Source organism: Sphingobacterium sp. UBA5996, from assembly GCF_002429765.1.
Taxonomy (GTDB): Bacteria; Bacteroidota; Bacteroidia; order Sphingobacteriales; family Sphingobacteriaceae; genus Sphingobacterium.
In genome coordinates this window covers 1-57,671 of record NZ_DJAS01000021.1, presented here as the reverse complement: position 1 = coordinate 57,671, position 57,671 = coordinate 1, and the positions used below count along the sequence as shown (strand labels likewise).

51 protein-coding genes (1 of these 51 running past the window's edge) are annotated in these 57,671 nt (G+C 40.4%); 35 read left to right on the top strand and 16 right to left on the bottom strand.

The window, feature by feature from the left end:
• The 5 genes from B3E00_RS15225 to B3E00_RS15205 all read left to right on the top strand — a co-directional run.
• Positions 1 to 527: the end of a RagB/SusD family nutrient uptake outer membrane protein gene (locus B3E00_RS15225; RefSeq protein ID WP_293880707.1), read on the top strand. It extends 1,165 nt beyond the left edge of the window; the window shows 527 of its 1,692 coding nt (coding positions 1,166–1,692); its start codon lies beyond the left edge, outside the window; it ends in the stop codon at positions 525 to 527.
• A gap of 8 nt (positions 528 to 535) precedes the next feature.
• Positions 536 to 2,539 carry an FAD-dependent oxidoreductase gene (locus tag B3E00_RS15220; RefSeq protein ID WP_293939143.1) on the top strand — a complete coding sequence of 668 codons (2,004 nt, stop codon included), beginning with the start codon at positions 536 to 538 and terminating at the stop codon, positions 2,537 to 2,539.
• A 4-nt stretch (positions 2,540 to 2,543) separates the two neighbouring features.
• Positions 2,544 to 4,193, top strand: a complete 1,650-nt coding sequence (locus tag B3E00_RS15215) for an FAD-dependent oxidoreductase (protein ID WP_293939141.1) — start codon at positions 2,544 to 2,546, stop codon at positions 4,191 to 4,193.
• A gap of 138 nt (positions 4,194 to 4,331) precedes the next feature.
• On the top strand, positions 4,332 to 5,207 hold the full coding sequence (locus B3E00_RS15210) for an AraC family transcriptional regulator (RefSeq protein WP_293880701.1): 876 nt from the start codon (positions 4,332 to 4,334) through the stop codon (positions 5,205 to 5,207).
• A gap of 132 nt (positions 5,208 to 5,339) precedes the next feature.
• Positions 5,340 to 6,491 carry an iron-containing alcohol dehydrogenase gene (locus B3E00_RS15205; protein ID WP_293880699.1) on the top strand — a complete coding sequence of 384 codons (1,152 nt, stop codon included), beginning with the start codon at positions 5,340 to 5,342 and terminating at the stop codon, positions 6,489 to 6,491.
• Between the two features lie 330 nt (positions 6,492 to 6,821).
• On the opposite strand, the gene B3E00_RS15200 is transcribed toward B3E00_RS15205, so the two are convergent.
• The 3 genes from B3E00_RS15200 to B3E00_RS15190 all read right to left on the bottom strand — a co-directional run bounded on the left by B3E00_RS15200 (position 6,822) and on the right by B3E00_RS15190 (position 8,517).
• Positions 6,822 to 7,058, bottom strand: a complete 237-nt coding sequence (locus B3E00_RS15200; protein ID WP_209575353.1) for a hypothetical protein — start codon at positions 7,056 to 7,058, stop codon at positions 6,822 to 6,824.
• 141 nt (positions 7,059 to 7,199) lie between these two features.
• Positions 7,200 to 7,859: a hypothetical protein gene (locus B3E00_RS15195; RefSeq protein ID WP_293939139.1), complete on the bottom strand. Its 660-nt coding sequence runs from the start codon at positions 7,857 to 7,859 to the stop codon at positions 7,200 to 7,202.
• A gap of 67 nt (positions 7,860 to 7,926) precedes the next feature.
• Complete coding sequence (locus B3E00_RS15190) at positions 7,927 to 8,517, bottom strand: Crp/Fnr family transcriptional regulator (RefSeq protein WP_293939138.1); 591 nt, start codon at positions 8,515 to 8,517, stop codon at positions 7,927 to 7,929.
• 469 nt (positions 8,518 to 8,986) lie between these two features.
• Between B3E00_RS15190 and B3E00_RS15185 the strand changes: the two genes are divergently transcribed.
• A complete protein-coding gene (locus B3E00_RS15185) occupies positions 8,987 to 10,339 on the top strand; it encodes a DUF3472 domain-containing protein (protein WP_293939137.1) in 1,353 nt (450 codons plus the stop codon).
• A gap of 145 nt (positions 10,340 to 10,484) precedes the next feature.
• On the opposite strand, the gene B3E00_RS15180 is transcribed toward B3E00_RS15185, so the two are convergent.
• Complete coding sequence (locus tag B3E00_RS15180) at positions 10,485 to 14,993, bottom strand: AAA domain-containing protein (RefSeq protein ID WP_293939135.1); 4,509 nt, start codon at positions 14,991 to 14,993, stop codon at positions 10,485 to 10,487.
• Between the two features lie 345 nt (positions 14,994 to 15,338).
• On the bottom strand, positions 15,339 to 15,896 hold the full coding sequence (locus tag B3E00_RS15175; RefSeq protein ID WP_293939132.1) for a DUF4382 domain-containing protein: 558 nt from the start codon (positions 15,894 to 15,896) through the stop codon (positions 15,339 to 15,341).
• Between the two features lie 242 nt (positions 15,897 to 16,138).
• Between B3E00_RS15175 and B3E00_RS15170 the strand changes: the two genes are divergently transcribed.
• Positions 16,139 to 17,074 carry an alpha/beta fold hydrolase gene (locus tag B3E00_RS15170; protein WP_293939130.1) on the top strand — a complete coding sequence of 312 codons (936 nt, stop codon included), beginning with the start codon at positions 16,139 to 16,141 and terminating at the stop codon, positions 17,072 to 17,074.
• A 176-nt stretch (positions 17,075 to 17,250) separates the two neighbouring features.
• On the top strand, positions 17,251 to 17,643 hold the full coding sequence (locus tag B3E00_RS15165; protein WP_293939129.1) for a hypothetical protein: 393 nt from the start codon (positions 17,251 to 17,253) through the stop codon (positions 17,641 to 17,643).
• A 68-nt stretch (positions 17,644 to 17,711) separates the two neighbouring features.
• On the opposite strand, the gene B3E00_RS15160 is transcribed toward B3E00_RS15165, so the two are convergent.
• Positions 17,712 to 20,615, bottom strand: coding sequence for a hypothetical protein (locus tag B3E00_RS15160; RefSeq protein WP_293939127.1), 2,904 nt, complete (start codon positions 20,613 to 20,615; stop codon positions 17,712 to 17,714).
• A gap of 263 nt (positions 20,616 to 20,878) precedes the next feature.
• Between B3E00_RS15160 and B3E00_RS15155 the strand changes: the two genes are divergently transcribed.
• The 10 genes from B3E00_RS15155 to B3E00_RS15110 all read left to right on the top strand — a co-directional run bounded on the left by B3E00_RS15155 (position 20,879) and on the right by B3E00_RS15110 (position 35,026).
• Complete coding sequence (locus B3E00_RS15155) at positions 20,879 to 22,426, top strand: carbohydrate-binding domain-containing protein (protein ID WP_293939125.1); 1,548 nt, start codon at positions 20,879 to 20,881, stop codon at positions 22,424 to 22,426.
• A 290-nt stretch (positions 22,427 to 22,716) separates the two neighbouring features.
• On the top strand, positions 22,717 to 23,307 hold the full coding sequence (locus tag B3E00_RS15150) for an RNA polymerase sigma factor (RefSeq protein WP_293939123.1): 591 nt from the start codon (positions 22,717 to 22,719) through the stop codon (positions 23,305 to 23,307).
• A gap of 87 nt (positions 23,308 to 23,394) precedes the next feature.
• On the top strand, positions 23,395 to 24,552 hold the full coding sequence (locus B3E00_RS15145; RefSeq protein WP_293939121.1) for a FecR family protein: 1,158 nt from the start codon (positions 23,395 to 23,397) through the stop codon (positions 24,550 to 24,552).
• Between the two features lie 194 nt (positions 24,553 to 24,746).
• Positions 24,747 to 28,064, top strand: a complete 3,318-nt coding sequence (locus B3E00_RS15140; protein WP_293939119.1) for a SusC/RagA family TonB-linked outer membrane protein — start codon at positions 24,747 to 24,749, stop codon at positions 28,062 to 28,064.
• Between the two features lie 18 nt (positions 28,065 to 28,082).
• Entirely contained in the window at positions 28,083 to 29,555 is a 1,473-nt protein-coding gene (locus tag B3E00_RS15135) for a RagB/SusD family nutrient uptake outer membrane protein (protein WP_293939117.1), read from the top strand.
• Positions 29,556 to 29,569: 14 nt separating this feature from the next.
• A complete protein-coding gene (locus tag B3E00_RS15130; RefSeq protein ID WP_293939115.1) occupies positions 29,570 to 30,424 on the top strand; it encodes a DUF4843 domain-containing protein in 855 nt (284 codons plus the stop codon).
• Between the two features lie 52 nt (positions 30,425 to 30,476).
• A complete protein-coding gene (locus B3E00_RS15125) occupies positions 30,477 to 32,018 on the top strand; it encodes a PKD-like family lipoprotein (protein WP_293939113.1) in 1,542 nt (513 codons plus the stop codon).
• 23 nt (positions 32,019 to 32,041) lie between these two features.
• Positions 32,042 to 33,151 (top strand): TlpA disulfide reductase family protein, encoded by a 1,110-nt coding sequence (locus B3E00_RS15120; RefSeq protein ID WP_293939111.1) that lies wholly within the window; start codon positions 32,042 to 32,044, stop codon positions 33,149 to 33,151.
• A 396-nt stretch (positions 33,152 to 33,547) separates the two neighbouring features.
• A complete protein-coding gene (locus tag B3E00_RS15115) occupies positions 33,548 to 34,000 on the top strand; it encodes a hypothetical protein (RefSeq protein WP_293939109.1) in 453 nt (150 codons plus the stop codon).
• Positions 34,001 to 34,516: 516 nt separating this feature from the next.
• Positions 34,517 to 35,026, top strand: a complete 510-nt coding sequence (locus B3E00_RS15110; protein ID WP_293939107.1) for a hypothetical protein — start codon at positions 34,517 to 34,519, stop codon at positions 35,024 to 35,026.
• A 95-nt stretch (positions 35,027 to 35,121) separates the two neighbouring features.
• Here the strand turns inward: B3E00_RS15110 and B3E00_RS15105 are convergent, their stop codons facing one another.
• Positions 35,122 to 35,487: a VOC family protein gene (locus B3E00_RS15105; protein WP_209575319.1), complete on the bottom strand. Its 366-nt coding sequence runs from the start codon at positions 35,485 to 35,487 to the stop codon at positions 35,122 to 35,124.
• Between the two features lie 193 nt (positions 35,488 to 35,680).
• On the opposite strand from B3E00_RS15105, the gene B3E00_RS15100 reads away from it, so the two are divergent.
• The 7 genes from B3E00_RS15100 (at position 35,681) to B3E00_RS15070 (ending at position 43,819) form a co-directional block, all read left to right on the top strand.
• The gene (locus tag B3E00_RS15100; RefSeq protein WP_293939105.1) at positions 35,681 to 36,580 is read left to right on the top strand and encodes a helix-turn-helix domain-containing protein; all 900 of its coding nucleotides are present in this window, start codon (positions 35,681 to 35,683) and stop codon (positions 36,578 to 36,580) included.
• A 114-nt stretch (positions 36,581 to 36,694) separates the two neighbouring features.
• A complete protein-coding gene (locus tag B3E00_RS15095; protein WP_209575316.1) occupies positions 36,695 to 37,909 on the top strand; it encodes a TCR/Tet family MFS transporter in 1,215 nt (404 codons plus the stop codon).
• Positions 37,910 to 38,111: 202 nt separating this feature from the next.
• Complete coding sequence (gene dinB, locus B3E00_RS15090) at positions 38,112 to 39,353, top strand: DNA polymerase IV (RefSeq protein WP_293939102.1); 1,242 nt, start codon at positions 38,112 to 38,114, stop codon at positions 39,351 to 39,353.
• Positions 39,334 to 42,270 (top strand): DNA polymerase III subunit alpha, encoded by a 2,937-nt coding sequence (locus B3E00_RS15085; RefSeq protein WP_293939100.1) that lies wholly within the window; start codon positions 39,334 to 39,336, stop codon positions 42,268 to 42,270. Before dinB ends, B3E00_RS15085 begins: the two co-directional genes overlap by 20 nt.
• Positions 42,271 to 42,348: 78 nt before the next feature.
• A complete protein-coding gene (locus B3E00_RS15080) occupies positions 42,349 to 42,837 on the top strand; it encodes a helix-turn-helix transcriptional regulator (protein ID WP_293939098.1) in 489 nt (162 codons plus the stop codon).
• 149 nt (positions 42,838 to 42,986) lie between these two features.
• Positions 42,987 to 43,490: a nucleotidyl transferase AbiEii/AbiGii toxin family protein gene (locus B3E00_RS15075; RefSeq protein WP_293939341.1), complete on the top strand. Its 504-nt coding sequence runs from the start codon at positions 42,987 to 42,989 to the stop codon at positions 43,488 to 43,490.
• A gap of 2 nt (positions 43,491 to 43,492) precedes the next feature.
• Entirely contained in the window at positions 43,493 to 43,819 is a 327-nt protein-coding gene (locus tag B3E00_RS15070) for a hypothetical protein (protein ID WP_293939096.1), read from the top strand.
• 54 nt (positions 43,820 to 43,873) lie between these two features.
• On the opposite strand, the gene B3E00_RS15065 is transcribed toward B3E00_RS15070, so the two are convergent.
• Positions 43,874 to 44,650 carry a helix-turn-helix domain-containing protein gene (locus B3E00_RS15065; RefSeq protein WP_293939094.1) on the bottom strand — a complete coding sequence of 259 codons (777 nt, stop codon included), beginning with the start codon at positions 44,648 to 44,650 and terminating at the stop codon, positions 43,874 to 43,876.
• Positions 44,651 to 44,731: 81 nt separating this feature from the next.
• On the opposite strand from B3E00_RS15065, the gene B3E00_RS15060 reads away from it, so the two are divergent.
• The 3 genes from B3E00_RS15060 to B3E00_RS15050 all read left to right on the top strand — a co-directional run bounded on the left by B3E00_RS15060 (position 44,732) and on the right by B3E00_RS15050 (position 47,407).
• Positions 44,732 to 45,865, top strand: coding sequence for a 2-isopropylmalate synthase (locus B3E00_RS15060; RefSeq protein WP_293939093.1), 1,134 nt, complete (start codon positions 44,732 to 44,734; stop codon positions 45,863 to 45,865).
• 252 nt (positions 45,866 to 46,117) lie between these two features.
• Positions 46,118 to 46,858: an SDR family oxidoreductase gene (locus tag B3E00_RS15055; protein WP_209575300.1), complete on the top strand. Its 741-nt coding sequence runs from the start codon at positions 46,118 to 46,120 to the stop codon at positions 46,856 to 46,858.
• Positions 46,859 to 46,879: 21 nt separating this feature from the next.
• Complete coding sequence (locus B3E00_RS15050) at positions 46,880 to 47,407, top strand: hypothetical protein (protein WP_293939090.1); 528 nt, start codon at positions 46,880 to 46,882, stop codon at positions 47,405 to 47,407.
• 363 nt (positions 47,408 to 47,770) lie between these two features.
• Here B3E00_RS15050 and B3E00_RS15045 read toward each other — a convergent pair whose 3' ends face one another.
• The 6 genes from B3E00_RS15045 to B3E00_RS22245 form a co-directional block, all read right to left on the bottom strand.
• Positions 47,771 to 48,073 (bottom strand): hypothetical protein, encoded by a 303-nt coding sequence (locus tag B3E00_RS15045; protein WP_293939088.1) that lies wholly within the window; start codon positions 48,071 to 48,073, stop codon positions 47,771 to 47,773.
• A gap of 214 nt (positions 48,074 to 48,287) precedes the next feature.
• Positions 48,288 to 48,641, bottom strand: coding sequence for a hypothetical protein (locus tag B3E00_RS15040; protein ID WP_293939087.1), 354 nt, complete (start codon positions 48,639 to 48,641; stop codon positions 48,288 to 48,290).
• Between the two features lie 4 nt (positions 48,642 to 48,645).
• Positions 48,646 to 48,999 carry a hypothetical protein gene (locus B3E00_RS15035; RefSeq protein WP_293888486.1) on the bottom strand — a complete coding sequence of 118 codons (354 nt, stop codon included), beginning with the start codon at positions 48,997 to 48,999 and terminating at the stop codon, positions 48,646 to 48,648.
• Positions 49,000 to 49,121: 122 nt separating this feature from the next.
• Positions 49,122 to 49,607 (bottom strand): hypothetical protein, encoded by a 486-nt coding sequence (locus B3E00_RS15030; RefSeq protein WP_293939085.1) that lies wholly within the window; start codon positions 49,605 to 49,607, stop codon positions 49,122 to 49,124.
• 255 nt (positions 49,608 to 49,862) lie between these two features.
• The gene (locus B3E00_RS15025) at positions 49,863 to 50,588 is read right to left on the bottom strand and encodes a hypothetical protein (protein WP_293939083.1); all 726 of its coding nucleotides are present in this window, start codon (positions 50,586 to 50,588) and stop codon (positions 49,863 to 49,865) included.
• Between the two features lie 321 nt (positions 50,589 to 50,909).
• The gene (locus B3E00_RS22245; RefSeq protein WP_414712421.1) at positions 50,910 to 51,062 is read right to left on the bottom strand and encodes an IS3 family transposase; all 153 of its coding nucleotides are present in this window, start codon (positions 51,060 to 51,062) and stop codon (positions 50,910 to 50,912) included.
• Between the two features lie 321 nt (positions 51,063 to 51,383).
• On the opposite strand from B3E00_RS22245, the gene B3E00_RS15020 reads away from it, so the two are divergent.
• From B3E00_RS15020 to B3E00_RS15005, 4 genes are all read left to right on the top strand, one after another.
• Positions 51,384 to 52,382 (top strand): Rpn family recombination-promoting nuclease/putative transposase, encoded by a 999-nt coding sequence (locus B3E00_RS15020; protein WP_293939082.1) that lies wholly within the window; start codon positions 51,384 to 51,386, stop codon positions 52,380 to 52,382.
• Between the two features lie 84 nt (positions 52,383 to 52,466).
• Positions 52,467 to 52,940 carry a hypothetical protein gene (locus B3E00_RS15015; RefSeq protein WP_293939081.1) on the top strand — a complete coding sequence of 158 codons (474 nt, stop codon included), beginning with the start codon at positions 52,467 to 52,469 and terminating at the stop codon, positions 52,938 to 52,940.
• Positions 52,941 to 53,051: 111 nt separating this feature from the next.
• Positions 53,052 to 53,849, top strand: a complete 798-nt coding sequence (locus B3E00_RS15010) for an SOS response-associated peptidase (protein ID WP_293939079.1) — start codon at positions 53,052 to 53,054, stop codon at positions 53,847 to 53,849.
• A gap of 11 nt (positions 53,850 to 53,860) precedes the next feature.
• Complete coding sequence (locus tag B3E00_RS15005) at positions 53,861 to 54,259, top strand: hypothetical protein (RefSeq protein ID WP_293939078.1); 399 nt, start codon at positions 53,861 to 53,863, stop codon at positions 54,257 to 54,259.
• 104 nt (positions 54,260 to 54,363) lie between these two features.
• Here the strand turns inward: B3E00_RS15005 and B3E00_RS15000 are convergent, their stop codons facing one another.
• Entirely contained in the window at positions 54,364 to 55,386 is a 1,023-nt protein-coding gene (locus B3E00_RS15000; RefSeq protein WP_293939076.1) for a hypothetical protein, read from the bottom strand.
• 256 nt (positions 55,387 to 55,642) lie between these two features.
• On the opposite strand from B3E00_RS15000, the gene B3E00_RS14995 reads away from it, so the two are divergent.
• Positions 55,643 to 56,029 carry a hypothetical protein gene (locus tag B3E00_RS14995; RefSeq protein WP_293939074.1) on the top strand — a complete coding sequence of 129 codons (387 nt, stop codon included), beginning with the start codon at positions 55,643 to 55,645 and terminating at the stop codon, positions 56,027 to 56,029.
• A 147-nt stretch (positions 56,030 to 56,176) separates the two neighbouring features.
• Here the strand turns inward: B3E00_RS14995 and B3E00_RS14990 are convergent, their stop codons facing one another.
• The gene (locus B3E00_RS14990) at positions 56,177 to 56,572 is read right to left on the bottom strand and encodes a hypothetical protein (protein ID WP_293939073.1); all 396 of its coding nucleotides are present in this window, start codon (positions 56,570 to 56,572) and stop codon (positions 56,177 to 56,179) included.
• 249 nt (positions 56,573 to 56,821) lie between these two features.
• On the opposite strand from B3E00_RS14990, the gene B3E00_RS14985 reads away from it, so the two are divergent.
• Positions 56,822 to 57,028 carry a hypothetical protein gene (locus tag B3E00_RS14985; RefSeq protein WP_293939072.1) on the top strand — a complete coding sequence of 69 codons (207 nt, stop codon included), beginning with the start codon at positions 56,822 to 56,824 and terminating at the stop codon, positions 57,026 to 57,028.
• A 37-nt stretch (positions 57,029 to 57,065) separates the two neighbouring features.
• Positions 57,066 to 57,671: hypothetical protein (locus B3E00_RS14980; protein ID WP_293939070.1), on the top strand; the 606-nt coding region annotated here is incomplete at its 3' end.

Sequence of the window (57,671 nt, the reverse complement as noted above, 5' to 3'; positions counted from 1 at the left end):
AAAAATATGTCGATATGAAGGACAAGGACTTTACTATGGAGTCGGAGTTAAATATTATTCAGAGCCGATATGCCGAAGTGTTGTTGATTTACGCCGAGGCGATGATCGAAAACAATAAGATCGACCAAACTGTCTATGACGCAATCAACAACATCAGGCAGCGTCCTAGCGTCGATATGCCCGCAATCGCAGGTAATAAAACACAAGCAGAACTGCGCGAGATCATACGGAAAGAAAGACTTTACGAATTAGCCAATGAAGGCTTTCGTCTAGTCGATTTGAGACGTTGGAAACTGGCCGATAAATTTATGAATTCGACGCTCTATGGCCGCATTCCAAAAGGCTTGCTGGCCAATGCGCCAACGATCGATTCGGATAATTACGTGAGCTATAAAAATGTCGCTAATCAGAAAGACATGCGGGTTATCGAGCTCCGAAAGTTTGATCCCAGCAAGAATTACGTTTGGCCGATCCCGAATATTGAAATTGTAACCAATAAAAACCTGGAACAAAATCCAGGCTATTAAATCCTAAGATGATGAAAAAGATACGCGTAATAACCATTGGACTTTTGACCATGTTTTGGCATTTAGTCAACGGGCAAACCGACAGACAAGTAGATCTATGTATTTATGGCACCACCTCAGCCGGCGTAATAGCCGCCTACACCGCTTCACAGGCCGGAAAATCAGTGCTACTGATCGATCCTGGCACAAGGGTAGGCGGGCTCAGCTCCGGTGGATTAGGGCAGACGGATATTGGAAACAAATATGTCGTCACAGGGCTCGCTCTTGATTTTTATCGCAAAATGGGCAAGCACTATGGCAGTTTCGAACAATGGATTTTTGAACCCAAGGTAGCCGAATCTATTTTTAAGGACTATCTGGCACATGCTAACACACCAATGTTAATGGGACATCGTTTGGTAGCCGTTAAGACTGACAATCGATCAATTAAAACCATTTCGCTGCTTCCGAGTGAGCACAGGGATGGCAAAATGACAACTGTCAGTGCCAAAGTGTTTATGGACTGCAGCTACGAGGGTGACCTCATGGCCAAAGCTGGTGTGTCCTATCACGTTGGGCGAGAGTCAAATAGTACCTATGGAGAGACAATTAGTGGTGTTCAATTGCTTGATGGCCATCAGTTTCCCGATGGTGTAGATCCCTATAAGATAAAAGGTGATCCTCAGAGTGGTATTTTATGGGGGATCAATACGGAGCCTTTAAAAGAAAATGGAACGGGAGACACCAAGGTTCAAGCCTATAATTATCGGATCACATTGACCAATGTCCCTGAAAACAGAAACGCAATCACCAAACCCCAAAATTACGACGCAACCAAATATGAACTCTTAAAGAGGCAAAAGGAGATACAGCCTTGGAAGAGTATCGAGGACGTATTTATCTGGAGTCTGATGCCCAATGGAAAGACTGATATCAACAACAGGAATGGATTTTCAACAGATATGATTGGCATGAACTGGCGTTATCCCGAAGCCGATTATTTCGAACGCAAAGAGATTATCAAGGCCCATGAAGATTACACCAAAGGTTTATTATATTTTGTTGCCAACGATCCTTCGGTACCAGAGGCGATCCGAAGCGAATTCAAAAAATGGGGATACCCCAAAGACGAGTATCTCGAAAATAGCCATTGGTCTCCACAATTATATATTCGCGAAGCCCGAAGGATGATTGCTGATGTCGTCATGACACAACACCACTGTCAGGGGCGTGCGCGAGTATCCGATGGCGTAGGCTATGCTGCATACACCATGGACTCGCACAATTGTGACCGTGTGATCGTCAATGGCATGGTCAAAAATGAAGGTAACGTTGAGGTTGGCGGATTTTCTCCCTTCCCGATTTCCTATAGGGCTATTGTGCCCAAAAAAGAGGAAATCGACAATCTTGTGGTTCCCGTATGCCTGTCGGCAAGTCACATTGCTTTTGGTTCCATCCGCATGGAGCCAGTATTTATGGTATTGGGGCAATCTGGTGCTGTGGCCGCTTGCGAAGCAATTGACAACAAAATAGCCGTTCAAGATGTTGATATAAAACGCTTAACGAAAATATTGCGCGACAATCCGAAAGCAGATGGCCGGATGGCCGATTATATTATTCACGTCGAAAATAAAGATCAAGTGATGTTGAAAGGAGATTGGCACGTCTCTTCAAAAAAGGGATATGGTATGAGTTATCAGGAAGTGGATAGTGATCTCGCTGCTGTCGCACGTTTTACGCCTGGAAAAGATTTTGCCGCAGGGAAGTATAAACTCTACAGCTATTTTCCAAAAACTGCCGAAAGCACGGAAGCCGGGAAATTCATTATTCATACCGGAAAGACAAGGATCGAAAAAAAAATAAATTTCAAGGAGGTCCATATTCTCGGACAGACAACCAGTACTTGGGTAGCACTCGGCGAATATGAATTTGAAAACGGAGGTAACAAACCTTATGTTGAGATGATGCCAGCCGCGAAAGGCGTTCTGGCTGCAAATGCACTATTGTGGGTTCCGGTTACCGATCAAAATTAGACGTATGAAAAAGATTAAAGTGGCTTTAAAATTAGCGCTTGTTTTCGCTTTTCTACAGGCTCAAGCGCAGCATTTAACCAAAAAGGTAGATGTTTTGGTTTATGGGGGAACTCCTGCGGCGATTACTGCCGCATTGCAAGTGAAGCAGGCCGGTAAGTCTGTAGTCATCTTATCGCCCGATCAACATTTGGGAGGTCTGAGTTCGGGCGGACTTGGTTTTACCGATACCGGCAATAAAGCAGTTATTGGTGGCCTCGCCAAAAAATTCTATCAGGATGTATTCGATCATTATTCGAAAGAATCGAGCTGGAAATGGCAGTCCCGGGCCTCGTTTGGCAATCGGGGGCAGGGCACCGTCGCGATGGACAGTGCGCATGCAACGATGTGGATCTTTGAGCCTCATGTCGCCGAGCGTATTTTTGATGCCTGGGTGCGGGATCATCAGATTGATGTGGTCCGTGGAGCTTATTTAGATCGGCAGGAAAGTGCCATTCAAAAAGAATCCACATCCATCAAATCGATTAAGACCTTAGACGGAACAGTCTACGAAGCGAAGATATTTATTGATGCCACATATGAAGGCGATCTGATGGCGCTGGCCAAGGTAAGCTATACGATCGGGAGGGAGGCCAACCAGACTTATGGGGAGCAGTGGAATGGTGTACAGACCGGAGTTTTTCAGCACCGGCATCATTTTATTGCGAAAATTAGCCCCTATAAATGTGAAGGCGATTCGGGAAGCGGCCTGGTATTCGGTGTTTCTGCAGAAGATCCCGGGCAATATGGCGCAGCAGACCAAAAGCTGCAGGCCTATTGCTTCCGCATGTGCCTGACCAATGATGCCCGCAATCGAAAGCCCTTTGTTAAGCCTGTTGGCTACGATCCACATCACTATATTCTTCTGCAACGTCTATTCCGTGCCGGCTGGGACGAAGCCTTTCAAAAATTTGATCTGGTGCCCAACCATAAGACCGACGCCAATAACCACGGTCCATTCAGCACCGATTTTATAGGGATGAACTACAATTATCCCGAAGCGAGTTACGCCGAACGAAAATCCATTATCGAAGCTCATCAACGCTATCAGCAAGGTTTATATTACTTTATGGCAAATGATCCCGCTGTTCCCATCGCAATCCGAACAAGTATGGCAGAATGGGGGCTAGCAAAAGATGAATTTAGCGATAATGATAACTGGCCTTTTCAGCTGTATATCCGCGAAGCAAGGCGTATGATAGGGCAGTACGTGACCACCGAGCATAACATTCTAGGAAAGAGGAGGGTCGAAGATCCGGTCGGGATGGGGTCTTACACGTTGGATTCCCATAATGTACAGCGCTACGTGACCAAAGAAGGATATGTTCAAAACGAAGGTGATATCGGTGTTCACGTACCCCAGCCTTATGCAATTTCTTATGGGTCAATTATCCCTAAGAGCGATGATTGTACAAATTTGCTCGTGCCTGTCTGCGTATCCAGTTCACATATTGCGTTTGGTTCTATTCGTATGGAGCCCGTATTTATGGTGTTGGGGCAGAGTGCGGGTGTTGCTGCGGTTTTAGCACTTGAGGGTGATCATGTTGTACAGCATGTCGACTACAAATTACTAAAAAAGCAACTATTGAAAGCAGGACAAATATTGGAACAAAAATAATATATTGTCCTGGAAGTGCATATCCAATGGTGATTAAGAAACTTAATATAGCCCTTTTATTGAGCAAAGAAAGCTGATATCCTCAGACGAAACAATAAAATTTGACGAATTCAGAATAAATGCTTAAAATAGGTCCCTATGATAGTTTATCATCTAAAAGATATCCAATATAAGGCTGAGAGGGCTATTACCCCATTTCATATTTTTGATTTGGACAGGGGTGCCCTCGCCGCCTACAAAGAACCGCATACAAAAGACCATTTTTGCCTTTTGTTTGTAAAAAAAGGTCGGCTCAATCTTCAGGTGGAAGACCGCCGTTATACCGTTAGTGCGCCTCATGTATGCGTTATCTTTCCTGGTCAGCTCTCCTCTAAAGAGTTGCTCAGCGATGATTTTGAAGGCAAGTTGATCCTGTTTGATGAAGTACTATTTTGTTCGGATATCCTCAAAAACGAATTGAGTATCTACAATTATAATATTTCCGTTAAGCTCAATCATATTGAATTGCGCCAGACAGAAATTACAGAAATAGAGCTGCTGCTGGAGCAGGTCGAAAAATCTTATCAGGATCTAACATCGATCAAAAAGGAGCAAGCGCGGTTCTACATCAAGATCATCTTACTTAAGCTGGTAGAATTTGTACACACCAAATGGGAAAATAGCAAGCTCAGCAATGAAAACGCAAAGATTTATGGTAAATTTCTCGAACTGCTGGAAAGGCATTACAAAACAGAGCGAACCGTGGGCTGGTATGCTGAAAAATTGGAACTATCGCCAAAAAAGTTAAATGAAATTACCCGCAAGATTGCAGGACTCACCTCTATCGAAACTATTCATGCGCGGATCATGAATGAAATCAAACAATTACTGCTTCTATCCAACTACTCGCATAAGGAAATTGCGTTTGAACTTGGATTCAATTCACCTGCGGCACTGAACAAGTTTGTGCGGGCCAAACTGGATGAAACGCCAACCAATTTGCAACGGCAACTGTCACAAATGTATAAGACTTAAGCCTGTTATGCGGTTATTTATTATTAAACACTATGGTTGCATTGGATTAAATGTATATCATATCGTAAGTAAAGTATAACATTTGCTTTCTCTTGAAGAGTAACTTTGCAGCAGAAATTTAATATAAAATATATGAGCAAGTTGTTTGTTGCCAGTGAAGTATTCCACGGTGCTGGTACGTTGTCAGAATTGAAAACCCTAACTGGAAAGAAAGCTATCGTCGTAACTGGTGGTCAATCCATGAAAAAAAGCGGAACTTTGGATCGTGCCATAAGCTATTTAACTGAAGCAGGATTGGAAACTGCAGTTTTTGACGGTGTCGAAGAAGATCCGTCGTCAGCGACAAGTCTTCGAGGTGCTGCAGTGATGTCTGATTTTCAGCCGGATTGGATTATTGGTTTAGGAGGCTGCTCGGCAATTGATGCTGCAAAGATGATGTGGGTATTTTATGAATATCCGGATGCAAATTTCGAAGCGATGACTCAACCCTTTAACGTGCCAACATTGCGTCAAAAGGCTAAATTCATTGCTATTCCATCAACGAGCGGTACAGGTACAGAAACTACAGGTTTAGCTGTAATCACTGATCGGGAAAAAGGGGTGAAGTACCCAATCGTATCGTATGAATTGACACCGGATATCGCTATTGTTGACGGTGAAATTTGTGCTACGATGCCCGCACATATTACCTCCAATACAGGTCTAGATGCGCTTACACATTGTGTGGAAGCTTATGTATCGAATATTGAAAATAACTATGCTGATGCCCTTTCAAAAGGGGGACTTGAAATTGTTTTCGAGAATCTCGAAGAAGCAGTCAATAACCCGACAAACATTAAAGCACGACAGAATATGCACGATGCATCTTTTATGGGGGGGCTGGCCTTCAACAATGCCTGGTTAGGTATAGTACATTCCCTATCCCATCAGGTAGGTGCACTCTATGGCGTTCCCCATGGAGCTTCCAATGCGATCTTCCTGCCCAATGTGATCCGTTTTAATCAGACAGCTACAACGAGATACCCTGATTTGGCTAAACTTGTCGGTAGAGATTCGGCAGAAGGGCTAGCACAGGAAATTGAAAAACTAAGATCTTCGGTAAACAATATTAGCTCCCTGAAAGCATTTGGCATTACGAAGGAAGACTGGCAAAAAAATCTAGATTATATGGCTCAAAATGCTTTGCAAGATCCGTGTACGGGCTTTAACCCACGTAAGCCAACTCTACAGGACTTAAAAGATCTTTACAGCGCTTGCTACGAAGGCTTAATTTACGAAAATTAAACGAACAGATCGGCGAAAGCGGTTGTTGTGAAGGTGTACAACCGCTTTCTTCTATATATTTTTCACCCAAACTTCTCCATCTTTCCTTAAGTTACTGTTTTTGATTTTTATGCAGATTGCTCATTGATCCTCCTTCAAATTCTAAATTATATACGTTTTCAAGAAATCAATTGATTTCCAAATTTCTTTAAATGCAATGGGAGTGATTCCTCTGCCATTGGCACCCTCAACGAAAAGTGATAAAAAAAATATTAAAGTTCCTATTATAAAAAAAGGTTGATCACACTGACCAACCTTTAAAATAAAACATTACAATAAAACGTATTAATCCTAATCGTGCCCTTCGGTTTTAACAATCTTGTTGTAAATACCCAATAGTAAAAACGGTGCGGCCCATTGACCAACGAATAGTGCTGTATTATCATCTTTAGTTTTGCAACATTTTAAAGCCGCTGAAATTCCCATCGCTGCTAACGAAGCTGCTAAAAATACAATAGAGGGAATTTTAGATGTTTGTGTTTCGACCTCTTTCGTTACTTTGTCTTCATTTCCTGTTGTAAGTGCCATAGTTTTTATAGTTTAGTTTATTAGTGAACTACTTTCAAAATAAAATAGTTTGAAAATATCTATTATTTTTCTTTCTCACTTCATTCCCGGTCTGATCTTTATAAGAATCCACATTGCTTTGAAATTGCTTTATTAACCGAATTAAGGATTTTTCTTCTTTATTACAAATAGTTTATAAATCGAAATGCATCCCGGTATCATTGGTAAAATTGCTGTCCACATTCCAGGAAAATAGTAGTTACCGGTTGTTTTAAAATAGTAGTTTGGCATATTTTCAATAACTTCTCCCGATATTGAATCAGTAATAACATGAGGGTCATTAGGTAGCATATCAGGTTGTATTAGCGGAAAAATGAAGTGTGTGAATTCAGCGACGCCGGGACCGATAAAAATAAACCACGCAACAAACCCTGCAATAGGAATCCTATAATATAAGCCCAATGTAGTTAGTGTATAGATTGTTGGCCCAACGAGCGCAAATATAAGGAGGAATTTCTTTTCACTCCAGGGAATCCCAAATAGTCGGCTCATGGAAGGCGCAAACCCTGTCTGATATTCTTCAATGATATGTACCTGCAACGCAGCGACAGTAAGGACAAAAAGAGGCAATATCAATGAGGGATGGGTAGGATGGCTCAAGTAGGTTTTCTGCCAGCAGATAAAAGCAATAAACGCCGAGCCTCCCACGATAATTACTGGAGGTAAACCGATTGAAAAATAGCCTACTAAGGTTGCAAGAATCGTAATAATCAGTACGATAATAACGTTGAGCTGTCGACTGAAAAATAATGTTTGTATCATAACAGTATGAATTTCTCGCTAAATTACATATCTGTTTATAGGCAGTATTTATCAAATGATAAAATCGCTAATTCTTGCCACGGATTCTGCTCAAAGAAACTTGCGTGATACCTAGATATGATGCTAGATCTGCCAAACTGATTCGTTGAAGGAGATATCCCTGATTTTTTAGGAATTTGTTGTATGCGACGATTCCCGTTTCTTCAAGTGAGCGACCTATTCGGGTCATCATTTCGATAACGGCCATCGAAAGAAGTTTACGGTAGAAAGTTTCTATCTGATGATACTTAGCACATAATAATTGTAAGTCTTTATAAGATATGCAGCTTACTGCGGTATCTTCGAGCGCAACAATTTCGTAATTAGAAGGTTTTTGTTCTATAAAACTATCCAGGACTGAAAAGATATTTGCTTCCGAGAAAAAACGCATGATATACTCCCGGCTATCCGAAGTAAACAACGTTTTTACAAGACCATATTCCAGAAAGAATATTTTATCACAAATTCTTCCCTTTTTGACAATTATGTCTCCTTTTTTAAAGGATTTTGAGGTGATTTTTGATTTAAATTCAAGCAATGCTTCATTATTCACATTAAAGTGAACGTGTACGAATTGTACAAAATCAGGTGGATTATGATTGGAAAAGTTAGTCATCATACGGTATAGCTCAATGCCATTATTTTATTTAATTTACGATTGTTTTTCCGAAATGATATAAACAGCGATAAATTGTCCAGTAGCGAAGATGAAATCATATCGAAATTCAAATCCTTATTTCAAATTATTCTTCTTCTCATTCTAGAAAACAATCACGATATTACGCAAAGCTATAAAAAGGCATCCTTTACTTTCTTAAACTATATATTCTTGTTGTGTCGTCAGTGAGTTTTTTAGTATTGTTTGTAAGGGTAGGTGATTCTATTCTGTAATTTATTTTTTTTTATAAAAGCAATTTGTATGCGCTACTAACTGTAAAGACCGGAAGACATTTCATTCGATGAATGAAGTCTAATGCCTAAATTATCTCATTTGTTACAAAAGTATTTTGCACAAACGATTGCATTGTATATTTTTTGTTTTATTTAATTGTATTTATAAAATTAGAAAGAACAATTAAATTTAAATTATGAGATATCCCAAAGTTACGCTACTGCTCGGTGCAGTATTGGCAAGCTTTCTTTCTTGCCAAAAAAGCGAGTTACAAAACAATTTAGAAGCGAAATTATTGCTACGTGCTGCCTCTCCGGGTTTAAGCGGATACGAAGTTCCCTTAGGTGGGAATGCTTTTGTCACTTCGGCACCTTCCGGTGCAGCAGAAGTCATCAATAACAACGGATTGGCAAACTGGAACAATGTCAATAGCTTAATCAGTACCTATGCTAAAGTTCCACAAGCAGGCGCTTTGCGTGTTAAAATAAGAGCTAAAGTGTTACCTTCAGGCGATAGCAGTACGGTGAAATTAACAATTAATGGTATAAGCAAACAAGTCAAACTTAAAGGTGGAGCATTAAAAGATTACACGGTCGGTACCTATTCGCTAAATGCCGCGGGATATGTAAAAATGGATCTTCAAGGTGTAACCAAGTCAGGCGGTTATTTTGCAGATGTATCACACTTGATTTTAGATAGTTCGGCAACAAATGGCACGGTAATTTATAGCGACAACAATGTCGATAACACCTACTATTGGTCGCGGCGTGGTCCATCCGGCCATTTGAATTATACCATTCCAACAAATCAGCAAGTATCCTATTATTATAGCGAGGTGAAAGTGCCTGCCGGAGAAGATAAGATAGGTTCTTACTTTATGGCAAATGGCTTCGATCAAGGGTATTTCGGTATGCAGGTCAATTCAGCGACAGAACGCAGAATACTGTTTTCTGTTTGGAGTCCATATAGCACCGATGATCCATCCCAAATACCAGCAGAGGACCGCATCACATTAAATAGAAAAGGGACAAATACCACAACAGGTGAGTTTGGTGGCGAAGGTTCGGGTGGACAAAGCTACCTCAAGTATAATTGGACTGCTGCCACAACCTATAAATTTTTATTAAAGGGTGAACCTGATAACAATGGAAGCACTGATTTTACGGCATGGTTTAATGATCCGTCGACCAATAATTGGATACTTATTGCTAGCTGGAAACGTCCCAAAACAAGTACACATTTAACAGGTTTTCATAGCTTCATCGAAAATTTCAATGCCAACAACGGCTTCCTTGGGCGTTCAGCAGAATATAGTAATCAATGGGTTCGTACAGCTACAGGAATTTGGCTGAAAGTTGTGGAAAGTACCTTTAATGTTGATTCGACCTATATAAACAGCCAGCGTATAGACGCTATTGGCGGAATATCAGGAAATAGCTTCTTCCTCAAAAATGGCGGTTTTTTCAATACTGTCGTCAATCCCGGAACGAAGTTTACACTACCAAGTTATGGAACAGCACCTTCAATAAATTTAACAACACTACCTTAACAGACATATTTACAGTATTATTCATACTTTACATCTATTATAAAAGGGACAATACTTCATTAAGAAGTATTGTCCCTTTTAAAGTCAACATTACAATAACAATTCTTCTCCTTGTTTTTGGTATAGTTAGATCATCCATTCATCGCTAATTATCACTTATATTGATTTTCGTTGCGACATGCACATGGTTACCTAAATTTGCCTCTTCTTCATCCTGTTGGCGAATAAAACCAAGGAGCCGATTGAGCTCTCCATTGGCATCATCCCACCATTTAATGGACCATATCCTATGGAATATAAATCCATATCTTTCAAGTTGCTCCTGGCGGAAGTTGTCCCAGGCGTAAGCTTCCGGACTGTTATGGTATTTTGCGCCGTCACACTCTATTGCGATTCGTGGTTTGTTGCTTATTTTAGATTTTACAACGATATCAATCCTAAAACCGCCTACTGAATGCTGCTGTTCTAAGCGATCTGCGCCAATATGCTTTGCAAGTTGTTCAAATATTTCGTCTTCAAACGGAGACTCAGACCCTAAGCTAAATTCCGCGGGTTCATACAGTTTATCTGAGCAGTACTGACTCAATAATTCAAGAATGCCCTTCCGCAAGTTGTCATTCCCTTCACTTACCGCTTTCGCATAAGTAAAGTAAGCGTACATAATACCACGTCCTTTATTGCCATTCTGCTGGATAAGATTTGGGTACTGACCAACATACTCCTGCGGGAAAGAAGTACATACATATACTTTAGACCGCGCTCGAGTAATGATTACATTCAACATGCGATGTCCCTTGCCCTGTATAATCGGACCAAAGTTTTGACTAAAGGAGCCGTCGGCTTTTCGCCCAAATGTCGTTGAGAGAATGATAATATCCCGTTCGTCGCCCTGAATGTTTTCGAGATTTTTAACAAAGAATGATTCTCCTGCCTGCGCCATTAAACTGTCGAATACAGGGTCATGCTGGCGAACTGCACTCAGTTCCTCCAGGATTAAGTTGCGTTGATAGATATTGAACGTAGCAACACCTACGCTTGGGATACTATCTTTGGCATCCTTCATGATCTGTTGTAACAATTCGACCACTTTCAGTGCCTCCTGCTTATTTACTTGCCCTTCATACAATCCATCAATCTGTAAGTATTCGATAGGAGTGTAGTGCTCCTTTGCCGGAACAGGCATTAACCTATTTCCGTAAAACGCATGATTGGAGAAGTCGATAAGATAAGGGTGTTTAGAGCGGTAATGAACTTTTAGATAAGATTCAACGAACCCCTTGTCTACAGCATAAGCTAGTAAGGATTCGCTATCCGCGAGGTTAAGCTGAGCAGCTTGTAACGCAGTCCGATCTGAAAATTCATCTTCGGAGTCTTCTGTCTCATCATCAATCGGATCAAGTAGCGCTCCACTTCCCTCGAAGTAAGAGGAGGGAGCCATCTGGTGCTTATCACCGGACACAATCTTAGCCTTCCCTCGGATCAGGGCCGCGTACGTATCTTCGAGACGCAGCTGACTGGCCTCATCGAATATGACCACATCAAAAATTCCTTCCTGTAGCGGCAGTATCGAACTGCAGACGGAAGGATTGACCAATAATACCGGAAAAAAGTCTGTAAATAGTTCAAATTCTCTGTTCACAATAGTTCGGAGTGAGTTGCGACGCATTCCCTTAGCTCCCTTTTTGTTAAACAAACTATTTATGTTTTGTCCTTTGGATTTGAACTTTCCTACAGCATTAGCCTGTTTTTCCGTCCATAAGGCAATAATGCTATTCAGTTGCGCATTATTAAACTCTTGTTTTTGCTGTTGATATTGTTGTAGTTGGTAATCGCTTTTTGGCAATTCTTGTGGCTCATTTGTCGTGAGTATCCAATACAGATACCAGCATTCAAATGCATCAGCCCAATGGTCTTTAAGATGTATGCTGATTCTGGTAATGAGCTTTTGTTGCACTTCGTCCACTGAAAGGAAAAATGATTTCCACTCGTGATAGCTACGGAAATCACTTATATGTTCATTGAACATTGTAATGGTGTTCATAATCGTTTGACATAGGTCCTGTGCCGCCTGAAGACTTGTATACGGCAGAAATACCCCATTCGTTATATTTCCCATTAAGTGGTTACTCTCAATATCGTCAAACGAGTTTTGTAGATTCCGATAGGCATCAGCGCGCGCCGCGTAATAGTCACGAAAATGATTAAAATGCCTTAACTGAAAAGTAACTCTCTCTGTTAGATAGGGTACTGCTTCAATCAAGCCGTTGATATCAGTAACTGGAGTTGTTGGAACGATATTGTAATCCGCGATCAGCATTTGCTCAATACTATCCAATTTTTGAAGTAGGGGAGCTACTTGCGCTTTTAGTTCACTCAGTTCAGTATGAAAATGATGATCATTAATATTAGCCAAATAGCTATCTATCGTATAAGGATATTCTTCTCTCCAAGTCGCTGCTTTTTGTCGTAGTTCCTCAATATTGTTGAGATAAATGGATAAATCAGTCGTTTCCAAATGGTCGTTATATTGATGTTCAATATAATTTTTCTGAACATGGGATGATCTTACCTGCGCGATGCGATTCTTTAATTCAATTCTCGTTTGTTTTATCTGCTTATGTTTTCCCGAGAATATACTCAACAAACTTGTTTTAAATTTTGCGCCGCTACTATTATCTAATAAGTTATTGCCATATTGCGCAATGCTTGACTCAGCGTAGGCAAGATAAGTTGATATTGCATGGCTTAGCGATGAATAATAGCTGCTGTAATGTTGTTGTAAAGCATCATCATATTGCTTGAAAAATTGTTGTGCTTTAATCCGAACCGATTGTAATCCTAAGACAATTTCATTGATTCGCTGTTCCTGAGGAAAAGTGGGGGGTAATTTCTCTTCCTTAACTGAATCTCCAATACAAAATGCTAAATAGCACTTAAAATCCTGCTGCATTATCGCGGGGATGCCACTCAAAAATTCATCAGCCCACTGCTTTCCGCTCACTTGAAGTTCATTAATAACATGTTCAATTGTTGGTAGCTGTTTATGAACGTATGCTATAAAATCTTCAATCCTTACACGTGATAGCCCAACCTGTTGATCTAAAAATAGAACGTCTGTCAATGGTCTAAATATGGAATGGACCTGATGCGATTGTTTAAATAAATTATGGCTATGCTTTAAAACAACAAGTGTCTTTTCCAGTTCTTTGTGATCTTGAGCGAAATTGAAGTCCTGCTTTGGTATAATATTCTTGAGTGGTACTTCATTAAAGTTTTTTAATAAAGCCAAATACCGGCCTACGATCTGCGACCAACTCTTGTCACCGTATACCGTTTGCGCTAAGGCAGCATGTTGTGCGTTAATACGTTCAGCTGATTCGTTGAGTTTTGATTTTATCGTATCATATTGGCTTTGGGCTTGCCTTACTGAGATGTAAAACGGAACTCCGATCTGACGATCTCTGACGGAATCAACGATCGCTTCACGCGCATCGTTTACATCATCAATTACACCTACCAGAGCGCCGATCTGAGGATTCGTACGTTCGATATTTGCTTTAATAACATCAAGGGCTGTTTTCTTTTCGCATACGACAAGACATTTTAGTCCATTGGCAAGTGCATTTGTGATCAGTGCAGTTAATGATTGACTTTTTCCCGTCCCAGGGGGGCCTTGTATTATTTGATTCGGTTCATTTCCAAGAGCACTTATTATGGCCTGTTGGCTTGGGTCGGTGTCGACGGCGCTGAAAGGTGTTGTCGATAGATTTTCCACCTTAAGCTCATCAAATTCGAAGGCATCGAAGCGATCCAATAAGCGGGAAATGTCGGTGATAATACTTTCTTTTTGCGCTCTGAACAAACCAAAAATACCACCAAAATGAATGTAAGCTTTGTTATTGGCGATAGCATCTATCTGGGATGCTTCAGGTAATACGTTAATAGCTGTTTCAAAGTTCTTGTTTAGCACCTCTAGTATCTGCTCTTTACTATTCGCATTGAGTGCTTCCAATACTTCTGCACAAGCGTTCACTAGTTCGTTGCTATCAATCAGAGCGTCTTCTAAGGCTTCATTGGTCAGATTGTGTAGTGTAACGTCATCTTCACTTTTAATAAAAGAAAGGAGGACCTCATTGATACTAATCGGGTGAATATCTGAATCCACTATTTTTCCATTCGCTTGAACCACCTTATTTCGCAAAAACGACCATTCATTAACTTTGTTTTTAGATTTCACGGCCTCCAGTTGCCAAATGAATAACGGGGCTTTTATGATTTTCGAGGGGTCTTTTGAAGATCTTTTTATAAGGATAGGATAGCCGAATCCGAGGGTCTTCATCCCATGTTCTTTAAAGTAATCCTCATTTTCTATAATAATGGAGTTCAATCGTTTAGAAATTACGGACAGTTTCTTTTGAGTCTCCGCATCCTTTTCATTGAGGTCTATCGTATCAAATGAAATCTTAAATTCAAAGTGTGCTTTGGTCAACAAGGTATCCAAAAATAATTTAGCGAGGCCATCCTCAATGAGGTCGAGCTGCTGCAGGTCTAACCGGGTAGCCAACCTTCCTGGCAATGCATTTAAATGAATAGAGCGGGCGTTACCACCTTTTAATTTGCTTTGTAATGATTGCAGGAAAATCTTGGATGACATAATTATAATATTTGTATTTATCCTAATATACAAATATTCGGTATAATCAGCAATGCAATCAAATTACCTAACCAAAGCTGTTCAACAATTTTGGTAAACACCTTTCCCTATTTAAAATATTTTTTTTACCAATTCCACAGAAACAAGTTTCTTCGTGTTCTAGCTTTTTGCTTTTCGTACTCATGGACGGTTAGATCAATAAATCATTAAAAGATTGGTTGGAAGGTCAACTTTAAAGGTGAAAGTGGTTTTTTTAATGACCAGTATTTAACGCATAAACTCTGTTATACTTTGTTTATGCATTTTATTTTATACATAAGGTTTATGATATATAATACCTACCGCTTAATCCACTACAGCAGTGAGGCTAGGATTAATTAGAAATTTACCCTCTGCCGCCTTTTGGATGAAATCTGACAGATTGATATGAAGCACTAACGTATGGTTTTCGTTCGGAAGAAGCAGCCTTTCGTCCGCGATATTCACCGCTATAACTTGTCCTCGTGACGTCTCCAAAGCATAGGGAAAGCCATCTATGACTATTTCATTTCCTGTCGGTGCAACTTTTAGCATTACTTCCTGTAGGGTACCATGGGGGACAGGTCCACCCGCAATGATGCTATCCTTTTGAATTCCGAGGATGTTTACTCTTTTATTTGCCTCGATTTTTCCTCCACCTGAAGACGTGCGAGTCCATAGCTGTTGGATCTCGAGATGGAGTTCATCATACTGATCACCGTCACTTTTTACCGTCACTTTTAAGTGCGACTGCTCGGGTGCAGGGCTATCGTCCTCATGGCAGCTACGCAAAAGTATGAGCAGGACCAGAGCCATCAGATGCAAGAGGGCAGAAATTCTGCAGGCGGTTAACTTTGTGTTTTTTCTATTGGAAATAAAGATCATAATTGTTTTTTTAGTTGAACACAAGGGATGCAGTTAACGTTTGTTTTTTTGTGTAAAAACAGGCCTCTTCATAACCCCATACACTATACCCACCCCATTTGATACGCTAAAGGCAAATCGTTGAGGTAATAAAAAATGATCCAACAGATCGCTGGAAGGTATCCGCTATACGTTTCATTTGGCACGAGAAAAAAAAATTAGATCCAGTGTAACAGATGCTTAGCTCGATATACTTATTGTATATGAAAGAACTATTCAAAACAATGCTGTTGCTGTTTTTAGGCACAGCTCTTACACAAGCTGTATCTGCGCAGCCTAAAACGAGTCAAACGGTCATGGTTGAGGGAAAAAAAATGGCCTATAAAACGAGCAATCTTGCCAATCGGAAAGCAGGCGAACCTATTTTAGTGTTCGAAGCCGGATTAGGCGGCGGTACATTTGATCCCATTCTACCCCTTTTACCTAGTCATATCGCGAGTATTCAGTACGAACGAAGTGGTATTGGTAGTTCCGAACCGGACTCCCGTATTGTAACGGACAGCCAGGTTGTTTTACGCTTACATGACCTTTTGCAAACCTTGGCCATTCAGCCCCCTTATTTGTTAGTAGGGCATTCCATGGGCGGCCCTTACATCCGTCTGTTTGCAGCCCAATATCCCGATGAAATATGCGGACTAGTGTTCTCGGACCCAACGGATTTTATGTTAACCGAGCAGGAGGATGAACATGCCAAGCTGGTCTCGCGGAGTAAAACGAGCTATCAGCAGATCACAAAAATTATTATGGAGCAGATGTCCAAAAATACAAATTCCAGTGCAGGCGCACATATTGATGCTGCTCGAGCGCTAGCGTCCATCTCGAAAGGATATTTTCATGAATATAGAACATTACCACCATTGAAAAAAGAAATTGCTGCTACAGTGATCATATCCTACAACAAAAATATTGAACTGCCCGATGAAGAGCTGGATCGTAAACTAAATCTGGGTATCAATTTTAAGGCATGGTGGAAAGAATACGATGAATTGCGAATCCAGCATTATGCAGCATTGCTAAAAGACAATGACAATAGCATGCTTGTCCTGCTCCCAAAATATTCGCATGGTATTTACTATCAAAATCCGCAATTGGTCGCAAAACTCATACAGGACAATTTTGATAGCTATAAAAAGGAGTAACCACCACGAGTCCCTTTTTAGAAAGCGATAAGGTCTATTAGGTTATAAATCCTATATCTTAGTGCTATGCTGTACAATCCTTTTGAACAGGTCACCAAAAGTTCCTTTTGATTGGGAATGGTTGCCACCTTTGGGGAGTGATACGGCACAGACTTCGCTATTCTAAATCAGCGTCCATGGGAAGTTTAACAAAATATGTATCAAATGATCGCCCTGAGTTCGCGGTATTTATAGATGATGATAAGGTTTGTTACGTATACTTATTGATGGAGGATAAAATAATTGGAGATATATGGTTATATAATAGTGCACCTACTCCGAGCGAACCCGAATGGCATAAAAAGAAGAATATACCGTTTTTAAATCCTGCAGCGTTTTTCAAAGAAAATCTAGAGCCATTTGATGCAAGTTCGCCCGTTGAAGTAAACCGGGATTTTGACGAAGAAACCGTGGCCAATATATTTGTAGCTTCCAGATCGATCGCAAAGCTTCTTATCGGTTCTTCTCCGGGTTGGTCAAGTCTGGTCGCTAAAGATGGGCCTTTGGCGCAAAAGATGGAGGGTTTTTAAACTATAATTTTCAGTAAAAAAATCTACATGTTTTTATTTCTTCGATCCTTTTATCGTAAAGCTTTCTTTTATTCACCAGAATGAAGATTGACAAGAGGAATATCAATTTTTAATCCAATGCTAAATATCGCAGCGTCGAAAGCCTTATCATTAAATCTTTTTTTCAATCCCTCATCATAATACGCCTTTAACGGGAGTAATTTTCCTCCTATAAATGCGACGATAGGCGTGTTTTTAATATTGTATAGTATATTAGCTCCGGGACTAAAGACCTCGCTAAAATGTACTTCCTTATTGTAGGCCGAGTCTGGAGTAATTAGATAGTGATTGACGAGATTTCCTAGTTCCAACAATTGCACGTTGAAATTTAAATATTTGAATAAGTTACCTGCAGGTCGTATGGTAACCCCTATAGGGGCAGTTATACCACCCGTCCATTTACAGTTTAATGAAGAGTTTCCAATGGGGACAATTCTTCCTGCAAAGGCCCCCACATATGCATTCAAATCTACAGATGAAGACATTTTCCTTTTTAATTTATAAGAAGTCGGAGGCAGTGCATGCGACTCGATTACATTTGCCAGTTCGGCGGATGAGGAGGAGGCAATGACATCACCAAAAAATCCCGACAGTTTGACCAGTTGGCTGGCATATGACATTTCTGATAGCTTTGGTAAAGCTGAGAAAAGCGTATCCACTTTTGAAATTGAACCTGAAAATAAAGTTAGTGCAGCAGCTTGTTCACTTGGGTTATTGGTTTCTGAAACCATTTTGTAAAGTGCGATGCGATTGATGAGCTTTATTAAGCTTTTATCATCCAGCTTTTTTGCTGAAAGTATTTGGCCTTGCTGTGTTTTTTTGCTTGTTTCAAGAAATTTTTGTTGATCTGCCCAAGCTAGGTGTTGTAGATTTTTGCCCATATATTTAATGAACTCCAAATCGTCCTTGCTCAGCTCCTTATTGTTGAATTTTATATTTTTTATTGTCTTGTTTTCATTGTATTCAATTGTAATCTCTTTGTTTGACAAACTGGTGGAAAATATGTTCTTTAACGTATCTATATTTACGATATATTTAAGATTTCCAACTTTGTAATATGCATCTACCAATCCCATTGTGTTCTGTGCAGCTGCCACAAAATTTTTCTCTTGAATATTCTCTATAATTTCGAAAACGTCTTTGATGTTTTCCAAATATTGGTTAACGTCTTGCTTTTGGCCTGTTCCAAATGGATAATTTTCGAAATTGGCAATCACTTGTCCCAGTATACTCCATGTGTTGTATGACGATTTGGCCATCTGATCTGATTTATTTTTTTCAATTAAGACCTGTTGTTCCTGGTTAATTTTATCGAATTGTCCCAATGACATCAATAGCGGACTCAGCCAAGCAATCACTTTTTCCTTATTGATAATTAGATTTTCTTTGACGCCCGGTAGATTATCAAATACTTCACCATATTTCAATTTGAGTAATTCCATTAATATATCCCATTGTTTTTTATCTAATGTTTTTAGTTCCTCATAACCTAGAAGTCTGTAGTTCTTATCATTAATTGTAAACAATTCGTTAGTTGCTATGTAAAGTAGCCCAATAATATTTTGTGCATATTGATTTATGTTTTGCGTATTATTAGATGATATATTGGGATCAGGACTATAAGTAGGGTTAAGGTATAATTGGCGGATGATATCTCTGTAATTGTAACGGGCTTTTATCAAACCATCGATATTATACCCAAGTTCAACTGTCATGCCGAGATTTGCTGCGATTTCTGTTGTTAGAAATTGTTTTGTCCAGCTACTTTTGGATACATTTCGTGGCATTTCAACAAAATCTTTGGAGATCGCGTATCGCCAAGAAGAGCCGAAATTAGCGGTTCGGTAATCAGAGAGGCCTTTTAACAATTCAATTGTGGAAGGGAATACATCATATATCAATGGATTGTTTACTCTTTTGCGTAACTGGTCCATAAACCATATCGCCGCTTCCTGCTTCGCTCTTTTTGCTAGGAACATCGCCATGGCATCAATCATTTGAGATTGGGAGGGGATGCTTAATCCTGTATAATTGAGACTTTGTTGCGCATTTTGCGTTGTGGTAGTAAGATTGATCTGTAAAGATTCTTGCCGATTAGGTTGCTGTCCTTGGAGATAGTTTTTTGCATCTATTGAAAAAGTTCCATTCGCTAACAAGATGTCGGCCATTTCATATGTTTTTTTTTCAATTTTGACGAATAATTCCTTAGTTTCTTTCGCTAATGTTTGACTTGTATCTATCTTCTTGTTTTCATTTGCTATATTACTAATTAAAGAGCTATTGGTACTTAATAGATTATCCTTTAGCTGACTGATTGTTGTTATTTGTAATTCTGGATTCTCAAGTAAGGGTTTATATCTACCAATTATAATTGATATTGAATCTTGCCCCATAACAGTATCATCTTTCTCGTTCAAGAAGCTGATTATATTTTCTATTTTATTTTTTTTATCATTTAAGAGGCTGATGGTATTGTTGATGTCCGCTATTATATCATTTTTTCTATTATATCTTTCCAGTAAATCATTTAAAGAATCTAAACCAGGTGAATTTTTTTTTATATCTTTTTCGTTTAACAATTTTTTTATAAATAATGCTTTTGAATTTATAGCGCCTTCTTTAAAACTGGCAATTAATTTATATGGAGAATTCTTTCCAACGATATCGAGCTTATCTTTACCGACTAAATTTACGAGACTCTTATAGATCAATTCAGTTTCAGTGGGGTTTAGATTGGGATTATTTAAATATTTACTTAAATAAAATAGGTTGTAAGGAGCTAATATGTTATTTTTTAGATCATTAGTGTCTACCTTGATGGTGGGGTCTAAAACTGGTTTAGGAAGTGGTTTTTTTGATTGCTGTCCATTGGCTATCATCATATAGTTGCTAAATAGCGCAAGTGTCAGGATAATTAGGTAAGGTCTTTTCATAACTCAATATTTTAAATTAATGACTTGTTTGGCTTTCAGTCAATTGGCTTGCTCTAATATAAATAATTTATTTTAGATATGAAAAATAGTGTCCCAGAAAAAAATTATTAACTATTTAAAATACAGTGCTCCGGAAGGCTGCATAACTAATGGTTGTGTGTTTATTTAATGTTTAATTAACATAATTTTAATCTAATTTACACTCCTTAATATTCATTAACACTAGTTGTTGTTAGCTTTGAATTGATAAAAAAAGTAAACTTATGTTAAGGAAAGTAATATTCTATGGAATAGTCCTGATGTTAGGATCCTCCATCGCTTCATGTTCAAAAGATGAAAAAGCAGAATCCGAGTCAGGGGAGGTTATCGAAACCAGTACAGCGATAAACATTAGTTCGACTTCAAAAAGTGGTACGGTTGAAGGGAGTCAGGAAACTGGAGCGGACGACGATGATCTTGTTGCAAACTCCACTTTCAACGGCACCGTAAGGATAAACTTCGATGGCAATTTCGCTACTATTGAAAATCCAGTTTCCGGGGTTACTATTACCCAATCTGGAGCTGATGTTGTTGTCAACTCTTCAGCAAGCGGTGTTGCCTATGAGCTTACAGGCTCAACAGCAAGTGGGTCATTCAAGATCTATTCCGATAAGAAATTCAAAATCACCTTAAATGCAGTCTCAATTACGAACAATGACGGGCCTGCAATTAATATTCAGTCGGGAAAAAGAGCATTTATTGTACTTGCGGACGGGAAAGAAAACAAGCTTACAGATGCGGCTACGTATGCAGCATCTAATGAAGATCAAAAAGGCACAATTTTCAGCGAGGGACAATTAATATTTTCTGGGACCGGCACATTAGCTGTTTCTGGCAAAACTAAGCATGCCATAGCCAGCGACGATTATATACGGATTGTGGAAGGAAATATTCAAGTTTCCGATGCTATTTCGGATGGCTTACACAGTAACGACGGTATCTATATTGATGGCGGAAAAATAAATATTGTAGCAAATTCCGATGGTATTGAAGCTGAAAAAGGTCGGATTATTGTCAATGGAGGAGAAATCACTTTAAAAGTTGCTGACGATGGGATTGTTGCTTCCTATGAGGATGGAGACGCGACTATAATACCCGATGTGATTATAAATGGCGGAAAAATCAATATTGAAACCACCGGATCAGGTGGAGAGGGAATTGAAAGCAAGGCGACCCTTAGCATCAACAATGGTGAAATTTATATCAAAGCTATTGATGATGCGATCAATGCCGGTAAAGCAATTTATATCAATGGAGGAACAATCGTAGCCTATAGTACCACAAATGATGGGGTAGATTCCAATGGAACGATAACAATTACAGGAGGACATATTTTTGCTATCGGTGCAAAGAGTCCAGAAGAAGGGTTCGATTGTGATAACAACACCTTTAAGGTTACCGGCGGACTTATGGTCGGAGTCGGGGGAGCCACAAGTTCTCCAACTGCAAGTGTTTCTACACAACCTTCGGCTATTTTGAGTGGAGGCAGCGCCAGCCAGATCTATAGTGTTCTTGATAAGGATAATACTGAGGTATTAACATTTAAATCGCCTGTTTCTTTTTCAACATTACTGGTCTCCAATGGAAGCTTATCAGTAGGAGCGTCCTACAAGCTGGTAAGTGTATCTTCAGTTGCCGATGCTAATGAGTTTAACGGACTATACTTGGGTGGAAAATTTAGCAATCCAACGGTTACTTCGTCGTTTACATTATCTGCCATGGTCAGTAATTTGGGCGGAAGTATTGGCCCAGGTGGCGGTGGCGGTAGATAAAAAAGAGAAATTGATGCGCTAGCAAAGCTTTAAAACTATTAATGCTAAGCATATTTGTTATATATAAGGCAAAGAAAATTGATTGTTTATATAAGCGAACCATATCGTATTTTGTCTGTAAACGAAGATCGACAGGATTAATATAAACCATGTGAAAATAATTTTTTTCATAATTACCTATTCTTAAACTGGTATGCAACCTAAGTTAACACCCCAGTCGTGATACATTGTTATCGCTTTTATTCTTGAATAAGAAGATTTTTTTTAGCTTTGCTTTACATTCCGCCTAAATGCTTAATTATAAAAAATATAGCGACTATGATCTCCTGACCCTCTTCAATACCAACGATGAGCGCGTGTTAATAGAAATTTATGACCGATACTGGGATAAGATGTTGGCTGTTGCATTTAATCGCTTGGGCAATCTGGAGGAAGCTGAGGAATGTGTGCAGGATGTGCTTTGTAAACTTTGGAAACTTCGCTCAACTTTCAGTTTGCAAAATGAAAAACTATCCAGTTACTTAGCGCGGGCGGTCCGCAACCAGACTTTCAACATCATCTATCAGAATAAGCAGAAGCGCCAAAAATTAGCAGGATACAGTCCGGAAGAAGATGTCATCGATTCGATTTCGCCAGAGCGGAAACTTATCATTCAGGAGCTCCAACAACAGATTGATAATGCCATCAAAAACCTGCCGCCACAGTGTCAACTTGTTTTTGTTATGAACAAAAATGAAGGTCTCACAACGAAGGAGATCGCTGACAAGCTCAATTTGTCAGAAAATACGGTCAAATCACATCTTAAAAAAGCGAAAAAAGATCTAGGAAACAATACCGAATTTCTTACGATCATTGTTTTTTTCTCAATTTACCTTCGCTAATAAAAAAATTGTTGGGCAGACTCACCCTACCCGTCTTTTTTACTGTCTATTTAGATAGGAAACACCCTTACTACCAATTTTTAATTCATGCATAACGATCTTAATTATATAGAAGATTTAATAGTCAAATTTCAGACGGGTATAATTTCTCCACAGGAATTGGCCGAACTTACGGAATGGTACAACAGTCATTTGGATGAAGAGGTGACCATCGCTACTGATGAACCTTTGCAAAAGGAACAGCTCCGTGAGCGTATGCTCAAAGGTCTGCTCACCAAAATCAGGATCGAGCAGCCAGCAGATAAAAACAATGTTTATTGGATGCAGGCGAAATTTTGGGCTGCTTCTGTAGCCGTGTTATTGATACTTTCATCGTTGGCATGGTTTGGAATTAACAGGAATACGCACGTTAAATCTCCGGATGTTGCAGTGCAGTCCTCCTCACATGATATTTTGCCCGGTGGGCCTCGCGCAGTTCTCCTTTTAGCGGATGGGCGAAAGGTCGTGTTAGATACTGCACAAGACGGGATTGTTGTGGATGGAGCGATTCATTATGCAGACGGAAGAAGTTTAGCAAGCAGTGTCGATCTGGACAAGATGGGCGATTTGCAATTGTATGTTCCCAAAGGTGGCGTCTATCACATTACCTTATCAGACGGTACACAGGTCTGGTTAAACTCCGATTCACGATTACGTTATCCCGCAAAGTTTGCATCTACTGAGAGAGAAGTGGAGCTAGATGGAGAAGCATTTTTTATGGTAAAAGGACAGTTCAGCACGAAAGGACAGCGTATTCCTTTTTTCGTAAAGACCAAAAGACAGATCGTAGAGGTCCTCGGTACACAATTCAATGTCAACGGATACTCTACGCAGGCATTTGCAAAAACAACCTTGTTGGAAGGCAAAGTCAATATCCATGTAGCTGACCAAAAAATCATTCTGAACCCGGGACAACAGGCTAGCACCCGCGGAAATCTGACAAAAATAAAAACTGTAGATGCGCAGATGGAGATTGCCTGGAAGGAGGGCAAATTTAATTTTGACGGTAAATCCTTTGAAGAGACAATGGCTGAAATAGGTCGTTGGTATGATTTAACCATTAAGTATAGCGGCAAGATACCAGACGTCGAATTGGTGGGAGATGCCTATCGCAATGAAAAAATTAACCTTGTACTCCGGTTGTTGGATGCCGCAGATGTACGCTATCAACTGGATATCCAAAAGCGAGAACTTATTATTTATTAAAAAAACTATTTACCTAAACAACGATGATGATGACACAGACTTATTGACCAGAAAGAGCCGAATAAAAGAAGGAAAGGACGGCCATCCTTTCCTTTGATTATCGGTTGCAACAAAACCAAACTAACTCAATTAGCAGATTTTGCACTAACCAAACCCACGTAAATTTAATGAATAAAAATTACTTATTAAAAGTGATGAGAATTACACTATTCTTACTATTGACTGGAATATGCGCTGTGAGTGCTAAAAGTTATTCACAACAAATTACCTTCAAAGGCCGTAATGTTTCCCTGGAGGTAGTGATTCAAGCCATTCGCCAGCAAACGGGCTACAGCATTTTCAGTACCAAGCATACTCTAAGCAGTACTGTGCCTCTTACGATAGACGTCAAAAACATGGAACTGGACCAGTTTCTCAGCATAGTGACGCGCAATCAGCCTGTAACGTATCAGGTAGAAGATCGAACGATTTCTTTTTATAATTTAGAAAAAAACAGTTCGAAAATCCAGTCCGCTACAATTTCTACTCAACAGCAACGGATTACCGGAAGAGTCATCCATGCCGAGTCAGGTGAGCGCATGGAGCGTGTCACTGTACAGATAAAGGGAACAAATAGAGTAACTACCACCGATTCAAAAGGGCAGTTTCAGTTGCTTGCTACAAGCATACAAGACGAAAACCTTATCATACTATTCCGTTACCTCGGTATGAAACCTAAAGAAGTTGTTTACAGCGGTCAAAAGTTTCTTGAAGTAAAACTTGAGCCCGCTGCTGCTACTGAAATCAAAGATGTTGTTGTTACAGGGATCTACCAACGTAACAAGGAAAGTTTTACCGGCTCTTCATCCACTTATACAGCCAAGGAATTGAAGATGGTGGGCAATCAAAATGTATTGCAGAGTCTCAAAACCTTGGATCCCTCTTTCGCCATTGTGGATAATAACCAGTTTGGATCTGATCCGAATCGCTTACCCGATATCGAGATTAGGGGCAAAAGCAGTGTGATTGGTATCGCTGACGAATACAGTTCCAACCCCAATCAGCCACTTTTTATTTTAGACGGTTTCGAGAGTACATTGGCCGTGATAGCGGATCTCAGTATGGACCGTGTCGAAAGCATCACTTTACTCAAGGATGCCGCCGCGTCGGCCATTTACGGCTCTAAAGCCGCCAACGGCGTGGTGGTGGTTGAAACAAAACGCCCTACGCCCGGACAGCTCCGGATCAACTATACACTCAATGGGAGCGTTAGCTTTGCAGACCTCACTGACTATAACCTCATGAATGCCGAAGAAAAATTGCAATTTGAGTTGTTGTCTGGCTTCTATGGCATGCTCGATGACAAAGGGCAGATTATATTGGGGGCTAATCCCGTCAGTGAAGCTAATTATTTAGAGCGCTTAAGAGAAGTGCGTCGCGGTGTCAATACCTATTGGGCAAACGAACCCTTGCGCACTGCGGTCAATCAACGGCACACACTTTTTGCAGAAGGTGGCGACCAAAGCTTACGATATAGCGTTTCTGTTAACCATGGTATTGTCAACGGCGTCATGAAAGCTTCACAACGAAAGACAACTAACGGCAATATTCGTCTCTTGTATCGAAAAGGAGATTTATCATTTACCAATTCATTGAGTATCGACCATGTAGTGGCGAATAAGGAAGTTTCTCCTTTTTCCACATTTTCGAGGGCCAATCCCTATCACCGCAAATACGATGAAAATGGAAACATCAAAATGGTAGTGGAAGACTTTAGCGCGAGCCGTTCCGGTTATGATCCAATTTATAGCCCTTTTTACGATCTCAACAATTTGAACATAAATACACAAGGATCCGAGGGCTTTACCAATAATTTTGAAATAGAGTGGCGCATGTTGCCCGAGTTGCGGGCGAGGGGGCGTTTCGGTCTGCGCAGTTTAAATTTGCACGACGAAATATTCCGTTCGCCCTTTAATGTGGAATTTGTGGGTACAGACCAATTGCAGAAAGGATCCTATCAGGAAAACAATGGTAAAAATGTAAATTATGACGGCGATTTTAGTCTCACCTATGGGAAGCTCTTCGCAGACAAACATATGCTCAATGCCGTACTGGGAGCACGTATGGAGCAGGCCACTAACAAACGTAGTAGTTATCAGGTCCGAGGGTTTATTGATGATGAGTTCTCAAACCCAAATTTCGCTTTAGGCTATCCCGAAGGACAGCGTGCAGACTACACGCAATCCAAGCGACGTGGTGCTAGCTTCTTTATGAATATGGGCTATTCTTACGATAAACGCTACCTGTTGGACGCGACCTTAAGATCTGACGGTTCTTCGGTATTTGGATCCGAACGTCAGTTTTCGACCATATGGTCTTTGGGTTTAGCCTGGAACGCACATAATGAGAGCTTTTTCAAACAATTTCATTGGATTGATCAATTACGTTTGAGAGCTACGATTGGTAATCCCGGTAATCAGAATTTCGACGATTACATATCCATGCGTGTTTACCGTTATAATAATGACAACCGTAATCCCTTTGGCGCGAGTACAATTATTAGCAATATGGGCAATAGCGGACTCCGTTGGCAGACAACATTGGACCGCAATTTAGGCCTCGATCTTACGATATTTAAAAGCCGGCTTCGCCTCAATCTCGATTATTTCGTAAAGAGTACAGATCCCTTATTAGTGCTTGTTTCATTACCCACCTCTACAGGTGTAAATACCGTGGCTAAAAATATGGGCGCACAGGTTACCCATGGTTTTACAATAGCTGGTGATTACACTTTGCTTCGAAGAGAGCAGTTTAACTGGCGTGTCAACCTAAATATGCGACAGCTAAAAGCACAATATCAAAATATTGGCAATCAGCTCAACAATTTTAACGAGGCCAATAAAAGCCGTAATCTCATCCGCTATTATGACGGGGGCAGCCCATCCGACCTTTGGGCCGTGAGGTCTTTGGGTATCGATCCCGCGACCGGACGGGAGATCTTCCTGAATAAGAATGACCAACAGACTTTTGTGCACGATTACAAAGATGAAGTTGTTGTTGGAAACAGCGATCCCGACCTCGAAGGAATATTAGGTACCAGCTTCTACTACAAGGGTTTTTCGGCTTCGGTTAACTTGCGCTACAGATGGGGGGGACAATCATTTATGCAGACGCTTTTTGAAAAGGTAGAAAATATTTCGGCAAGGGATGTCGCACTTAATCAGGATAAACGGGCCTTGTACGACCGCTGGAAGCAACCGGGGGATGAGGCAAAATTCAAAGCGATTTCCAATACAGACCAGACACCCATTTCATCGCGGTTTGTCGCGGATAACAATATGCTCGTCGGTGAGGCATTTTCGGTTGGATACGAGACTACTACAGCTGGCTGGTTAAGATCGATCCGGGCCTCTTCGGTAACTTTTAGGGCTTATATGAATGATATCTTCCATCTTTCGACGATAACAAATGAACGCGGAATAGATTATCCCTTCGCACGGTCAGTCTCATTTTCGGCTGGCGTTCGGTTTTAATAATTAAAGATCTAAAAAATGAAAATACTAAAGTACATTATCCTGATTTCAGGTCTCACCCTTGTAGCAAGCTCGTGCAGCAAATGGATTGATGTCAAGCCTGCCGACAGGCTGGGAGAGGAACAGCTTTTTGTCAATCGGGCTGGCTTTATGAAAGCGATCAACGGCGTCTACGTCGAAATGGCCAGTACGGATCTTTACGGACAGCATATGAGTACCGGAATTATAGACGTCCTGGCACAATATTACTACATCAATGGCTCTACACATGTGTTTGACAAGTATAACAACTTTGTCTATACAGAAGCGAGTGTCAAATCTGGCTTCGAGCAGATTTGGAAAAAAGCCTATGAGCTTATCGCCAATTGCAACGTCATTCTGGACAAATGTGGGAATGCACCGAGTGAGATCCTTCCGCAGCCCTATTTTGGAATCATCAAAGGTGAGGCACTGGCGTTGCGGGCGATGATCCACCTTGATATGCTCCGGTTGTTTGGGCCGATCTATTCCGAAGACAACAAGTACAAGCCAGCGTTACCCTACATCGACAAAATCAGTTATGACATCTCACCGTTACTTGGATCCGAAGAGTTTACCGGGCATGTTGTTGCGGATCTTGAAGCCGGTCTTTTATTGCTGCAAGACAGTGATCCGATACGGACAGAAGGTGTGCGTAATCAAGGTAGCCCGACGGGGGAAAATGATCTTTATTATCGGCAGTATAGGCTCAATTACTATGCAGTAAAGGCATTATTGGCAAGGACATACCTTTGGATGGGCGATCGGACAGCAGCATTAAAATATGCCGAAGAGCTTTTGACCGAAGTACATTCGGCTGACAAGATGACTTTCCCCTTTGTCACCTTTGCAAGTGCTGTAAGTGTTGACAAGCCAGACCGGATGTTTTCGACCGAAGTGATGTTCTCCTTATACAATATTAATAGAAAGGAGATGTACAATAGATTATTTGATGTCAGCCTGCAATCCAATAACAAACTTTCTTTTTCCAACGGCGATGTCAACGATACACGCGTAAGAGCCATTTATGATGATAACAATGATTTCCGTCGTCGGATTTGGCAAAGTGCTTCCAATGGTACGACCACCGCGACGACCAATATGAAATATGCCGATGTGATCAATGGGCCCGGGCGTTATATGATCCCGCTTATCAGACTGTCCGAGGTGTTGCTGATTGCGGCAGAATGCTCCCCCGAACTGACCAAGGCGACGGCCTATTTCAATAGCTTGCGCACCGCGCGCAACTGCGTGTCGCTTGCACCCGTGGATCAGGCGGCACTGAAAGCCGAAATCACCAAAGAATTCAGGCGCGAAATGTTGGGTGAAGGACAGCAGTTTTTTTATTATAAAAGGAATGCTATGCAGGCTTTGCCCAATTCGTCCACACTTAACATCAGTCCGGAAAGGACCATGGTACTTACCAATTACACTGTTCCACTACCGGACAGTGAAACCTCACAACGTTATTAATTAGGTATGCAATTATGAAAAGAACAACCGTTTATATCCTATTTTTTCAGCTGTTTATACTATTTACGGCCTGCAAAAAAGAAATCATGTCCTATGAAGGTAAGGAAGGCGTCTATTTCGCGATGCGTCATGGTACAAACGAGTATCTTCCAAATCTATGGCCTTATCAACCCTTTACCCATATAGACTTTGTACGCATGAGTACCGACGAAATTGATTTTCCGGTTCAGGTGATGATCACAGGCCCTAGCAAGTCGTATGATCGGATTTACCGGGTGGAGGTCAATCCAGACTCCACTAACGCGATTTTGGGACAGCATTACGAGGCTTTAAAGGACCAATATATTCTGCCCGCCGGTGCTGTTTCGGCGCAAGTCAATGTGCGGCTTAAGCGTACAGCCGATCTCGAAGAAAAACCCGTAACTCTAGGACTAAAACTTGTAGCCACCAAAGACTTTGCACTTTCCTTTCCCGAATGGCATTCTATCCCTTCATTAAATTCAGGTACTGTGGTGCCACAATTTGATGCCACCCTGCATTCTTTGCATATCAATGATGTGATGGTGCAGCCCGCTGTATGGTCAGGTTCCTTGCAAGCCGGAAATAGGGAGTCAGGATTGTTCGGCGTTTTCTCGAGGCGCAAAATGGAGTTTTTAGCCGAATATTTAGGACTCAAATATGAAGACTTTGGCGCCGCGGAGACTATGCCAATGGCCAGGATGATGCTTATCGCCAGCGATGCGACAAAAGTTCTAGTTAACCGCTATAATGAAGGAAAGCCTGTTCTCGAAGATGATGGCCGGCTGATGTGGATGGGCACAGTACCCTGGACCTCATATCTGGGCGTCCCGTGGGTCCCGGGCGGATAAGATAGAATAAAAAGAAGAGCGAAATCAGTAGGAATTAACAAGTTATTTTGAAATGAAAACCTATCAGTTAATCATTGGCGCAGTCTTCCTATTTATCCTAGGAGCCTGCAGCAAAGACCTTGGTAATTACGATTACCAGGAAATAAACGAATTGACAATCAAAGATATCAACGAAGAATATACTTTACGGACAGGACTTGATACCTTAAGTATAACCCCAAACATTACCGCTTCTATGGACGGCAATGATCTCACCCGTTACCATTATAATTGGATTCTCAGAATTGACAATAAAGTTTTTGATACCCTCAGCAGCGTAAAAGATATCAATTATCCAGTTCGCTTAGCGCCGGGGGAATATGCTATTTTTTACCGGGTGCTTGACAAAATGACCGGTGTCTCCTGGGCAAGCAATGTCAAGCTCAAAGTCGTATCGCCTTATTCCAGAGGGATTTTGATCATGGGAGAGGATCCGGAAGGCTATGCTGAGGCAGAAATGCTCTCGATGCAGAGCGATACCGTCCATGTCAGGCACATACTATCGGGGTCAGGCTTACCTCGTCTTCGAGGACCATTGGGGATGGTACATACCGGTGGCTCGAGTGCTTACGTCAGATTGTGGGCGATGACCCGTGAAGGGGGCTACTTTTTAGACCGAGCATCGATGACTGCTACGGTGGACAATCATCTGGGACGTTACGTGTTTATGTCCGATCATATAGATCCCAAAACGCTAAATCCCGTCGTTATTGCACCGCAGATACGCACAGCTACCGGCGATATCGGTAGTACCCTTTATCGTGCCTTGGTAACCCAGCGCGGCGATATTTTTGCAAACGTACCCCTGTTGATGGCAGGTGACTTTTACAACAATCCTGTGAATAGGGTAGCGGCGGCCCCGGATGAACTGATTCCCGCTGCACCCTATTTACTATATCCTATCAATAGCATGAACAATGTCATGTGGTATGATACCCGTTATCAGCGCTTCCTGAATTATACCGGTATCGGATTGTCTACGACCTCCACTTTACTTGCGGATAAAGATGGCGAAGCGTTCCCCTGGAATCAACCCGTGGGCCGTACATTGGTCTATGCTGAAAATACCCGGAACACTGATGGAGGCTCCAATAATGGTAATTCATTTGCCTTGATGAAAGACAAAGATAATAGTTACCATATCTACAAGTTTTATGCAAATGGAACGAATCCGGCAAAACGGAATGCTTATACGGTCAAATCCATTGCTACGGATTTTGATAAAGCAGAAGGATATGCCTTTTCATCCAATCGCAGTATTATATGCTATTTTGTGGGCAGCAAGCTCTATGCCTATGATTATAATCCCGGTTTTGAAAAGATTTATACTTTTCCAGAACTAGGAACAGATACGATTACCATGATTAAGTTTGATACCCAGATCGACCATTTGACCAATAGTCTCTATATCGCCAGCTACAAGGATCAAAAAGGCATTCTTCGTCGCTTTAAAGTGGGCAATAACCCAAATATCGTTGAATTGCAGTTGCAGGACAATAGCACTTGGAAGGATCTCATCAAAATACAATCGATTAATTGGCGTGCAGTCAATTAAAAACTATTTAAATATCAAAAAAAATGAAAATAATCATCACAGCAGTTGCCCTGCTATTAGGAGCCTATTCCGCATTCTCGCAAAGTAGTCAGTTTAGGGTTAAGGGAAAAATAGGGAAAGCCAACAATGGAAAGTATGTCAAACTATATTACCAACGCGACACGGTAAAAGTCGTCGATAGTATGCTGGTAACTGGTGGTACCTTTGTCTTAAGTGGCCAATTGACCGACCCTACGCTAGCTCATTTATCCATGGACAATATCGAATCTGGCGATCGTATCGATCTTTTTCTTGCGGAGGGGACAGTCCATGTCGAAACAAAAGATTCGTTGAGTTATGCGCGAATATATGGTACAGCATTCACTGAAGCACACGAAAAGCTGGCCCAGAAATTAAGACCTGCCGACCGCAAAGTGATCGATGGATTTGTGCGTTTTAAAAATATGCCTGAGGGCGAGGAAAAAAAAGCGTATGTTACCGAGCTTCTCGCGGGCTTGGACCAATACACACGGTTTAAGCGGGAGGCGATTCATCAGTTTGTTGAAGAAAATCCCGGATCCTATGTTTCCTTATACCATTTAAATCAAGTAGCAGGTGGCAATGTCAATTATGAGACAACCTATCCTTATTACGACAAACTTAGTACTGAGGTGAAAAATAGTGCCTTGGGCAAGCAGCTTGGCGACCGCCTGTCGGCGGCCAAAGGAGTCCTGACAGGGCAGCTTTATAAAGATTTTGTATCGACCACACCAGACGGCCATGAGCTGAGTCTGAAAGAGGTGATCGTTAAAAACAAGTATACCTTGGTAGACTTTTGGGCCAGCTGGTGTGGGCCTTGTCGAAAAGAAAATCCGCATGTTGTGGATACCTATGAAGCATTTAAAAAGCAAGGATTTACCGTGCTGAGTGTTTCGCTAGACGATGACAAGACACGCTGGACGGAGGCGATTAACAAGGATGGGATGCCCTGGTACCATGTTTCTAGCCTCAAAGGCTGGAAAGAGCCTGCGGCAGCACTCTATGGCGTTCGGGCGATTCCGCAAAATGTGCTAATTGACAGCCAGGGGAAGATTGTAGCAACAAACCTACGGGGTGAAACACTTTTCAATAAAGTACAAAGTCTTTTAAAATAACCTGTCAATAGGCAGTTTCTGGTGTGTACCCATTCGACAGAAAATTAAGTAAAGAGCTTTCTTTCCCTTAAACGGAAGGAAGCTCTTTTCATATATCTTCATTTCTTTTTTATCTACGCCTTATTGATTTCATAGTTCCAAGGAGGCATTACAGTAATCGTTATTTCCTCTCCCGGTAAAAACTCAAAACCGTCAAACTCTATCCCTACTCAGTGCGTTCTATTGTAAAATCTTTTATTATGGCAGACAATAAAAATAAAAACATGGCAGATACGACCTTAGTCCGATGATCGCACCGAGATTATCAGAAGGAGGAATCGACCGCCATGTGCGGGGCTGGGAGAAAGCAAGTGATCATGCACCGGTATGGATAATGTTGGACGATAAAAAATAAGTATGGCCGCAAGTAAGAAATCCAAAAACGAGCTGTTAAAAGAGGCCAGGTCGAAAGAAATTGAAGGCAAAACAAGCGATGCTATAAATATCTATAGCGTGGTTATAAGCAAAGATCCATTACAGGCAATGGCATATAACCGTCTAATGATTCTTTATCGAAAGCTGAAGGAGTACAAAAAGGAACTGGCAATTATAAAAAAGGCTATCGGTGCGTATGAGAAGGATATCAAGCAAGATCAGCTGACCTGGAAAAAAGCAAACAGCAAATCTGCAAAGCTTAGCCTTAGCTTGGCCAAGTCTATGGGGTTACTTACAGACGAAGGCCTACCTATTTACGAAGAGTCTCAGATCGTGACTTGGAGAAAGCGGATGGAAACAGCACAGAAAAAGATTAAGGCTCCTGCAAAGCATAAAAAAAGGAAGCCATTAACGCGGGCAAAAAAGCACCGCTAAGCATTATGGCAACCGTTTTAAAAATGTTCAAATATTAGAAAATGTGTAATTATTGGAATATTGATGTAATGGGTAATTTACTCGGTAGAAATAGAGTAGGAGTGTATCGGTGAAGAGATAGAAATTGCTGTTCTACGATACTGTTTCATAAAGTGTCCAAAATCATAACACTATAAAATTTACCAACTCAATACTGTCGAGACAATAGTGTTTTGCTGGCAGTATTTTTATTTAGAAACTGCTTTATACTAGGTTCATTGATAGATGGAATTCCATCTATATTCGAAATATACGTTGTTTTGATATACTTTCCATTCAATACGTTTTAAATAATTCAAAAGTATATCAGCACAATGCTGGTACAGATAAGTTTGCCAAATGTTGCTTAATTGCCTTTATCTTAAAAGATTAAAACGAATCTCTTGGTTGAAACGAATTATTAACGTGAATAAAAATTGGTAATCTACACAGAATAGCAAGCGGCACAGGAAGTTGAAGCTGAATAGAAGGTATAATATGGAGAAGCTAAACACACATGACTTGGATCCGGATGTTCCGGAAGAAACCGTGATAAGATTTTCCCGTTGGAAACAGGGGGGGTATATTTTTCTCACTGTACTCATCATCGCAGCGGGTGGCCTCTGGGTGTTCTTTCCAAAGGATAATCCGCTTTCTTTAAGTGCGATCCTGAGTTACATAGTGGGGGCCGTTATTATCTATTTTGGTGGTGTCAATTTTTGGATCACGGTTCATGATTTTTTGAACCGTGACGCGCAGTTGGTGATCGGGAACCATGGCATCAAAAGGCTTGGCGGCGCATATTATTCCTGGACAGAAATCCACGACGAAAAAATCATTAGGAAAGGTGTCGGAAAATCTACAAGCCTTCATTTGATGTACCGCTGTCCAAAGGGCTTGGTAGATGTAACCATAAGCGGGCTCGAAATCGGAAGCACTAGGCTCAGTCATCTGCTGCGGGTGTACCGGAATAGGTCGGACGCAGGCAATGGAGGAATAAAGGGATGATCATTCGGTTGAAGGTCATTCAATATTAGCCTTTCTTTACAAATTTCTTTTGTCATTGTCACCATGTTGAAAATAAAAATTATAGAGGATTTTGATTATCCGTTCTTATGCTGAAGGATGTTGATAAGCTTTCCGAAAGGGTCACGAACATAAAACCGCCGCACATTCCACGGTTCATTGGCCGGTCCATATTCAATAGCAAAACCTACCTCTTTCATTCGGTTATACACGGCGTCTACGTCATTCACCTCTATAGAAAGATCTGGAACCTTTGTCCCCGAACCACCTTCTTCTGCGAAACTCACCTGTACCTCCACCTGTTCCCCATTTCCATAAGTTGTGATCCAGCCATGGTCCATCAATACTTCCAGCCCAAGTATTTCACCGTAGAAATGCGCGGCAATAGCCGTATCAGGTGTTTTAATGTTGGCAACAATTCGTTTTACAAAGATGGATTTCATAGGCTTATCATTAACTGTTTTGTATTTCTAATTTAGTTAATGATGGCCATATTAATAGTTCTCTACTTCTAAATGCTCCAGTTTTTTTTTCAAACTTTTTTCTTACTGATATAGAAAGTGTTATAGGTTTATATTGCTGATAATGAGATGAATTACCTCATGTTGATGATTTAGCACCTTATTAATTTAATATATGATTTCAATTTTTAGATATTTGCAAATGGCTCTATTGATAACTTTGGATAATGTCTATAAATTGTACAATCTTGATTCTTCAAAAAAGACGGAAGGAATAGTTATTCTCAATCAGCACAATGACCCTAAAAAGGAATATACAAATAATAGCCGTCTATTTGATGGTTTATTACTAGGATTTCTGATACAAGGATCCATGAAAGCACAGATTCATTTTTTAGAATATGAAATGAGCGCAGGGGATATTGCTGTTTTACAGCCGCAATTGATGATGGATACAAAATCATTGAGTGACGATGCCCAAATTGTAACCATTGGTCTTTCGTTAGATTTTATTACAGCATTTCCAATTTTACGTGAGTTTGTAATGAACAACCAAATGAGATGGCAGCCAGTTATCAGACTTCAACCTGAAGAAATTAAGTTGCAAAATGATTTATTGACGCTTATACAAAATTTCTATAATAAAAAACCTAGCCATAATAAAACGGAAATGCTTCGACATCTTGTTATGGTTCTCATAAGTATGATTTCTGAAGTATATTCTTCTTTACCGAGTAACAAAAGCTTGGTTAAAAACCGCACACATGAGATTATAGACGATTTTTATCTACTCATTTCAAAACATGCAAACCAACAAAGAAGCGTTGCGTTTTATGCTAATAAGCTACATTTAACACCACAATATCTTTCCACCTTCCTGAAACAGAGAACTGGAAAATCTGTATTACAGTGGATTGATCATATCACCATTCTACATGCTAAAACACTATTGAAATCTTCTAATTTATCAATTAAAGAAATTAGCAGCGAGCTTCATTTCGAAGAAACGAGTGTCTTTTGCCGATACTTTAAAAGAATAGTGGGGGTGTCGCCAAAAACCTATAGAAACGAATAATAATTTATGTCCTTTTTATCTGAACTATTTACAGCATATGATTAGCTTTCAGATTGTACGTAAACACCATTAAATTGTCAATACCTGCTATTTATCGCTGTTTAATTTTACAGGATGAAAAAAACAGGTAAAAAAGCAGCTATTGGATTTATATTTATAACGTTGTTGATTGATATTACAGGTTGGGGAATTATACTTCCCGTAGTTCCTAAACTCATTGGAGAACTTATCAATAATGACCTAAGTGAAGCTGCGAGATATGGAGGTTGGCTTGGTTTTGCGTATGCCATTACGCAATTTATATTTGCACCTATAGTGGGTAATCTTAGTGATAAGTATGGGAGACGCCCAATTATTTTAATTTCTCTTTTCGGATTTGCTATTGATTACGTACTATTAGCACTAGCGCCTTCTATTGGGTGGTTGTTTTTTGGAAGAATCATTGCCGGTCTTACTGGGGCTAGTATTTCAACAGCTAGCGCATATATAGCTGACATATCGACCGATAAAGATAGAACTAAAAATTTTGGCTTAATCGGCGCAGCTTTTGGATTAGGGTTTATTATAGGTCCTGTAATAGGTGGTTTGCTTGGGCATTATGGCGCAAGAGTTCCCTTTTATTTCGCTGCTATATTATGCATGGTAAATTTTCTTTACGGCCTGCTTATACTACCGGAAAGTTTAGAAAAAGATAAACGTCGGTCATTTAGCTGGAAACGTGCAAATCCTATTGGAACAATTAATTTTTTGAGAAAACAGTCAAAAATATCCAATCTCGTCATCGCTTTAATTTTGGTCTATGTTGCCCTCCACGCTGTACAAAGCAATTGGCATTTTTTTACTATGTATAAATTTAATTGGACGGAAAGAACTGTAGGTCTATCGCTTGGTTTGCTTGGCTTATTGCTTGGCTTAGTACAAGGCATTCTAATGAGGTGGACAACGCCAAAATTAGGGGAACATAAAAGTGTATATTTTGGGTTGCTATTTTATGCATTAGGTTTAATGCTTTTTGCATTTACTAATCAAGGGTGGATGATGTTTGTTTTTCTCGTTCCTTATTCCTTAGGTGGAATCTGCGGACCGGCACTTCAATCAATAATCAGTAAAAATGTTCCTGCAAATGAACAAGGTGAACTGCAGGGGGCATTATCAAGTTTAGTGAGTGTTACGGCTATTTTGGGACCTCCAATTATGACAAACTTATTCTATTATTTCACTCATGATAAAGCACCATTTCAATTTTCAGGAGCTCCGTTTTTTCTAGCATCCATTTTAATGTTTATTAGTGTAATTATTATATATTTTGCTTTTCGACAAAAACGTTAAAAAGAAGCTAAAGATTAAATCCCTCACCCTTCAAATAGCTGCGTGTATTTTCGTTCATAGATTCTGTTTCATGATAAACAGAAAATCCGCCAACGTGCTTAAGCTGACATCGCGTTGCAAAATATATCGCTGACAATGAATGTGATAAAAATTAAACCATTGTGCCCTCTTGGTTGTTTGCTAATAATATTAGTAATTTTGAATGCAGCAACTACCAAAAATCAAAACGCACAATGAAGTGCTTTTGGCACAATTGAAAAACATGGAGAGGAGTATAGTACATTGTGATCTTGATACATTTTTTGTATCTGTCGAGCGCTTGCAGAACAGCAAGCTCATCGGAGTACCTGTGCTTATAGGAGGAAGCAGTGACCGTGGGGTAGTTGCCTCTTGTTCCTATGAAGCCCGTAAGTTTGGCGTGCATTCCGCTATGCCGATGCGGCTGGCCCTGCGCATGTGTCCCGAAGCAGTAGTCGTACGGGGCGATCACGATCGCTATAGTCACTATTCCGGCATCGTCACGCAAATCATTGAAGAAGACACGCCCATTGTCGAAAAAGCCAGTATAGACGAGCATTATCTAGATGTCTCCGGTATGGACCGTTTTTTTGGTTGTTGGAAATGGACACAGGAGCTCCGCCAGCGCATTATCAAGGAAACTGGACTTCCCATCAGTTTTGGCCTGTCGGTCAACAAAACAGTTTCTAAGATTGCTACAGGCACGGCCAAACCCTGCGGCGAAAAGCAGGTGCAGCATGGTACCGAAAAAGGCTTCCTCGCACCGCTATCCATCCGCAAAATCCCAATGGTAGGCGAGAAGTCCTTTACCTTACTCCGGAATATGGGAATTTCTAAGATCGGTACCTTGCAGCAGATGGAGGTGTTCACCATGCAAAAGGTCCTCGGGGAAAACGGGATCAATATCTGGCGCAAAGCCAATGGTCTCGATGATTCCCTGGTGGTACCTTTTCGGGAGCAAAAGTCCATGTCCAAAGAAAATACCTTTCAGCAGGATACGATCGATATGGATGTACTCCGCCGCACCCTGATCGGTATGGTCGATACACTGGCCTTTGATCTGCGCAAAGAGCAGAAGCTGACCAGCTGTGTCACCCTCAAGATCCGTTACAGCAACTTTGATACCCATACGCAGCAGTTGCAGATCGGTTATACCAATTCGGATCGAAAGCTTACCGATGTGGTGCTTTCACTCTTCAAGAAACTGTATAGCCGCAGGATGCTGATACGCCTTATCGGGATTAAGTTCTCGGGTTTAATTTACGGATCCTATCAGACCGACCTCTTCGACGATAGCGCCGAGGAGGTCAATCTGATGCAGGCCATGGACAAGATCCGAAAACGCTATGGCGCCGAATTTCTGATGAAGGCCATCTGTGCGCCGCTGCCGGAGAAAGGAGGGGATCATGCTCTTAAATCTACATAGTTACTATAGCCTGCGCTTTGGCACGCTCAGCCTGCAGGATCTTATCTCGGGCATGCTTGCTGGCGGTTATGATACCGCCGTACTTACCGATATCAATAACAGTTCCGGTTCGCTTGACTTTATTAAGCTGGGGCGGGCCGCAGGATTGAACCTGCTCGCCGGCATGGAGTTTCGCCACGACGATCAACTTTGTTTCGTCGCCATCGCCAAGAACGAAAAGGGCTTTCGGGAGATCAATGACTATCGGACCAAGCTTAATATGGAAAACCGTGCTGTACCCGAGCGTGCACCCGAATTCGAACAGGTCTTTGTCATCTATCCCCTTAGCAAACTCAATGCTTTTCCGCTAAAGGACTACGAATACATTGGCATCAGACCCATTGAGCGTACACGTGTCCAGTTGATGGACCGAAAGGTGCTTGACCGCTGTGTTATCCTGGCACCAGTGAGTTTTCGTCAGGACGACTATACCTTACATCGGCAATTAAGGGCCATTGACAACAACCTGCTGATTTCGCAACTGAGCCCGGATCAGACTGCAGCCGAGGACGAGGTATTTATCCCCCGGGTTAAGCTGATGCGGTTATTTTCGGATCTGCCGCAGCTGCTCGCCAATACAAACCGCATACTGGGCCAGTGTTCTTTCAGTTTTGATTTTACCAGCGTCAAGAATAAAGAAACCTTTACGGGCAATCGCTACAACGATAAGCAACTCCTGCACAAATACTGCATAGACGGCTTCTCCAGGCGCTATGGTCGTCAGGACCGGGTGGCCACCGAACGCATTCAGCGCGAGCTTGAGATTATCGAAAACTTGCGTTTCTCCAGTTATTTCCTCATCACCGACGAGATCTGCCGCTATGCACGAGGGCGCAATTTTCACTATGTAGGCCGTGGATCGGGAGCCAATTCTGCAGTGGCTTATTGCTTGGGGATAACCGATGTTGATCCCATTGCGCTCAACCTACCTTTTGAGCGTTTTCTTAACCCCAAGCGCAAGAGTCCGCCAGACTTTGATATCGATTTCAGCTGGAACGAACGTGATGAGATTTATGATTTTATTTTTAATCGTTATCAGACAGGTCATACCGCACTTATGGGCGCTATGAGTACGTTTCGTTCGCGGAGTATCTTGCGCGAGCTGGGTAAAGTGTATGGACTACCCAAGGCCGAGATCGACCGCTTGGTGCATGAGCCCGAGCATATGCTCAACAAGAATGAGGTGACCAATACCATTCTGAGCGTCTACAACCGCATGGCCGACTTTCCCAACCAGCGCACCATCCATGCCAGCGGCGTGCTCATCTCCGAGGAACCATTGACCTTTTATTCGGCGATGGACAATCCGCCAAAAGGGTTGCCGACCGTGCAATTTGATATGTATGTGGCCGAAGATATCGGCTTCGAGAAGTTTGATATCCTTTCGCAGCGCGGCATCGGCCATATCAAAGATTGCCGTACCATTGTGCGGGAAAACTTGGGGGTCGTCATCGATACCGACAATCCCAAGCGTTTCTTTCAGGATGCCCATATTGCAGCGCAATTAAAATCGGCCAATACCATCGGCTGTTTCTATATCGAGAGTCCGGCCATGCGGCAGCTGCTCACCAAGCTGCGTTGCGATGATTACCTGACTTTGGTGGCTGCCTCATCCATTATTCGGCCAGGTGTAGCCAGTTCGGGCATGATGAGCGAGTACATCCGTCGGCATCACGACCCCGCGACGGTCGTCTATCCACACCCTGTATTTAAAGAGCAGCTCGAAGAGACCTATGGCGTAATGGTCTATCAGGAAGATGTAATGAAAATTGCCAATGCCTATGGTGGACTCGATATGGCCGATGCCGATGTGCTGCGGCGGATGATGTCGGGCAAATACCGGAGCAAAGATCACCTGACCGAAATTGAGGATAAGTTCTTTTCAAACTGTAAGGCCAAGGGGTACCCCGAAAAAACCAGCCGCGAGATCTGGCGGCAGATGGAAAGCTTTGCGGGCTATTCCTTCAACAAGGCGCATTCAGCATCCTTTGCAGTAGAGAGTTATCAGAGTCTTTTCCTCAAGACCTACTATCCTTTGGAGTTTATGGTTGCGGTTCTCAACAATTATGGTGGCTTTTACAACCGTAAGGTCTATGTCAATGAGGCCCGAATTTCAGGTGGCAATATCTGCCTGCCCTGTGTCAATCAGTCGGTATTTAATACCTCCATTCGGGGTAAAGATATTTACCTCGGTTTTGACTGCCTGCTCAATTTGGAAGGTAAACTGGCCCATCGCATTATTGAGGAGCGCGAAGCCAATGGCACGTATACGAGTCTGGAGAACTTTGTTAAACGGACACAGACCGGTATTGAGCAGGTCGTTATCCTGATCCGCGTTGGAGCCTTGCGCTTTACGGGGACGGGCAAAAAGCAACTGCTGTGGGCGGCACATCTGATGATGAGCAAGCATAAGCCTGTGGCAGCGGGTATAGCACTGTTTGAGACCGAGAGTCGCAAGCCTATACTGCCACCTTTGGAAGAAGATATCCTGGAGGATTATTACGACGAGATGGAGCTGATCGGCTTTTGCGTCACAGGAACCCTTTTTGATCTTGCCAAAAGCGATTACCGTGGCGATATGCCGGCCCGGGAACTCTATCTGCATGAAGGTAAAATAATTCGGATAGTGGGGGACTTTGTCTGTGAAAAATTTGTCAAGACCAAGCGCGGCGACCTAATGAAATTCGGCACTTTCCTCGATGCCGAGGGACGCTTTTTTGATACGGTACACTTTCCACAAACACTGGTGAAATATCCGCTCCTTGGTGCAGGAATCTATTTGATCGAAGGTAAAGTTGTTGTCGAATATGGCTGTCCATCTATCGAGGTGATACGCTGTGCCAAGATGCCGCTAAAGCCCGATCCGCGGAGTGAATAATGAACTTCTGAGTCATATCATTAAAGAATTTTTATGTGTAGCTGTAAGTGTGTAATCAATTTTGATTACATTTGTATTATGGAAAAAAGTATGGAACGTTTTAAAGGAATTCATCCAGGGCTTATCTTAGAAAGAGAGCTTAAAAGGCGTGCGATTAAGCCAAGTCCATTTGCCCGCTCTATAGATACACAAAGACAAATATTCAATGCAATCATAAAAGGTAAACGCGGCATTCCAGTACCTTTATCATTGAAAGTTGACCAGGCACTAGGAATTGAAGAAGGGACTTTTGCGTTGTTACAAACTTTTTATGAAATAAAAAATGCTAAAATAAAGATTGGAAGTATAAACAAGCCAGATTTGACTACTTTGCGAAAAGTTCTTTTTTGGGACACTGATGTCAATAAAATAGATTGGGAAAAACAGGCTAAAGCCGTAATTCATCGTATTTTCGAAAGGGGAAATCAAGAAGAGAAAAATGAGATACTAAGGTTTTATGGCAAGGAGCAAGTTCAGCAGGCTTTATCTGAACCAACAACAGTTCCAATGTTGTTGCATAAACATTAGCGCAAATAATTATGTTATATTATAATACTGTTAATCACCTATTAAGAGATACACTATTAACACTAATGAAAGCGGATATTTTTTCAACTTTTCGATTGGTTGGGGGAACCGCTTTAAGCTTGCATTTAGGCCATAGGTAATCTGTCGATATTGATCTTTTCTCGGATGTTCCATATGGTAGTTTAGACTTTGAGTCAATTGACAATTACTTGAAAGATACTTTTTCGTATGTCGATCACTTGTCCAATATTGCTCCCGCTATGGGAAAGTCTTATACGATTGGAAATGATAAAAACAACAGCGTTAAATTGGACGTTTTCTATGCAGACCCGTTCATTCAAGAACTTATCGAAGAAGATAATATTCGTTTAGCCTCAATCGAAGAAATTATTGCCATGAAGCTCGATGTGATTCAGCGAGGAGGACGTAAAAAAGATTTTTGGGATTTACACGAGTTATTAGATAAGTATTCGATTTCACAAATGGTTGCATTACATGAAGAGCGATATCCGTTTTCTCACGATGAGAAAACGATCTTGATTAACTTAATCAATTTTGAAAATGCTGATAATGACTTTGATCCTGTGTGTTTAAAAGGTAAATATTGGGAATTTATTAAAGCTGATTTTGAGGAAGTAATAGGTAAGATTTAGTTGTGGGATTCAGACTGGGAGCAAAGGAGGGAAGAGCCTTGCAGCTGCCGCAAGACGCCGATAAAATCGAACGCTTGTTAACAACAGCATCAGGCTATCGGATCTTCCACAATCCTATCAAGGAAGAGAACTGGGATAAGCGTATGCTCAAGCTCTACGAAAAAAATATTGCCCATTACCTACGTACCAAAACCAAGTTTCAACGCAAAAATCTCATCTACCTCCTATTCTTAGCATATGGCCGGGTAGTGGCTACGATTACCGATGGATCCAGCCCGGGTTGGTTAAGTCTGGTCACTAAAGATGGGCCTTTGGCGCAAAAGATGTGACGTTTTCACAAAACGAATTAGAAGCAGCTATAAAATATATTCTATGAGATTATGTTATAGTCTCGCGCGATACTGCTGAGGTGATAGTCCAAAATATTCCTTGAATAGATTGGAAAAGTTCGGTACACTTTCATACCCAATTTGATAAACAATCTCAGCGATATGCATATCCTTATTTTCCAATAATTGAAGCGCCTTTAGAAGGCGATGTTGTTTTATAAACTGGAATATGGTGATCTGCATTTCTTTCTTAAACTGTCTAAAAAGTGTCCGCTCCGAAAGAAAAAAATTAGCGCTAATCTCAGGGATTGACAATTTATTGTCGAGATGTTGGAGGATATACGTGCATACCTGTATCATCAATTCACTTTTTGCAGGCGTAATTTGCAACAGGATCGGTTTTGCCAATAGTATGGGGAGCATAGACTTAAAGGCCTCTAAGGTGGATGCGGTCAACGTGTCATGGTCTTTCAGCTTCCAATGTTGTTGGCCAAAAAGCAAAAAATGATTCAACAATTCATTTGATGGATACACCTTAACGTCGTCGTGCATATTTTTCATATCGACAAAAATGGTTTTTAGTGACAGTTGCTGGGAGCGGGAAATGAGTTTGTGCGGGACATGTGCTGGAATATATACAAAGAAAGTACTCGGTACACAGAAGCTGGCTTTTTCTGTATAGATAAAGAGGGTACCATTTGTTGGGCTAAGTACCTGTACTTGTTCATGAGCATGCATTTCTGTATTGAATTGTCCATAGTTACGTAATTCAATTGTGCCATCGCAGAAGATCTTGGCACATTGAACGAACGGGATGGTGGATTTTGGCATTATTGAATAACAATTGTTTTATTTTCAAATATATTAAATTTTATAGTTCTGGTACTTTTGAGCTATAGAAATAAGTTGAATATGAAAAAAGTTAAGATTTTTGATACTACTTTACGTGATGGAGAACAGGGGCCGGGCTGCCAATTGACACTGAATGATAAATTAGAAATTGCTGAAAAACTCGATGCAATGGGGGTAGATGTGATAGAAGCAGGGTTTCCAATAAGTTCACCTGGAGATTTTAAGGCAGTCACAGCGGTTTGTAAACTGGTGAAAAGGGCAACCGTCTGTGCATTAGCTAGGGCCAATAGGAAAGATATTGAAGAGGCCTCTTTGGCCTTGAGTACCGCCAAGGTGGCACGGATTCAGCTCGGAATTGGAACATCGGACATTCATATTAAACATAAGTTTAATACCACTCGTGAGGTAATCTTGGCAAAAGCGTATGAGATGGTGGCCTATGCTTCTGATAAATGTGATGAAGTACAATTTTTTGCTGAAGATGCTGGCCGCGCTGACAACGATTTTTTGGTTCAAATGACCAATACGGTGGTTGAAGCGGGCGCAAAAGTTGTAAATCTTCCTGATACCAATGGTTTTTGTACACCCTTTGAGTACTTTGAAAAGATAGCCTATGTAAACCAGAATAGAAGGGAAAAAGAGAACGCAATTCTTTCTGTCCACTGTCATAATGATCTAGGTATGGCTACAGCGAATAGTATAGCTGGGTTAATGGCAGGTGCGCTTCAGGTGGAAGGAACGATTAATGGTGTGGGAGAACGTGCGGGAAATGCTGCCTTGGAAGAAATTATTTTGACACTCATTGTAAAGGAAAATCTAGGTATTGCAACCGGAATTGATCCAAAATATATTGTAGAATTAAGTAGTATGGTAGAACGGGCAATGTCAAATCCTGTACAGGCCAATAAGGCCATTGTCGGCAAAAATGCTTTCGCGCATTCTTCCGGCATCCACCAGGATGGCGTATTGAAAGACCGTAGAAACTATGAAATTATTGATCCCCAAATCATAGGAGGAAAGTTGCCTGAATTGTTTTTATCGGCAAGGAGTGGACGTGCCGCATTGAAAGATCGATTAAAAAATATGAAAATAGATTTCCCTGCTGAACATTTTGAAAGTATCTATAGCCGATTTCTTGTTTTGGCAGATCAGAAACGTTTTATTGAAGATAGCGACCTCCGACGTTTGGTTTAGGCGTACAATAACCTGATGGCAATCCATTGTAGAATATTTGCTTACAGAAACTCACAAGGAAATTTTTTCTTTGATTACATGTCGTAAAAGAATATGGCGAAAAAACAGAGGGCTGAGGAAAGAGCAAAACTTGCTGAAATTAAAAGTATGCTAAACTTGAGAGGTGCTTGATTCTTACCCACTACTGTTTGAATTCGCCTATTTTCTAAATTTAATTAAAGTTACCTTTGCATGGATATTAAGAGAAATATTATGAAAAGACTAAATGGAAAAGTCGCCTTAGTGACAGGATCATCCAGAGGAATCGGAGCAGTTACCGCAATAGCCTTGGCAGAAAACGGAGCAAAAGTGATCGTGAATTATAATGGAAGCAAAAATGCTGCAGACGAAATTGTTGAGAAAATTAAATCCAGCGGTGCCGAAGCGATTGCTTTAAAAGCAGATGTAAGCAAAGAAGCCGAAGTGGAAAATCTTTTTAATGAAGCCATTGCAGCTTTCGGTAAATTGGACATACTCATCAATAATGCTGGCATTATGATGACCAAACCTATCGCACAAACGTCGACCGAAGATTTTGATCAGATGTTTAACATTAATGTGAAAGGCGTTTTTAACACCCTCCGTCAGGCGGCTACGAAATTGCACGATGGCGGAAGCATTGTCAACCTAACTTCTACAGTTACCCGTACACTTTTCCCTGGTTACGGCACTTATTGTGCAACAAAAGGGGCTGTGGAACAGTTTACCAGAATCTTTGCGAAAGAAATGGGCAGCCGTGGTATTAACGTGAATGCGGTCGCACCGGGACCTACCGAGACGGAACTTTTTCTGGATGGAAAATCGGAAGAGGGTGTGGCAAGATTAGCGGCCAGCAGTGCTTTTGGAAGATTGGGACAGCCTGAAGATATCGCTAACTTCATCGTCAATATGGTGAGCGAGGATTCCAAATGGGTTTCCGGGCAAATCATAGGCGCGAATGGTGCGATGGCATAATGCTGAGATTTTAATTTTACAATGAAGAACGAAAATGAATCGCTGGAAACTTTTTATAGAGAAAAGTTAGGGATACTACCCAGTGAAATTTTTAAGAAAACAGGGCACTTCAATGTGTTTTCGATGCAGGACTATACCGGTCCTGCACCTGCATTTCCGATGCCCTACAGCCGCAAAGATTATTATAAAGTCGCCTTGATCCGAGGGCCTCATATCGTTGAATATGCCGATCACACCTACTACGTAAAGCAGAACATGTTGATGTTTGCCAATCCGCAGATTCCGTACAACTGGACGCCTGAAAACATACAGCCCACGGGCGCTTTCTGCGTGTTTACGGAAGACTTTATGAAGGGATATGGCAACATCAAAAATTATCCACTTTATCAGCCAGGTGGAACTCCCATTCTCGATCTTACCGATGAGGACGTGGAACAAATAATGATACCCTACAACAAAATGTTCACGGAAATCGAATCAGATTATAGTTATAAGTATGATCTGTTGCGAAATCATCTGCAGTCTGATAAAGCTGAGGGAGATATCTAAATTATCTTTTTTTAAGCCTAAGTAACATTCCGGAAACTACAGCGATAACGCCGTAAGATAATACAATTCCTAAGCTCCACGTTTTTGATAAAATATAGCAGGTGGTAAAAATACCCATAATGGTAAGTGAAATTAAAATCGCCTTTACCCTTTTGACACTAATCTCGTAGCGATTCAATAGATAGAATAGTAATATATATACTATTAATGTAGGGAGAGATAATACGATTCCGCCTATCAATATCCAAGGGAAAAGCCACATATCATTGAATACTTCTTGGTTCTCAAACCCCATATAAGTTGAAAGGATGATTGGTGTTATTAATATTGTAGTTCCCCAATGCTTAAAAACATACGACCAGTTCATCTAATAACTCCCCTTCCAAAGTTTAGTTTTTCGTCACTCAGCCCACTGTAATCCAAAAAAGTCCAACCTTTGACAGCTGGTTCTTTGATTGCCATCAAAGTCGAGTAACTAATCATTTTTTTTGTACTGTCTGGTATTCCGAAGATAATCAATTGTGGAAAGAAGCAGTACTCAATATTTTTTAATTTGGTAATTTCCCTATCGGTATAGTTGATTACCGAATCTATTTTGACGTTATCTTTATGTATTTCTTCCATACTTTTCTTAAAACGCTTTAAGGCATTTTCTTTTCCGCCCATTGCTTTAATCAGCCTTGGCGAGGTTAAGTTTAAAGTGGCAAGTGTGTTGTTAAGAGTCGAGGCTGCGCTTATTTTAGACAATGCAACGCTAAGCTCAGGATCTTTCTAAGCGTAACTAGCTTTAAAATTGAAGATAATGGCAAATACTATTAATAAAAAGGGTTTCATTGTGCTTTGTTATTCTAAATGTCTCACTGCAGTTTGATCTAGGGTTTTATTCTTTAATATGATCTTTCAATTCTTCTTCCAAACGATAGAATAATGTTAACTCATGCTTTAGCTGGTCTTCTTCCGAAACAACTGGAGGTTGGTGAGGCTCCGAAGGGTCAAATGGGCCTTTTACAATTTCCAAAGTGACTATGTCACCCAGATGAAGTATTGTATTTAACCATTCAACATGACTTTCTGCATCCGAATCTAGGCCGCCCACACGGAACCCAAATGCGTCATTGCTACCTCCTCTACGTGCAAGAGCAGCCATCGCATGCAATACGTAGTGAGCTTTGTTAAATCCTGCTTTTGTAATCTGTTCGCCGTTTATTTTGATATTGATACCTAAATTGTCCATAAACTTATTTGATGTGGTCTTTTAGTCTTTCTTTCAGATGATAGTATTTTTCCAGTTTGTTTTTTATCATGACTTTCTGGTCTATAGCACTTTTGGTTCTCATTTTGGGTTCGTCAAAAGGAGCTTCAATCACTTCAAAAGTAATTGCATCACCCGCTTTAAGTTCGGTTCCGTACCAATAGAGATGGTCGTTCTGCTCACCATCCATTCCACTTACATTAAGTGTAAAGTCCTTACTTCCGTTATATCGCTCCGTAAGGGTTACATTGCCAATTAATACATAGTCATCTGTGTCCAATCCGGCCTTTGTGACTGGATTGCCATTGACTTTTATTTTAAGACCAAGTTTTTTATCCATAATCTTTTCTGCGGTTAGTCCTGAAATTCTTTATTATTTTCAGTCCTTAATTTTTTTAATCAACTCCTTGGCAATTGGAATATCTGCAGGAGCCAGCTTCCAGTTTAGTAGATCACTGACTTCTACCTTAATTTATATCGTGCGCCAAAATTCAAATAATTGGGATCAAACACGTCTTCATCAATATAATATTTCGCTTTATAGCCAGTATAAATCTGCAGTTTTTTTGCAATAGCGAGTTCCATACCAATTTGAACGTTTAATGGTATGTAAGTTTCCTTAACTCTCGTTCCCGACTGTTTCCATTTCTCGCTGTAAAATTCTGCCCCAACCCCTGCATTTGTATAAGCTTTGAAGATATTGCTAAAATTGATCAGGTCATAACCATAATCAGCACCAATAAATGTAATGTTTGCCGTACTGTATCCAACATTCCCTAAAATATAATTTCTGTTCTTAAGACCATATTTAACTTGAAAGCCATAATACAAATCATAGGCAGGCGATTCCAGTAACAAGTCACTATTTGCACCTACAGATAGGGAATTCTTCTGAGAATATCCTATAAATGAGATAAAACAGAAGATGATTAAAAAAATACATTTCATAAATTTAATGATAAGTTTCAATGGTATAAGTTAAAGTCCAATTTAATCCTTTTTTTTATAAATAGCCCAATTATTTCGTGGTTTGTTTAAGTTGTTTAGGCCATGCTAATGTTATTGGCTAACGTTAGGTACCATAATCGAGTTCAGGATCTAATTTTTCGTTCTTTTTACACGCCATTAATAGCGAGAGCGAAATTGCTGTCAGTAATACATTTTTTGTTCTCATTTTAATTTAGTTAAGTGAATAATGATCATTTACCATGTAATTAAATCCTCGATATCTTTAGGAATTTCCTCGCAAATGCTTTCAACAATAAAGTCTGATATAGCATTCGGATTATTGTCGAGCGGAATCTTAATCCTAAGAATTTGGAATGGGACATTGGGAATGAAACTGTTTAGGGGAGATAATACGTTCGTTCTTGATTTTGTGTAGAAAAACTCGAAATTTGAGTTCATTAAATTTGCACTTCCTTTAAAGCATTCTAAACCGGCGATAGTATATGTTGCTATATGAGATGTTGTATCAATCTGAGTTACATCAGGGGGAGATATCAACGCTTTATAAAACAATTCAGGGCCGAAATTTAAAAGAGCGACATCTTTCATCTTATTGGGGGCTTCTTTTAAATCACTTCTTACAAGTTTTTTAGTTAGATTTATAATATAATCTGGATTAGTAACTTTGACTTTTAATTCACCTTGATTGATTAAATTGTCTTTAATGATATTTTCGTTATATATTGTATCTTTCTGCAATACTAAGTTACTCTTTATATAATATACATATTGCAAATATAATTCGTTAACCTGCGGGTTGTCGAGTGGCGTTAAATACCATTTAAGTATAATTTTGCCTTTTCCCTGATCCTTAAATTGACTTTGAGACACTGCTTCCAATTTTATAGTTGCAACAAGGAAGATAGTTGAGATTGTCCTAATTATGAAGAAATTTGATATTCCTATTTTTAGTAAATTCATAAACTTAAAGGAGGTTAAACTAATTATTACTCGAATATAAGTTTAATTAACTGTAGCTGTGGCAGGAAATTATCCGTTGTAGACTTGATCTTAACATTTTGTATTTTTAACTTTTTTAAATTCTTCGAACGATTACTGATTTTCGCAGTAAATAGTCGTTTACGGTTTAAATCCAACGAAATTTTCATTTGCTTTCTCCAGATTTAAGATTGATAATTCATTATGGGCTATTGTATCTCAAAATATACCAATTTTTCAAAAGGAGATATCAAGGTTAAATAAGGATCACTGTGGAATTGCAACAATAAAATGGATACCTAGTTAAGCTGCAATATTTTGTTTATTTACTTTTCTAGCAAACTCCTCTGGAGGTAAGTATTCTAAGGCAGCATGTTGCCTTTTTCGGTTGTACGAAGCCTGAATATATTCAGAGACAATAAGTGCAGCTTGCTCCCTGTAAGCTTTTTCAATCAACTCGTTCGCAATTGGAATGTCTGCGGGAGCCAGCTTCCAGTTTTGTAGACCACTGAATTTTACCCATTCAATTAAATCATGATCTGTGGAATCTATTCGTGGAATCTTTGATTGACAGGTTTAGCTTTAAACTTCCCACATACCGGAACGAAAAGTAGTCGGGCAAATTCCCGTCGGATTAATAGATAAGATCTGAATTCTGATTAGCTAACTGTTCTTTTATAATCTTAAAATAGCATAATATTTTGTGCTAAAAATATTAGTAATAATGTATTTATTTACTTATATTTGCATTGTTAACCAATTTAAAAACAATGTATTATGAGTGAATTAAAACAGTCGAAATATATCGATATCACGACAGATTATGGCTTTAAAAAAGTTTTCGGATCAGATACTAATAAGGATCTTCTCATCGCTTTCTTAAACGAGCTCTTTAGAGGTCGCAAGGTTATTGCTGACCTGTATTATAACAAAAATGAACATGTCGGTGATACAGCGGATATCGGTACCGTTATTTTTGATCTGACCTGTACGGCAGACAATGGGGAACGGTTTATTATTGAAGTGCAGCGCACGTCGCAGGTTAATTTGAAAAAGCGCATGCTCTACTACAGTAGTAAATTAATTTCCGATCAGGCACCTAAAGGCAACCGAAGGGCTTGGAATTATGCAATTAGCGAAGTCTATATCATTGTATTGATGGATGGATTTGCAATGCCTGATGCGGGGGAGGAGAAGTATTTTTTACACGATATTTGTTTATGTTATCGAGATCATGGTAAAATATTTTATGACGATTTAGGGTTTATATACGTAGAATTGGTTAACTTTGTTAAAGCTGAGGCAGAGTTAGTTAATGATTTAGATCGTTGGCTTTATGTACTCAAAAATATGTCTTCGCTAAATGGACTCTCCACTTATTTGCGTAAGCCTATTTTTGAGAAGTTATTTCAGTTAGCAGAGTATAGCAAACTAAAACCGGAGGAACGAGAGATGTACAACGTAAGTTTAAGGAATAAATGGGATGCCGAGAGTATCCGAAGTAGTCAGGAGGAGCAATTGAGACGAGCGCGGGAAAAAGCAATGGCTGAAGGAAGAGCTGAAGGAAGAGCTGAAGGAAGAGCTGAAGGAATAGCCGAAGGAATAGCCGAAGGAGAGGCTAAAGGAAAAGCAGAGGGAGAAGTTATGGGAAAAGCGGAAGTAATAAAAAATCTTTTGTCTTCGAATAAGTTTTCGATATCGGAAATTGCCGAATTAGCGGAGGTCACTGTAGAGTTTGTAAAGCAGATCGAGGCAGAGAAGGCTAAAGGAAAATAAAACAGATTACAATATAAGATTTAAAGGCCGCCTGGAAAATATCCAGGCGGCCTTTTTTGTGATTATAAATCCTTTCTTCGTCCTATGCTGTACAATCCCTTTGAACAAGTCACCAAAAGTTCGTTTCGCGAGCTCGTCGAGTCGGACTATGCCGATTTTGTGCTGCAGCGCTTTGAGTGGCCCGATGTCAAGGAAAAGACAGGCTTTCTGCTTACGCCTTATGATGATAAGGAAAGCGCCGATCAGCATGCCTGTCAACTGGGGGCAAAGGAGGGAAGAGCCTTGCAGTTGCCGCAGGATGCCGATAAGATCGAAAGCTTGTTAACGACAGGATCAGGCTATCGGATTTTTCTCAATCGCATCAAGGAGGAGAACTGGGATAAGCGTATGCTTAAGCTCTATGAGAAAAATATTGTCAATTACCTGCGTACCAAGACCAGGTTTCAGCGCAAAAATCCCATTGATATTTTATTCTCCCTAGAATATGGTCGGGTAGTGGCTACCATTACCGATGGACAGACCCAAAAGAAAGTATTTGCTATAGAGATCCTTCGGTAATCAGATCCGGTCCGAACCAAAAAGCAGCCATTTTCTTGTCGTAGGGCAATCCTTATTTACAGCACAAATTGTGTATATTCGTATCAAAGCCAAACAAGAAGGGATACCATTATGTGCTGGGATATTAGCCTCCATACCGATATTGAAATTATCAAAAAGACTTTTCCGCAATTGCGAGATGAGCGTCGTCAATTGGATTACAATTATGACTATCTGGAAAACGTGCAGGCCATTACCTTTCCCAAATATCCCATCCTGTATAAGGACAAGGACTCAAGCCAGCTGGCGTTGACCGAGATGGAGTGGGGAGTATTGCCTACCTATATTGACGATCCCAAGCTGCAGGCCGATCGTCGACGCAATATGATCAATGTGCGTAGCGAGCGTATCCTGGAAGATAAAAAGTCCTATTGGTACCGTTTGCGCAAGCAACGTTGCCTTATCCCAGTGAGTGGTACCTTTGAGCATAGAGCTGTAAAGGGTTGGAAAAAGAAAGTGCCATATTTCATTGGCGAAGCGGGGAGAGAGCTATTCTATTTACCAGGTCTATATCAGTGGCATGAAACGGTGGATGAAGATGGTTTGGTTGAACGCGTAGGATCGTTTGGTATGCTCACGCGCGCAGCCAATGAGGTGATGGCCAATATCCATAATGATGGGCCCAATAAACATCGTATGCCTTTGTTCTTGCCGGAGGACCTCGAGCGTCAATGGATCGAGGATATAGACGAAGAAGATATGCCACCGATTTTCCTGTTTGAAATGCCCAATGAAAAGTTGAAGCATTACCCAGTGTATACCTTGAGAGGATATCCAAACCGCCCCGATGGTAAACACCGTTATGAGCAATTTGATTGGGAGGGATTGCCGCCATTGGGAAGTGATACGGCGCAGACTTCGTTGTTTTAAATCAATGTCCAATGGGAAGTTTAACAAAATATGTGTCAGATGATCGCCCTGAGTTCGCGGTGTTTATCGAAGATGACGATAAGGTTTGCTATGCTTACCTTTGGAAAGAAGGTGAAAATATTATTGCCCATGTTTGGCTATACAATGTAGCGCCCACTCCGAGTGAGCCAGAATTGCAAATAGAGGAGAATCATCCCTTTTTAAATTCCGAGGAATTTGTTGGAGAAAATCTTGATCCATTCGACGCTTGGTCGCCTGTTGAAGTCACTTGGGCTTTTGGGGAAGAAATAGTAGCTAAAATATTTTTATCCGAACGGTTGATCGCGAAACTTACCGCAGGCGCAAGCCCTGGTTGGTCTAGTCTGGTCACTAAAGATGGACCATTGGCGAAGAAGATGCAAAATAGTTAGACAAATGCGAGATTAATAAGAAGTCACTCAAATTTTTGAGTGACTTCTTGCTTTAAGGAACTATCACCCTTTTTTTTTCTTTAAAATACCAAAATTTTATGTTATCATAATTGATTCTTCTTTAATATTTCTAATCGCCTTTCTGGGTAAGTCAATGTTGCCTCTGATATTAGAATATCGGAACCAACAAGATCCGCTTTAATTGTTAGATAGAGTTCTTTTACGCCCATATTACCAAGAACATATTTGTGTATTAGAAAACTTGAGTTATTCCAACTCTCATCATCAAACATAGGAATTTCCACAGTTTCTGTTTTATCGTTCCCGGCTTTATTATTATCATTAAATCGCGCCATAAGTTTTACTTTATCATCCTTTACCATCCTTACCAAATCAACTTTAATAGTACCTAACGTTTCTCTAAACTTATTAGATACCTTAGGGAAATTTAATTGGGTGGTTTTGACTTTTGAACTCAATCTTAATGTATCAACGTTTTTTCCCAACATGTTTATATAATAGCCTGATGGACCGTAGTTTTCAGAAATTCTGGCAACTTGAATAACATAATACACCTCGGGATTGGCAATTACCGCAGACATTACATGTTTAGTTGCGAAGTTTATACTATCTACAGATTTTATAATATTTAATGCACTAGTTGTACTTATAGTCGAAAATTTTCCAATATCTTCTAATACCTTTGCTGGTTCTAATTTTGCACTTGTTTTTTTCTCTAATGTTATCTTTGCACTATCAGCTTTTAATGCACTATACACAAATGTACCTGCTTTTAAGCTATCCCATTCAGTAATTATATCTGTTTTAACTACGTTATGTGCGTCTACTGTAATTTTTTTTATGGATTCGCCAACAAAAAAATTTAGTCCAAACGCCACAGATCTTTCGAATTCCATTTTATTGTTTCCTGCAGATGGTTGATCCTTGACCCTTATATTAGGAGAGTTCAACACACCGGATATTGATACCTGGTCCTTTACCCTTTTATTAAACGACTTGCCGACAGCATCAGTCTGCATGGGCTCATAAGTGAACCAGATCGCATTTTGCCCGTAGGCAAAGATAGAAAGTAGTAATATACTACATGTGAAAATCATCTTTTTCATAATAATTGGTTTTTAAATGGCTATAAATTATTAGTTTATAATACTAAAATAATATTTTTTTTCTTCAATAAGAATTGTAAAGTGTTCTAATTTAGCTAGCTAAAAAAACAATATTTATAAAACTAATCACGGCTGACCAAGAGGTCAAGAGGGCAGATTTTCTAAATAATAATGGTGAAAAATAATTAGAGGACTTTTTTGAGGAAAGTGAAATTGATATTTTTGATATAAACTGAGAGTCATTAATCTACAACCAATGGGCAGTTTAATAAAATATGTATCAAATGATCATCCAGAATTCGCGGTGCTTATCGAAGATGACGATAAGTTTTGTTATCCATACTTATTGAATGACGAAAGAATAGTTGGCGATATATGGTTATACAATAGCGTTCCTACTCCGAGCGAACCTGAATGGCATAAAAGGGAAAATCTACCATTTTTAAATTCTGCAGCGTTTGTCAAAGAGAATCTTGAACCATTTGATGCGAGTTCGCCTGTCGAGGTAACCTGGGATTTTGGAGAAGAAACAGTGGCTAATATATTTTTAGCGTCCAGATTGATCGCAAAGCTAACCGTAGGATCGTGTCCAGGTTGGTCTAGCCTGGTCACTAAAGATGGGCCTTTGGCGCGGAAGATGTAAAAAATATGCTATTGAGCTATTCATTTTTATAAAGATTATTTATAACTTTAATATGTCGGTTAAAATATAAGACAGCTAGCTAGCACCTTAGTTTACTAAGGTGCTTTTGCTTTTCGTACCCCCCGGCGGTCCAATGCTAATTGTGAGCTATCTCACATAAATCTTTTGGAGGCGGCTGGTTAGCAATTCAATTTTTCCTTCCAAAATAAGATGATAAAAGTTTTCGAAACAATCCTGATAGATTACCTGTTCGAGCGATTTTATTTCATCTCGGATTTGATCCTTGGGCATTGTGCTATAGTACTTATAGTCGTCAGTTTCCTTTACATCATCGTCATCAAACCATTCATCATCCAGATACTTGTAAAGATCATTTAAGTCCGCTACATCCTGACTTGTTTGAAAACAAGGGTGAAACCAAATCCAAAAATTCTTCTGGTCTTTATAAGGATCGGGTAGTGGTACAATCACTGTACCACGGAATAAATCTCCAGGATGTTCCTTATACCTGAAGTGTGTGAACTTTTCATTTAAATTTTTCATTGATGTTATTTGAAGTGAATGCCACAAATGCCGTTCCGGATAGATTAGATTAGGTTGAAAGTTGTGTTTTGAAGAACAACTTAAAGAAATGAACAATTGTAATTCCCAATATGCCTGCGAACTTTGATGTAGATCGAAGCTTAAAGCCGGTTAACATTCGACCCAAATTGACATCTAGCCAAAACAGCTTCCCTTGAAGGTTAACAAGGGCGGCTTTTATTTGAAAAAAGTATAAAATGCTTTGACAATATGACCGAACTCAAAGAACATATCGAAATCTTTAGAGAAACTCTCGGCACTCATTTCGAAGCTTGGCGCGTACTTATTGATCCCAAGGAAAAGCTATATCCAGTTTATTGGAAATGGGATGAAGGAAAGTTTGAGCATCGAGAATTTGCTGTTGAAACCATGAAACGTAGGTATCCAAACTTGGAGATCAGATTTCATTGTTCTTAAGCGATGCAAATTTAAAAAGATTGCCTATTTTGCGTTTATGAGTTCCGAACTAGATATATACCTCAGCGCTTTTACCCATATTAAAAGAGCCAATACAAGATATGGACTGGCCCCACATAAGCCGATCTTGCTCTTGACTTTGGTTGAGCTGATCGAAAAGAGTATTGTACTTAACAACCGTTTCGAAGTCAATGTCGATCTTGTGGGATTGTTTCAGGAAAACTGGCGCCTGCTGGTGCGGACTGGCCATCAGCCAGACTTTACACAGCCATTCTATTATCTGCAGTCTGACAAGGCAGCAGGGCAAAACTTTTGGTTTTTATACCCAAATCCCGGATCTCAGATCAATGCGCATATCAAAAGTGTCAAGACACTCGCTGAAGTGGTGGCCTACGGTGCGTTTGACTATAAGCTTGCCGTGTTGCTCAGTGATCCATTAAACCGCGCCGCAGTCCGTGATCAGCTACTTTCAGCTTACTTTGTACATGAGCGTGTAGCATACTATCGGCATAAGGAATTGAATGACGGCTTTTACCATGAAGTACAATCATTCGTGCTAAATGAGCCCGAGGCACAGTACAAACATATTTCTATTCAGACAGAGGAAGATGTGTTTGTCAGATCGTATCCATCCTACCAAGTA

Coding starts and splice junctions, on each gene's coding strand:
- B3E00_RS15220 (WP_293939143.1), top strand. CDS start 536: ATGATGAAAAAGATACGCGTAATAACCATTGGACTTTTGACCATGTTT.
- B3E00_RS15215 (WP_293939141.1), top strand. CDS start 2,544: ATGAAAAAGATTAAAGTGGCTTTAAAATTAGCGCTTGTTTTCGCTTTT.
- B3E00_RS15210 (WP_293880701.1), top strand. CDS start 4,332: ATGATAGTTTATCATCTAAAAGATATCCAATATAAGGCTGAGAGGGCT.
- B3E00_RS15205 (WP_293880699.1), top strand. CDS start 5,340: ATGAGCAAGTTGTTTGTTGCCAGTGAAGTATTCCACGGTGCTGGTACG.
- B3E00_RS15200 (WP_209575353.1), bottom strand. CDS start 7,058: ATGGCACTTACAACAGGAAATGAAGACAAAGTAACGAAAGAGGTCGAA.
- B3E00_RS15195 (WP_293939139.1), bottom strand. CDS start 7,859: ATGATACAAACATTATTTTTCAGTCGACAGCTCAACGTTATTATCGTA.
- B3E00_RS15190 (WP_293939138.1), bottom strand. CDS start 8,517: ATGATGACTAACTTTTCCAATCATAATCCACCTGATTTTGTACAATTC.
- B3E00_RS15185 (WP_293939137.1), top strand. CDS start 8,987: ATGAGATATCCCAAAGTTACGCTACTGCTCGGTGCAGTATTGGCAAGC.
- B3E00_RS15180 (WP_293939135.1), bottom strand. CDS start 14,993: ATGTCATCCAAGATTTTCCTGCAATCATTACAAAGCAAATTAAAAGGT.
- B3E00_RS15175 (WP_293939132.1), bottom strand. CDS start 15,896: ATGATCTTTATTTCCAATAGAAAAAACACAAAGTTAACCGCCTGCAGA.
- B3E00_RS15170 (WP_293939130.1), top strand. CDS start 16,139: ATGAAAGAACTATTCAAAACAATGCTGTTGCTGTTTTTAGGCACAGCT.
- B3E00_RS15165 (WP_293939129.1), top strand. CDS start 17,251: ATGGGAAGTTTAACAAAATATGTATCAAATGATCGCCCTGAGTTCGCG.
- B3E00_RS15160 (WP_293939127.1), bottom strand. CDS start 20,615: ATGAAAAGACCTTACCTAATTATCCTGACACTTGCGCTATTTAGCAAC.
- B3E00_RS15155 (WP_293939125.1), top strand. CDS start 20,879: ATGTTAAGGAAAGTAATATTCTATGGAATAGTCCTGATGTTAGGATCC.
- B3E00_RS15150 (WP_293939123.1), top strand. CDS start 22,717: ATGCTTAATTATAAAAAATATAGCGACTATGATCTCCTGACCCTCTTC.
- B3E00_RS15145 (WP_293939121.1), top strand. CDS start 23,395: ATGCATAACGATCTTAATTATATAGAAGATTTAATAGTCAAATTTCAG.
- B3E00_RS15140 (WP_293939119.1), top strand. CDS start 24,747: ATGAGAATTACACTATTCTTACTATTGACTGGAATATGCGCTGTGAGT.
- B3E00_RS15135 (WP_293939117.1), top strand. CDS start 28,083: ATGAAAATACTAAAGTACATTATCCTGATTTCAGGTCTCACCCTTGTA.
- B3E00_RS15130 (WP_293939115.1), top strand. CDS start 29,570: ATGAAAAGAACAACCGTTTATATCCTATTTTTTCAGCTGTTTATACTA.
- B3E00_RS15125 (WP_293939113.1), top strand. CDS start 30,477: ATGAAAACCTATCAGTTAATCATTGGCGCAGTCTTCCTATTTATCCTA.
- B3E00_RS15120 (WP_293939111.1), top strand. CDS start 32,042: ATGAAAATAATCATCACAGCAGTTGCCCTGCTATTAGGAGCCTATTCC.
- B3E00_RS15115 (WP_293939109.1), top strand. CDS start 33,548: ATGGCCGCAAGTAAGAAATCCAAAAACGAGCTGTTAAAAGAGGCCAGG.
- B3E00_RS15110 (WP_293939107.1), top strand. CDS start 34,517: ATGGAGAAGCTAAACACACATGACTTGGATCCGGATGTTCCGGAAGAA.
- B3E00_RS15105 (WP_209575319.1), bottom strand. CDS start 35,487: ATGAAATCCATCTTTGTAAAACGAATTGTTGCCAACATTAAAACACCT.
- B3E00_RS15100 (WP_293939105.1), top strand. CDS start 35,681: ATGATTTCAATTTTTAGATATTTGCAAATGGCTCTATTGATAACTTTG.
- B3E00_RS15095 (WP_209575316.1), top strand. CDS start 36,695: ATGAAAAAAACAGGTAAAAAAGCAGCTATTGGATTTATATTTATAACG.
- dinB (WP_293939102.1), top strand. CDS start 38,112: ATGCAGCAACTACCAAAAATCAAAACGCACAATGAAGTGCTTTTGGCA.
- B3E00_RS15085 (WP_293939100.1), top strand. CDS start 39,334: ATGCTCTTAAATCTACATAGTTACTATAGCCTGCGCTTTGGCACGCTC.
- B3E00_RS15080 (WP_293939098.1), top strand. CDS start 42,349: ATGGAAAAAAGTATGGAACGTTTTAAAGGAATTCATCCAGGGCTTATC.
- B3E00_RS15065 (WP_293939094.1), bottom strand. CDS start 44,650: ATGCCAAAATCCACCATCCCGTTCGTTCAATGTGCCAAGATCTTCTGC.
- B3E00_RS15060 (WP_293939093.1), top strand. CDS start 44,732: ATGAAAAAAGTTAAGATTTTTGATACTACTTTACGTGATGGAGAACAG.
- B3E00_RS15055 (WP_209575300.1), top strand. CDS start 46,118: ATGAAAAGACTAAATGGAAAAGTCGCCTTAGTGACAGGATCATCCAGA.
- B3E00_RS15050 (WP_293939090.1), top strand. CDS start 46,880: ATGAAGAACGAAAATGAATCGCTGGAAACTTTTTATAGAGAAAAGTTA.
- B3E00_RS15045 (WP_293939088.1), bottom strand. CDS start 48,073: ATGGGCGGAAAAGAAAATGCCTTAAAGCGTTTTAAGAAAAGTATGGAA.
- B3E00_RS15040 (WP_293939087.1), bottom strand. CDS start 48,641: ATGGACAATTTAGGTATCAATATCAAAATAAACGGCGAACAGATTACA.
- B3E00_RS15035 (WP_293888486.1), bottom strand. CDS start 48,999: ATGGATAAAAAACTTGGTCTTAAAATAAAAGTCAATGGCAATCCAGTC.
- B3E00_RS15030 (WP_293939085.1), bottom strand. CDS start 49,607: ATGAAATGTATTTTTTTAATCATCTTCTGTTTTATCTCATTTATAGGA.
- B3E00_RS15025 (WP_293939083.1), bottom strand. CDS start 50,588: ATGAATTTACTAAAAATAGGAATATCAAATTTCTTCATAATTAGGACA.
- B3E00_RS15020 (WP_293939082.1), top strand. CDS start 51,384: ATGAGTGAATTAAAACAGTCGAAATATATCGATATCACGACAGATTAT.
- B3E00_RS15015 (WP_293939081.1), top strand. CDS start 52,467: ATGCTGTACAATCCCTTTGAACAAGTCACCAAAAGTTCGTTTCGCGAG.
- B3E00_RS15010 (WP_293939079.1), top strand. CDS start 53,052: ATGTGCTGGGATATTAGCCTCCATACCGATATTGAAATTATCAAAAAG.
- B3E00_RS15005 (WP_293939078.1), top strand. CDS start 53,861: ATGGGAAGTTTAACAAAATATGTGTCAGATGATCGCCCTGAGTTCGCG.
- B3E00_RS15000 (WP_293939076.1), bottom strand. CDS start 55,386: ATGAAAAAGATGATTTTCACATGTAGTATATTACTACTTTCTATCTTT.
- B3E00_RS14995 (WP_293939074.1), top strand. CDS start 55,643: ATGGGCAGTTTAATAAAATATGTATCAAATGATCATCCAGAATTCGCG.
- B3E00_RS14990 (WP_293939073.1), bottom strand. CDS start 56,572: ATGAAAAATTTAAATGAAAAGTTCACACACTTCAGGTATAAGGAACAT.
- B3E00_RS14985 (WP_293939072.1), top strand. CDS start 56,822: ATGACCGAACTCAAAGAACATATCGAAATCTTTAGAGAAACTCTCGGC.